The following is a 55175-nucleotide window of genomic DNA, read 5'->3' on the forward strand; positions in this document are numbered from 1 at the left end:
TCATTCAACCGGACGCCGCCGCGCGCGCGGGGAGATTTTCCGACATTGCCGGGCGCCCCGTGCCCGTGATGCGGCGGGCACGGGGCGCGATTCGCTACAGACTCGGCTCTCGCCGCTGTTTTCCTTGGCGGGACTTGACGATCCAGGCGCAGAAGAGCGTCAGGAGACCGACGCTGGTCCCCGCCGAGACCCCGATTTGCGGGGTGCTGATCCTGACGACGCCGACGACGATTCCGCCACCGATCGTCAACAGGAGACACATCCGCAGGGTCGGGGCCCAGCCGGCGAGGACCGCCATCGCCAGGCAGAGCCAGCTGTCGCGCGCCTGCTCCTTGCGATGGCGTCCCGGTGTCCTCAGGAGCGGCCGCGCCGTGCGGATCATCTCCGCGGACGTCGCGACTCGGCGAACCGGCCTTTCGGCGTGTTCGATGACGACTTTGACCCGTTGGGGCGGCTCGTTGTCTGGTGTCTTCGTGTTGTCGGGCTGTAAGGTCACGACTGTCCTGTCCTTGTTCTAGCGAGCGGGCGAATGGACATCCGCGTGGCCTCCTGTGACAGCAGGGGGCCACGCGTGCGTTACCGGTTCTTGACCGGTGCGGCTGAGGACATCTTGGCGAAAGCAGACTGTGACCGTTCAGTAGTACTGCGTGTGTCTCGATGAACGGTATGCACGCGTCGCTCAACGGTCTGGGTGACCACGAAAACTACTAAAAGTAGTGGGTGAGACCGAATGGACCTATGCCGCCGGGAGGCCTCCGCGGGCCGGCATCTTGCGTTCCCGGTGTCATCGGGGCCTTTGCGGCGGCAGGGAAGTCCGCAGGTGGAGGCCGACGTCGGTGCGGTCGCGCGACGCGCTCTCGCATTGTGCGAAATGCTGATCGCAACTGCCGAGTACGGTCGAACTTCGCCCGAGGTCGGCGAGATTCGAGCATCCCATGCTCACGGTGGGTTCACTCGAACAGGCGGGTGTTCACCCGTAGTCGCCTCGCTCGGCTCACCAACAGCGAGTGACTGCTCAGCCGAGCAGGAGGAGTGCGTAGTAGGCGAGGAAGTGTTCGACCATGTAGGCGCCGTCGGTGGTCTGCGCGAGCGAAGCGTGGGTATGAGCGTGCGTGGCTTCGAGGACGGAAGGGATCCGGTCGTCCTGGTCGGGGAGTGCGGCCGCGATGCGGTGCCAGCACCACGCCCGGTGCAGGTTGAGGCCGTGCAGATGGGCGAGTTGTCCGTCAGAGGGGTTCGTCACGGTCGCCGGGGTGAAGAGCGGCGTGGGTTTCCGTTCCGCGATGCCAGGAAGAAAAGCGTCCAGCCAATTCGCGAACTCCGACGGGGGCATCAGGCGGGACATGAGCTCGGCCTCGGCGAGGGCGGGGGACAGGAAGTCGGCTCCTGACGGTTCCCAGGATCCGGGGTAATCGCGGTCGGATCCGAACCAGCGCCAAGCCGTCTCGACGATGAGGCGGTGCAGCCGCGGGTCGCCGTGGTCGGCGAGGTACTCCGCGTACGGAAGAGCGCGGGACAACCCGAACGCGCCGTTGTCATGCACCCCGTACCGGATGGGATAGGTGGCTTGGGGAAGCCAGTCGAGGTAGCGGTTCACGAAGACCGCGCTCAACTGATGCAAGCCCGCTGACCAGCGCGTGGCGTCCGGGTCGTCCCAGGTGGCGACTTCGCAGGTGAGTTCCAGCAGTGCCGACCAGCCGTACGGGCGCTGGGTATTGCGCTGCTCCTCAGGGGCGAAGTAGGAGATCTCGCCGGAGAGCGCTTCGACGGTCAGGTGCTCGCCGAGAAGCCCGCGGATCTCCTCGGCGGGCACGAGTTCGGGGTTGTGCCGGAGCAAACGCACGAGGACCCAGAACATCTCCACGCAGGAATGCCAGTCGAAACTGCCGTGGAAGCACGGGTGCGACAGTTTCGGCGAGCGAATGGGTACGCCTTCGATGTGCCAGTGACTCTCGTGGTGCGGATATTCGCGTACGACGTTCGTCAACGCCGTCCTGGCGAGCGCGCCGGCATTCGACTTCAGCAGCCGGCCGCGCTCGGTATCCCATTCTGTCATCGGACCGCCCCCTCACTCACGAGGTTACGATGCGGGAGTGGACGAACGACCGATCACCACGGCGCAGCGCAACTTCCGGCGGGTTGCCGAAGAGCTGGAAAGCATGGGGACCCAGGACCGTTTCACCTACATCTTCCGCTCCCGGTTGTGGAGTTCCTCCTCGGTCTCCGGGCCTGGTTCGGAGTCGGTCCAGACGCGGGAGCTGAGCGACCGGCTTCCCGCCCTCCTCGATCGTTTCGGGGTGCGCACCCTGCTCGACCTGCCGTGCGGCGACTACGGCTGGCTCAGTGAAGTGGGCCTGGATCTCGACCGGTACATCGGTGCCGACATCGTTCCCGACCTGATCGAGATGAACGCCGAACGGTTCCGGGACGACCCGGTCCACGAGTTCCGGGTACTCGATCTGACCGGTGATCCGCTGCCGTCGGCCGACCTCGTGTTGTGCCGGGATTGCCTGGTTCATCTGAGTTTCGCCGATATCGGGCGAGCCCTGCGCAATCTGCGCCGGAGCGGTTCCCGGTACCTGCTGACCACGACCTTCACCGAACTGCGGACCAACACCGACATCGCGACCGGCGACTGGCGGCCGCTGAATCTGTGCCGGGAGCCGTTCGGGTTCCCGGAGCCGCTGGCCGTGCTGGTCGAGGGGTGCACCGAGGAGGACGGCGCCTACGCCGACAAGTCCTTGGGCTTGTGGGAGATCTCCGCGATCACGGACTGAACGGCTCACCGAAGCGGGAAGTCGGCGCCGTGCTCCTCCTGCGGGCGCTGGCCGTGGATGCGCCGGTCGCTCTCCGAGATGGCGACGTCGTTGATGCTCGCCTCGCGACGGCTCATGAGACCGTGCTCGTCGAACTCCCACAGTTCGTTGCCGTAGCTGCGCCACGATCGACCGGCCCGGTCGTGCCATTCGTACTGGAAGCGGACGGCGATCCGGTCGTCGGTGAACGTCCAAAGGTTCTTGCGCAGCGCGTAATCCAGTTCCCGTTCCCACTTCCCGGTCAGGAACGCGACGATCTCCTCGCGGCCTCGGACGAAGGTGTCCCGGTTCCGCCACACCGAATCCGGCGTGTTCGCCGACGCCACCTTGCGGGGGTCCCGGGTGTTCCAGGCATCTTCTGCCGCTTGGACTTTCCGTAGTGCAGTCTCGCGGGTGAACGGCGGGCAGGGCGGACGTACTTCGGTCATCGTCGAACCTCCTCAGGTGGAGAACGTGCGTTCTCTACGTCTGCCGCCTACGATAGGGAACGACCGTTCTCAACGTCAAGGAGACCCGATGCCCGCCGCCGTCACCGAGGAGCAGAACCGGGTGGATCGCGAAGCCCTGCTCGATGCCGCGGAAAAACTCTTCTACGAGAACGGCATTCAGGCGGTCGGTATGGACCAGGTCCGCGCGGCGTCAGGCCTCTCGCTCAAGCGCATCTACCGGTTCTTCGAAGCCAAGGAAGACCTCGTGGTGGCGATGCTCAGACGTCGTGATGAGCATTGGCGAGGCAGCCTGGCCGCTCATGTGGACCGGGTCGCGGATCCCCGCGAGCGGGTGCTCTCGGTCTTCGACTGGCTCGCGGAGTGGTTCGCCGAACCGGGTTTCCGCGGCTGCGCCTGGATCAACGCCCACGGCGAGCTCGGCTCGTCGTCCGAGGCGGTCCTGGCGGAGGTGCGAGCGCACAAGCAGGCGTTTCGCGAGCAGATCGACACCTGGGTGCGGGCCGCGGGCGGGTCGGTGACCGAACCGGTCTACCTCCTCGCCGAAGGGGCCATCGTGACGGCGGGAATCAGCGGTGATCCGGCGCCTGCCCGCCAGGCGCGCGACGCGGTCGCGGCATTGCTCAAGCGCCCGTGACCAAGGACGGTTAGAACCGAGGGTGTCTCAGGTGCCTACTGGCTTCCGGCCGCCGTTGATCCCGGGCCCAGTCTGTGGAGGCCTGGGGGCTGGAGCCGGTGTCGCGAAAGCCACTTTCGGGACATCAGACGTCGCGAAAGTGGCTTTCGGGACATGATCACCAGGACGATGCCGAGCCCAGCGCCCGGCAAAACCGCGGTACCGAGTGGGGCTCGCCTCGTGAGTGCTAAGGACTGTTAGAACCCCCCCACTACTCACGAGGTCAGATCGCCCGAGCGATCGCGATCGAGCCGTCCAGGCGCGCGCCTGCTTCGTAGAACATGTACTCCTTGCCGTTCATGGTCCCGAACGACGGAGCCGCGCAGCGCCCGTTGTCCGGCGCGCCCGACAGCGGGGCGTGGAAGACGCCGAGATGCCTGCGCTTGCTGAAATCGTTGCCGACCTCGGTGATGAGCATGTTGCCGCCGGCTTCGATGTTCTCGTGGTAGATGACGTACGTCGACGTGCCGCGTTGCGCGATGGTCGGCGCGCCGATGTTGCTCGCACCGACCTCTTCGGGGCGGATCAGCGGAGTCTGCGAGAACGTCCAGTTCCGCCCGTCGGCGGACCAGCCCCAGCCGATCGAGCGGTGGTTGCTCCTGTCGTTGATCATGAAGACCATCACGTACTTCGCCCCGCGTGACGGCAGGCTGTGCCGGAACACCCGTGCGTAGGAGGTTTCGGTGGTGCCGGCGGGCAGCATCGAGGTCGACAGCACGACCTTGTCGTAGGTGAAGTGGATGCCGTCCTTGGACCGGGCGAGCCGGGTCGTGGTGTTCTCACCGTGGAAGTACAGCCACAGTTCGCGCGCGTCCTCGTTCCACAGCACGTGCGACGACGAGACGTGCGAGACGTCGTAGTGCGGTTTCCAGGTCCTTTTGACGATCGGGTTGTTCGCGTATTCGATGAAAGGACCCTCGAGGCTGTCGGCGTAGGAGAGACAGATGCCGCCGGGAGCGTCGTGCGGCGCGTAGTACAGGTAGTAGCGGCCCAACGGGTTCGCGATCCTGCCCGCGACACCGCGGATGCACGGGAAGATCAGCTCGCCGGTCGGGTTGTACTTCAGTTTGCTCTTGTCGAACGCGGTGCGCAGGAACCGGTACTCCGGGAATCCGGCCGGCGCCGCGGCCGCGGGCCCGGCGCCCAGGACGGGTATCGCGGCCAGGCCGAGGCCTACTCCGGCGGCTCCGCGCAGAGCCGCGCGTCGGGACAGCTCGGTCATGCGGACACTCCCTTTTCGTCGGCGTTGACGTGGTAAGCCCAACCATTCGGACAGCACGTTGGCAGCGTCAAGGAGCTAATACGTATTAGTCCTGATCAGCGGCGGTACCGGACAGGATGCGCCGGTTTCCTTGATTTCACCGGATCCCGCACAGATGCTCGGCTAAACCGCATTAGCCCACATCGAGGAGCCGGAATGGCAGCAGGACGCCGCCCGCCGCGGCAGGCGGACATCGCCCGCATCGCCGGGGTCTCGCAGGCGACCGTCTCCGTGGTGCTCGGCGGCAACCGCTCCGTGCGGATGGCCGAGTCGACGCGGCAACGGGTGATGGAGGTGGCGCAGGATCTCGGCTACGTGCCGCATCCGGTCGCGACCCGGCTCGCGCGTTCGCGCTCGAACCTGCTCGGTCTCTACACCTTCCGCAGCGCATTCCCGACCGACGAGGCCGACACCTACCACCCGATCCTGTCCGGAGTGGAGGAAGAAGCGGCCAAACTCGGCCAGGACCTCATCCTGTTCACCGGCACCAGCGGACCGGGCGCCCGGCAGGAGGCCGCGATCCGCCGCACCCGGCTGGCCGATGGCTGCCTGTTCTTCGGCAGGCACGTTCCGGAAGGTCCGGTGTCACGGCTCGTCGACGACGGCTTCCCGTTGGTCTACATCGGACGGCGCCCGGAGCTCAGCGGGCGGATCCCTTACATCGGCGCCGATTACGTGACGGCGTCCGCGCTGGTGCTGCGGCGCCTGCTCGATCTCGGTCACCGCGAAATCCGGTACGTGCGCGAGGCGGACGAGGCACCGTCGTCGGAAGACCGGCAGCGCGGAGTGCTTCGCGCCGCACCGCGGACGGGCGTCGTCCGGTTGCAGGGCCCGGAGGTCACCGCGACGACCGTGCGCGGCTGGATCGCCGACGGGGTCACCGCCGTGGTGGTGGAGGGGACCGACACCGGTGCGGCGTACCGCGCGGTGCGGCGTGCCGTCGACACGGCGGGACTGTCCACTCCGGACGATCTCTCGCTCGCGGTGCTCGGCGGCCCACCCGGGGTGAGCGGTTTCGAGGTCCCCATGCGGGAGATGGGCAGACGCGCGGTGCGGCTGCTGGTCGACCTCGTGACCGAAAAGACGACCACGCCGCAGCAGTTGCTGCGGTGCCCACAGGTGGACGGCGCGCAGGTCGGCCCACCACGATCCCGATAGGACGAACCATGTACGAAATCGGCACCGAGATCCTCGTCGCGGGCGGCGGGGTCGGCGGCGTCGCCGCCGCGCTCGCCGCCGCCTCGGCGGGGCATCGCGTCGTGCTGACCGAGGAAACCGACTGGCTCGGCGGTCAGTTCACCGCACAGGCGGTTCCCCCGGACGAGAACCCGTGGATCGAGCGTTTCGGCGGCACAGCAACGTATCGGGCCTTCCGTGAGGGCGTGCGCGATTACTACCGGCGGAACTATCCGCTGCGCGCGGAAGCGGCGGAGTTGACCGAACTCAACCCGGGCGCCGGCCGGGTGAGCAAGCTGTGTCACGAGCCGCGTGTGGCGCTCGCCGTGCTGGAGGCGATGCTGGCGCCGCACCGGGCCGCCGGACGGCTCAGGGTGCTGCTTCGCCACCGGCCGGTCGCGGCGGAGGTCAGCGGTGATCGGGTCGACGTCGTCACCTTCGAAGCGCCCGGCGGGGAACGCACCGCAGTGCGTGCGCAATACGTGCTCGACGCGACCGAGAACGGCGATCTGCTGCCGTTGACCGGTACCGAATTCGCGATCGGCGCCGAAGCCCAGTCCGACCACGGCGAACCGCACGCCCCGGAACACGCCGATCCCAGCAACCTCCAGGGGATCACCTACTGCTTCGCCTTGTCGCACCATGCGGGTGAGGACCACACGATCGACCGGCCGGAGATGTACGGCTTCTGGCGCGAGTACCAGCCGGACTTCTGGCCGGGCCCGTTGCTCGGTTTCCTCGCGCCGGATCCGCGTTCGTTGGCGCCGGTCGGCCGCACCTTCGATCCGAACCCGGACACCGATCCGCTGGCGGTGAGCGCGGACCAGAGCGCAGACGCCGGCGACAAGGAACTGTGGGGCTTCCGCCGGATCCTCGCGCGCAAGCTGCACCGGCCGGGCGCGTTCGACTCCGACATCACGCTGGTGAACTGGCCCCTCAACGACTACTGGCTGAGGCCCGCGGTGGAGATCGACGGCGTGAGCACCGCCGAGGACGTCGCGCTGGCCCATCACGAGGCCAAACAGCTGTCGTTGTCGGTGCTGTACTGGTTGCAGACGGAGGCACCGCGGCTCGACGGCGGCACCGGCTTCCCCGGCCTGAAGCTTCGCCGGGACGTCGCCGACACCGGCGACGGGCTGGCCAAATCCGCCTACGTGCGTGAAGCGCGGCGGATCCGGGCCGTGACGACGATCGTCGAGCAGGACGTTTCGCTGGACGTACTCGGGCCGACCGGCCGCAAGCGCCGCGAAGACTCCGTGGGCATCGGCAGCTACCGGATCGATCTGCATCCCTCGACGGCGGGCGACACCTACGTCGACGTCCCGAGCGTCCCGTTCGAGCTGCCGCTCGGCGCGTTGCTGCCCCGGCGGATGCGGAACCTGCTGCCCGCGGGCAAGAACATCGGCACGACCCACATCACCAACGGCTGTCACCGGCTGCACCCCGTGGAGTGGAACGTCGGCGAGGTCGCCGGCCACCTCGCCGGATTCGCGGTGCGCGGGGGCGGCGAGCCGCACGCGGTCCGCGAGGATCCGGCGCGGTTCGAGGAGTTCGCCCGCCTGCTGGACCGGGCCGGCGTCGAGCGGCGCTGGCCCGAGGTCCGCGGTTACTGACCCCCATTCACCAGGAGGTGTGGACGATGACGTCCCAGCCCACTCCGGTCCGCGTCGGCATCGACGTCGGTGGCACGTTCACCGACGCCGTCGCCGTCGACGCCCGCACGTTCGCGTTGCTCGGCCAGGTCAAGGTCCCGACCAGCCATGACCACGAAGACGGCGTCGCACACGGGATTCTCGAGGCATTGGACAAGCTCCGCGCCGACGTCGGCATCGGCGCCGAGGACGTGTCGTTCCTCGCACACGGCACCACCCAGGCGACCAACGCGTTGCTGGAAGGCGACGTGGCGACGGTCGGGATCGCCGGGGTGGGCACCGGTTTCGACGCCTTCGCCACCCGGCGGCTCGCGGCCTTCGCGAAAATGGAGCTGGCGCCGGGGCGGAAACTCCCGGTGCGGTTCGCGCCGGTACGCGAACTCGCCGACGCGGGCGAAGCCGTCGAGGCACTGGTCCGCCAGGGTGCGGAGGTGATCGTCGCCGTCGAACCGTTCAGCGTGGACGATCCGGCGGGGGAGCGGGCGGTGGCGGCCGCCGCGCGGGAGCGGGGCGTGCTCGCCACGGCCACTCATGAGATCACCGGCCTGTACGGGCTTACGAAACGCGCCCGCACCGCGGTGCTGAACGCGGGGATCATGCCGCGGATGGTGTCGACCGCCGATCTGGTCGAGTCGAGCGTGCGGCGGGCAGGCGTGACCGCGCCGTTGATGGTGGTGCGTGGCGACGGCGGGGTCATGTCGTTGCCGGAGATGCGCCGAAGGCCGCTGCTGACGGCGTTGTCCGGGCCCGCCGCGGGAGTCGCCGGCGCGTTGATGGGGGAGAAGCTCAGCGAAGGGCTGTTCCTCGAAACCGGCGGCACGTCGACCGACATCAGCGTGGTCCGTCGCGGGCGGGTGCTCGTGCGGCACGCCCATCTCGGCGGGCACGAGACGTACCTGCCCGCCCTCGACGTGCGCACGATCGGCATCGGCGGCGGTTCCCTGATCCGGTTTTCCGGACGCGCCGTGACCGACGTCGGCCCACGCAGCGCGCATATCGCGGGCCTGCCGTACGCGTGTTTCGCGCCCGCTTCGGCGCTGGAGAGGGCGAAACTGATCACCGTCTCTCCGCGGCCGGACGATCCGAGTGACTACGTCGCGCTGGAAGCGGCCGACGGCACGCGGTACGCGCTCACGCTGACGTGTGCCGCCAACGCGCTCGGCATCGTGCCCGCCGATTCCTACGCGCGCTCGGAGTCGGAATCCGCGCGGCTGGCGCTGGCGCCGCTCGCCGAGGCGATGGGCACGTCAGGCGAGGAAGCCGCTCGGACGGTGATGCGCCAAGCGGTGAAGCCGGTGCGCGCGGTCGTCGACGAACTGATCCGGGAGTACCGGCTGGACCGGCCGACCCTCGTCGGCGGCGGAGGCGGGGCGGCCGCGGTCACACCGTTCCTCGGCGAGGATTCCGGGCACGAGTGGCGGATCGCCGCGCACGCGGAAGTGATCAGCCCGCTCGGTGCCGCGCTGGCGCTGGTCCGGGAGTCTGTCGAGCGGATCGTGCCCAGCCCCACCAACGCCGACGTCCTCGCCGTACGGACCGAAGCCGAAGCGGCCGTCGTCGCGCAGGGCGCGGACCCGGCGGGCGTCGAGGTCGACGTCACGGTCGACCCGCAGCGCAATCTGGTGCGCGCGGTCGCCACCGGCGCGACCGAGCTGCGCACCAAGGACCGTGCCTCCACAGTGGACGATGAGGCGGTCGGAACCGCGGTCGCGCGCAGCATCGGTGTCGGACCTGATCGGTTGAGGCGCGTCGCTAGCACGGCACACCACCGTGTCTTCGCCGCGTCGGCCCGGCGGCAAGGTGTGCTCGGCCGGTTCACGAAACCGGTCCAGCATGTGCGGGTCGTCGACGGCGAAGGCGTGATCCGGCTGCACGGTGCGGGGGCTGTCGTCGAGACCTCCGACGCCGGTGCCGCCCAGGCTCGGCTGGCCACGCTCGCCGACCGACACACCCGTTACGGCGACGGCGGTTCCCGCGCTCCGGCGGTGTGGTTGCTGGTGGGACCCAAGATCGCGGATCTGTCCGGCGTGCTCGACCGGGACCAGCTGCTTGCGCTGGCCGGGGCCGAACTGAAGACCCGCGCGAGTGACGAGCCGGTCATCGTGATCCTGCAGGATCGCCGATGAGCGACGTCGATCTGGCGGTCGGCCTGCTGCGGGCGACGCCCACCCACGAGAACCGTTCCGACGGACAGCTGCGTACTTGGGCGGAGATCGCGCTGGCCTACGGCGACGAACTGGCCGCCGCCAACGATTCCGGCGACTTCCAGGTCGTGGAGCGTGAAGGCGGCGTGAGTGACGGTGAACTGGTGCTCGCCGAGCATCAGCGCGGCTCCGTCATCGTGTACATCGACGCCTTGCGCCGAGTCGAAAAGCTGGCACGAGCACGCGGATGGCCGATCACCCGGGAAGCACTGCGCCGGGCCGCCGTGGCACACGAACTCGCGCACCACCGGCTCGACGTGCGCGAGCTGAACCGGCGGCTCGGGCATACCGCGTTCCGGCTGGGACGGCTGCGCCTGCGCGGCCACGTCGCCGGGGCGGAAGAGATCACCGCGCACCGCTTCGCCCACCACCGCAGCGGCCTGGCCATCAGCCCGCTGCTCATCACCACCGCGCTCGCGGGAGGGAACTGACCATGGGAATCGCGATTCTCGTCCTGATGGCGGTGGGCGTCGTGCTCATGCTCACCCGCGTGCTGCCGACGGCGTTCGCGCTGGTGCTGCTCGCGCTCGGCATCGCCGTACTCGCCGGAGCGCCCCTGACGGGCGCGAAGGACAGCATCCTGACCGGAGTGCTCCAGACCGGCTCGGCGACGCTGGCGTCCACGATGATCGCCGTCCTGCTCGGCTCCTGGCTCGGCACGCTCATGGACGAGACCGGTATCGCCGGCACCCTCGTGCGCAAGATCGTCGAGTTCGGCGGGGAACGGCCGTCGGTCGTCGCCCTCGGCGTGTTCGCCGTGTCGATCCTGTGCGGCAGCATCACCGGTTCGGCTCCAGCGGCCATGCTCGCGGGCGTCGTCGGCATCCCCGCGATGATCGCCGTGGGGGTCAGCCCGGTCGCCGCCGGTGGCACGGTGCTGATGGGCATCTCTGCTGGCGCACCGCTCGAACTGGCCGTGTGGCAGTTCCTGTCCGACGCGCTGGGCGCACCGGTCTCGGACGTGAAGTCGATCATGATCAAGCTGTTCCCGCTCGCGCTCGTCGTGGGCATCGCCTACGTCCTCATCCAGACGCGGCACGGCGCCCGGCACACGTGGGCGGTGAAACTGGAGCGGCCGAAGGCGCGCGTGCGCCGTGGCGACGCACCTTGGTACGCGTTGCTTTCGCCACTGTTGCCGATCGTCCTCGCGCTCGGGTTCGCGATGCCGATCGTGCCGTCCCTGCTGGCCGGGGTGGTGTACGCACTCGTGACGACGACGAAATGGGGCGAGCTCAGCGGACGTGGCCTGCGCTCGCTGTACAAGGCGTTCGACGTCGCGGCGCCGCCGATCGTGTTGTTCGTCGCGATCGGGATGCTGCTGGCCGCTGTCAAACTCCCCGGCGCGAAGGGCGCGCTGACGCCGATCGTGGCGGCGATCAGCCCGTCCGGGGCGGTGTGGTTCGTCGTGGTCTTCGCGGCGCTGGTGCCGCTGTGTCTGTTCCGCGGCCCGCTCAACGTGTTCGGGCTCGGCGCCGGTGTCGCGGGCGTGCTGGTCACCGGTGGCATCTACCCGCTTCCGGCCGTCGTCGGGCTGATGGCGTCCTATAACCAGGTGTTCAGCGTCTCCGACCCCACGAGCACCCAGACCGTATGGGCGTCCCAGTACGCCGGAGTACGTCCCGAACGCGCGATGGTCTCGACGCTGCCGTACACCTGGCTGGTCGGGCTGGGCGGCATGGTGCTCACGGCGGTGCTCTACCTGTGATCACGACGTCCGACGGGCTCCGGCTCGACAGCGTCCGCCACGACGGCGGCCCGGAGACAGTTGTGCTCGTCCACGGCATCACCGCGGATCTCGACGAGAACGGGCTCTTCACCGAGCTCGCGCCGAGGCTCGCCGCCGCGGGCTTCACGGTGCTGAGGTTCTCCTTCCGCGGCCACGGCCGTAGTGACGGGCGGCCGAGGGACATGACCATCGCTGGCGAACTCCTAGACCTGCGCGCCGCGGTGGACGGGCCGGTCTCGGTGGTGGCGTCGAGCTTCGGTGCCGTCAGCACGGCACTGTCGCTGGCGTCGCTGCCGGTGCGAAGGGTGGTGCTCTGGCAGCCGGTGCTCGACCTGCGGCGGACCTTCCTGGAGCCGGAGCTGCCCAGGGGGATCGCGCTGTACTCGGATCGTTCTTCGTTGGCACAGAACGGGTTTCTGGACATCGAAGGCCGGTTCGAGCTGGGCGCGACGCTGTTCGAGGAGTTCGCCCACCTCGATCCGAGGGGCGCCTTCCTGACGTCCAGAATTCCCGCGCTCGTCGTCCATGGCTCGGGAGACGAGCACGTTTCTCACGACATCGCGCGGGAAACGGCCCTGGCGCGGGCCGGGACGGATTGGCATTCTCTGGCGGGCGCGGGACACGGGTTCGGGGACTCGGCGGAAGAGGCGCTGGAGGTCACCGTGCGGTGGCTTTCGCGGGTCAAGGCCGGCTGAGCCGCTCATCCATCTCGTCGAGGATCTCGGCCACGCTCGTCCAGCCGGACCGGTAGATCCCTTCGCTGGCGTACCACTCCGTCACGCAGCCGTGGTGCTCGCCAGACCGGAGGTCGACGCACAGCAGGCCTCCGTCGATGGCCCGGCCGATGGGGAGGTTCGCCGTGCAGTACGGGAATCCGTCCTGGCCCGCCTGCTTGTGGTGCGTTCCTGCCGGGTTACAGCAGCCAGGGTCCGGGTACTGCGACTGCCTGACGTACTCCTCCTCGGCTCGCGCCACCGACAGGGGCAGGTAGCCCTTCGGGATCAGGTCTTCGGCTCCGCGCACGCGCTCGTCGTCGACGCCGTCCATGAGGGCCCACCAGGTGAGCAGCTCGGGTGGGAGTTCGAGGCCGACGCGATCTCGCAGGCGCGCGACGTGCGCGGCCGGCGCCGGAGGCCGAATTTCGCGCGCGGTGGCGGGTGCGTGTTCGGACAGCAAGGCCATGATGCGCCGCCAGGTCGCTTCCACCGGAGCACCCTAGCGGGAATCGGCGCGATCGGGTGCCTGGATTCGAGCCGGCAGGCCCCAGGCCTCCGCCACGCGTTCCGGGGTCAGTACCGACGCCGGTTCGCCGTCGCCGACGAGCCGGCCGTCCTGGAGCAGCAGGCAGTGGTCGGCCCGGCCCGCCACCTCCAGATCGTGGGTGACGCGCAGGACGGTCGTGCCTTCGGCGAGGGTGGCGCGCAGGGCTTCTTCGATCAGGCCGCGGGCGTGCAGGTCGAGCCCGGCCGATGGCTCGTCCAGCAGCAGTAGCCCGGCTTGCTGAGCCAGCCCCTGCGCGACCAGTGCCCGCTGGCGTTGCCCGCCGGAGAGCGTGCCGATCAGCCGGTCCGCGATCGACGTGATCTCCAGTAGCTCCAGGCATTCCGCGACGATCTTCCGGTCCATCTTGGACAGTCGGCGCCAGTGCCCGCGGTGCGCCCAGCGCCCCATCGTGACGGTGGCGCGGACGGTGATCGGCAGCGACCGCGACACCTCGCTCTGCTGGGTCACGTAGGCGACGCGTCCCGGGTCCCGCCGGGTCACCGTGCCGGTGGTCGGCGGGAGCACGCCCGCGACGAGGTTCAGCAGCGACGACTTCCCCGCGCCGTTCGCGCCGGCGATGGCGGTGAGCCGCGCCGACGGGACCTGGGCGGTGATCCCGCGCAGCACCTCGCGGGAACCGTAGTGGGCGTGCGCGCGCTCGATCGTGAACGCCGCTGTGTCCGGGGTCATCGACACCTCTTTCGGATAATGACAATCATTACCACTATAGTGTGACGCGTGGAATGGTTGCTGATCCCCTTCGAGGTGTCGTTCGTGCAGCGTGCGCTGGTGGCGGGAGTGCTCGTTTCGGCGGTGTGCGCCGTCGTGGGCACCTGGGTGGTGTTGCGCGGGATGGCCTTCATCGGCGACGCGATGTCGCACGGCATGCTGCCCGGCGTGGCGATCGCCTCGCTGACCGGCGTGAACCTGCTGATCGGCGCGGCGATCAGCGCCGGGGTGATGGCGCTCGGCGTGACCGCGCTCGGCCGTTCGCGGCGGTTGTCCGAGGACACCACGATCGGGCTGCTCTTCGTCGGCATGCTCGCGAGCGGCGTGATCATCGTGTCCCACTCGCGGTCGTTCGCGGTCGATCTCACCGGATACCTGTTCGGCGACGTACTCGCCGTCGGATCGGGTGACCTGGTGGGCCTCGCGATCACCCTTCTGGTCGTAGGAACGGTGGCGCTGGCGGGGCATCGTTCATTCACCGCGCTCACCTTCGACGTCCGCAAAGCGCACACACTGGGACTTCGTCCACGCCTGGCCAACGCGGTACTGCTCGGGCTGGTCACGTTGACGATCGTCGCGTCGTTCCGCGTCGTGGGGACGTTGCTGGTGTTCGGGCTGCTCATCGCCCCCGCCGCGGCGGCGCTCTTCTGGTCGCGGCGGATCACCACGATCATGCTCATCGCGGCGCTGCTCGGCATCGCCGCCACGGTCGGTGGCCTGCTCGTGTCCTGGCATTGGGGCACCGCGGCGGGCGCGACCATCGCCGCCGGCGCGGTCCTCCTGTTCTTCCTTTCCGCCTTCCTGTCCTTCGTACGACAGCGATTCCGTTCCCTGACACCGGAGATCGAGAGCTCACGATGAAACTGAAAGCAGTGACGGTCGTCGTCGCGGCGCTGACCCTGGCGGCGTGCGGCTCGGAGCAGCCGAAGGAGGTGACCGCGGAAGTCCCGCACGGCTACGTCGAAGGCGCCGAAGAGGCGGCCGAGGCGCAGTCGCGGCTGATCGTCGCCGACACGGACACCGGCGCCGTACGCGTCGTCGACCTGATCACCGAAGAGGTGCACGAGGTCGGGCGAGTCGACGGAGTGCGAACCGTGACCGGTGACGGCCGCTTCGGCTACCTGACCGCCCGCGACGGCACGACCCGGGTGATCGACAGCGGCTCGTGGATGGTCGACCACGGTGACCACGTCCACTACTACCGGGCGAAGGTCCGGGATGTCGGCGTCGCGCCCGGCAAGGAACCCCTGGCGGCCTACAGCGATCCCGCCGTCACCGCACTGTCCTATTCGGACGGTTCGGCCACGTTGCTGGACCGGGCAGCGCTGGACAAGGGCTCCGTGACCGAGCTCGGGAAGATCACGCGTGAGCCGCACGCGGGGGTGGCGATCCCGTACGGCGGGCACATCATCGCCACGGTGGCCGACGCCGGAAAGCCGCTCGCCCGCGGTGTGCGCGTTGACGACCGCCAGGGCAAAGCCGTGGCCGAGATCGACCAGCCGTGCCCTGACTTGCAGGGCCAGGCCGTGACCAGGCGCGGAGTCGTCTTCGGCTGCGCGGACGGCGCCTTGCTGGTGACCGAAAAGGACGGCGCGTTCGCCGGGGTGAAGATCCCGTACCCGCGCGCTGTCACCGCGCAGGAACGCGCCACGTCCTTCTTCCACCGGCCCGGGAGCTCCACGCTCGCGGCGCGGGCGGGGGAGTCCGCGGTGTGGTCACTGGACGTCGGGCGTCGCAGCTGGCAGCACGTCGAGACCGGCCCGGTCGCCGCGGTGAACGCGGTCGGCGAGGGCGGCCCGCTGCTGGTCCTCGCCCGGGACGGAAAGCTGCGCTCCTTCGACGGCGCCGGCAAGGAACAGACGGTGATCCCGCTCCTGACCCCGGAGGCGACCGCCGCCGGCGTTCCGTCGATCCAGGTCGATTCCACCCGCGCCTATGTCAACAATCCGCTCTCGGCCGAGGTGTACGAAATCGACTACAACGACAACCTCCGGCGCGCCAGGACCCTGAAGGTCGGCGGCAAGGCGGGCCACATCGTGGAGACCGGCCGATGAAGCTCCGCGTACTCGCCCTGTTCGTGGTGGCGCTGCTGGCTGCGGCCGGCTGTTCCGGGACCGGCGGGGGCGGCAAGTCGGTCGTCGTCACGACGAACATCCTCGGCGACATCACTCGTGCCGTGGTCGGTGATCAGGCCGAGGTGACGGTGTTGATGAAACCGAACGCGGACCCGCATTCCTTCGGTATCTCCGCACAGCAGGCGGCCCAGGTCGAACGTGCCGGCCTGATCGTCTACAACGGACTCGGGCTCGAAGAGGGCATCCTGCGCACCGTCCGCACGGCCGAGGAAAGCGGTGTACCGGCGTTGCCCGCCGGGGAGCGGGCGAACCCGATCAGTTACGCCGACAACAAGCCCGATCCCCACTTCTGGACGGATCCGGCACGGGTGCGCGACGCGGTGAAGGTGATCGCGGACGAGGTCGTCGCCCATGTCGACGGGGTCGACGAAGCGGTGATCCGCGCCAACGCCGAACGCTATCGCGGGGAGATCGAGGCGCTCGACAAGATGATGGCCGAGAAGTTCGGCGGGATTCCGCCGGAACGCCGGAAACTGGTCACGAACCACCACGTGTTCGGGTACCTGGCCCAGCGGTTCGGATTCCAGGTCGTCGGCGCGGTGATCCCCGGCGGAACCACACTCGCCTCACCGAGCTCCTCGGATCTCAAGGCCCTCGCCGACACCGTTCGCGCGGCGGGAGTGCCGGTGATCTTCGCCGATTCCTCGCAACCGGACCGGCTCGCGCGGGTCTTGGCCGAGCAGGCCGGACTGCACGTCCAGGTGGCCCCGTTGTTCTCGGAATCGCTCAGTGAACCAGGCCAGGGCGCGGCCACCTATCTGGAAATGATGCGCGCCAACACCGAATCGATCACCACCGGTTTGACCCGTTCCTGACCGGAACAGACGAAAGGCACAGGAAAATGGCACGGAAGACCCGATATCTCGCGCTGATGGCGACGACGGCGAGCACACTCGCGCTCGCCGCCTGCGGGACCGAACAGCCGGCGGCTGAACCCGCGAAGGACGCGGCTCCGGCACCGGTCGTCGCCGATCCGGTGGCCGTCACCTACGACGGTGGGATCGTGCTGCTCGACGGGAAGACCTTGAAGGTCGCGAAGAACCTTCCGCTGGAGGGCTTCAACCGCCTCAACCCCGCCGGGAACGATCGGCACCTCCTGGTCTCGACCTCCACCGGATTCCGGGTCCTCGACGCCGTCGGCGCCGTGCTCACGGACAACGAGGTGAAGGCGGCCAAGCCGGGACACGTCGTCCGGCACGCCGGCAAGACGGTGCTGTTCGCCGACGGGACCGGTGAAGTTACCGTCTTCGACCCGAAGACGATCGGCACCGCGGCGCTCCCCGCGCCGAAGTACAAGACGCCAGAGGCGCATCACGGCGTGGCCGTCGAACTCGCGAACGGCGAACTGCTCACCACCGTCGGCGACAAGGACAAGCGGTCCGGGATCGTGGTGCTGGACAAGGACAAGAAGGAGATCGCGCGTAACGAGCAGTGCCCCGGCGTGCACGGCGAAGCCGCCGCGCGCGGTGAAGCGGTCGTGGTCGGCTGCCAGACCGGTGCGCTGATCTACCGCGACGGCGTCATCACCAAGGTGACCAGCCCGGATCCCTACGGTCGCATCGGCAACCAGGCGGGCTCGGACGTCTCGCCGATCACCTTGGGCGACTACAAGGTCGACGAAGCGGCCGAGCTCGAACGCCCGAGCCGGATCTCGCTGATCGACACGGAGAAGGCCACGCTCAAGCACGTCGACATCGGGACCAGCTACACCTTCCGGTCGCTGGCTCGCGGCCCTCAGGGGGAGGCCCTGGTGCTGGGCACCGACGGCCAGATCCACGTGATCGACCCGGTGAGCGGTGCGGTGCAGCGGAAGATCGCCGTCATCGGCACCTGGCAGGAGCCGATCGAGTGGCAGCAGCCGCGTCCGGCGATCTTCGTGCGGGGCGGAACCGCGTACGTCACCGATCCCGGCAAGAAGGAGATCCACTCGGTGGACCTCGCGTCCGGTACGAAGACCGCGACCGGGACGATTCCGGGAACGCCGAACGAGGTCAGCGGCGTCCTCGGCCACTGATTCACTCGGCAACGATGCCGCGAAAGCCACTTTCGCAACCTTGAAGGTTGCGAAAGTGGCTTTCGCAACACGCCCACCTGACCGCTCACGACCACCCACACCGACCACCTCGCCGCCGCCCACGTCGCGAAAGCCACTTTCGCGACGCCTGATGTCCCGAAAGTGGCTTTCGGGACACGTTCGACTGGCGGAAGCCCGTGAAGTGCGCGGGCCCCTCCGCCTTTGAGGTCCCTTGTGGACAGTCGTAGTCGCGTCGGATCTTCCACCACTTACGAGACCCTCGCGGAGCCCGGGCCGGTCAGCGCCGGATCAGGCCGAGGTCCGTCGCGGTGGCGACGGCGGCGGTGCGCGAATCGACGCCGAGTTTGGTGTAGCTGCGGGCCAGATGGGATTTCACCGTGCCCTCGGTCAGGTGCAGCCGGTCCGCGATGGCCCGGTTGGACAGGCCGTCCGCGACCAGGACCAGGACTTCGATCTCGCGCAGCGTCAGTGCGGTGGCGGGCATCCGCATCCGGTTCATGAGCCGGTCGGCGACGGTCGGGGCGAGCGTGGTGCGCCCGGCGGCGGCGGTCCGCACGGCGGCGGCCAGATCCTCGGGAGGCGCGTCCTTCAGGAGATAGCCGGTGGCGCCCGCCTCGATGGCGGGCAGGGTGTCCGCGTCGGTGTCGTAGGTGGTGACGATGAGGACGCGTGGAGCGTCCGGCCGCGCGGTGATCGCCGCGGTGGCCTCGGCTCCGGTCATCCCGGAACCGAAACGCAGATCCATCAGTACGACGTCGATGTCGCCTTCCGCGGCCCTGGCCACCGCTTCCTCGGCGGTCGCGGCTTCGGCCGAGACCACGAGACCTGGTTCGGTTTCCAGTACGGCACGCAGTCCCGCCCGGACGATGGGGTGGTCGTCGGCCAGCAGGAGCCGGATCGGAGGTTCGGTCACGGGCTTTCCTTGGGCAGTCGCGCGGACACGGTGGTGCCGTGGCCGGGGGAGGACTCGACGGTGAGGATTCCGTTCAGCGCTTCGATCCGGGTGCGCATCGCGGTGAGCCCGAAGCCGGTGTGTTCCGGATCGAAGCCGACACCGTCGTCGACGACGGCGAGGGTGACGTGCTCGCCGCCGTAGCTCAAGGCGACTTCGGCGGTGGACGCGTCGGCGTGCCGGACCGTGTTCGCCAGGGCCGCCTGGCCGATACGCAGCAACGCGACCTCGTGCGCGGTCGGCAGCGGAACGACGTCGCCGGTGAGATGGAAGCGCGCGGTGATCCGGTGCCGGGCGCTGGTGGTGGCGCACAGCCGATCCAGCGCGTCGGCCAGCGTGGTGTCGTCGAGCGCGGGAGGAGACAGGGCGACGACGAACCGGCGGGCTTCGGCGAGGTTGTCCGCGGCGGCCTGACGAGCCTGTTCGACGTAGCGGGCGGCGTTCCCCGCGGTATCGGGCAGCGTCCTTTCCGCGGCACGCAACAGAAGTTGGATGCTCGACAGTCCCTGGGCGAGGGTGTCGTGGATTTCGTGCGCCAGCCGCTCCCGCTCGGCGAGCACTCCCGCCTCGTGCTGGGCTTCGGCGAGGTCGGCGCGGGTGGCGGTGAGCTCCTCGATCAGGTCCCGGCGTCGTTCGCTTTCGCGGTACAGCGCCTGGTAACCCCAGACGACGGCGACCGCGACGGCGGCGCCGAGTGCCGGGCCGATCGCCGCCGCCGGAACGAAGGCACCCTGGTGGGCGGTGAACGCGGTGATCGCCGCCAGCGCGGTCACGATCACCGCGACCAGCCCCTGACGGCGCGGCAGCAGATGCAACTGCAGGAAGTACAGCGGGAAGGCGACCCAGACGCCGTCGGCGGTCAGCACCAACAGCACCAGCCACACGAGGCCCACCGCGACCAGCCACCACAGGGCGGCCCGCCGGGACGTCCGGACGCGAGGCAGCAGTGGGCCGGCCGCGTACACCACGGCACACGTCACCGCCGCCGCGACGATCGCTCCCGCTTCGGATGAGCCGTCCGCCAGCGCCCGCACGGCGGCCAGTGCGAGCAGGGCGACGAGCAGCAGATGCAGACACCAGGTCAGCACCCGGCTGGTCGGGGTCAAAGCGGGCGCGGCGGTCACAGTGCGTCCAGATTACGGAGCGGGATCGGCGCGCGCCTCTATCCAAAGGTAGAGGCGGCGTGCCGTCTTACGGCGGGCGAAGTGCCATCTCCGGCCGGATGCCGGCGCGGTCACCGGCGGCGATCGTGGAGAGGTAGCCAGCCCACCCGCCCCGAGAGGACAGACCCGAGCCGTGTTCGTCGCCTGGAGAGATCTGAGATTCGCCAAAGGACGGTTCGCCCTGATGGGTGCCGTCGTCGTGCTGATCACCTTGCTGGTCGGCCTGTTGTCCGGGCTCACCGCGGGGCTGGGCGAGCAGAACATCTCCGCGGTCACCGGCCTGCCCGCGGACAAGATCGTCTTCTCCGCTCCCGGTGCCGGGCAGAGCCTCTCCTATGCCAATTCCGCTGTCACCGAAACACAGCGACGGCAGTGGGCGGCGACGCCGGGCGTCACCTCGGCCGAACCGCTGGGCATAGCCACCACCAAGGCCAGCGCGGGCGACGGCAGCGCCGGGATCTCCGTTTTCGGGGTCCGGCCCGGTTCGGCGCTCGCCCCGGACGGCGGAAGGATCACCGGCGACTCGGTGGTGCTGTCGACGTCCGCCGCCGACGATCTGGGCGTCCGGAGCGGGGACACCATCACCGTGACCGGGCGCCCGCTGATGGTCGCCGCCGTGGCGAGGGACGCCTGGTTCAGCCACACACCGGTGATCTGGGCGGACCTCGGCGTCTGGGCGAAGACGGCGCCACCCACCGGCGGCGAGCCGAGCGCGACGGTGCTCGCGCTGACCACCACGGCCGACGCCGATCTCGCGGCCACCGACCTCGCCGCCGGCACGACGACCGTCTCGAAGAGCGACTCGCTGTCCGCGATCGGCTCCTACACGTCCGAAAACGGTTCGCTGCAACTGATGCGTGGCTTCCTGTTCGCCATCTCCGCCCTCGTGATCGGCGCCTTCTTCACCGTGTGGACCATCCAGCGCAGCGGTGACATCGCCGTCCTCAAGGCGCTGGGGGCGAGCACCGCCTTCCTGTTGAAGGACGCGCTCGGCCAGGCCATCGTCCTTCTCGTCGGCGGCACCGCCATTGGAACAGGTCTGGCCGTCGGGCTCGGCACGGCGGTCGCCGGTTCCGCCGTGCCGTTCCTCTTGACTCCGGCCACCGTGCTCGTGCCGTCCGCCGTGATGATCCTGCTCGGCGCGCTGGGTGCGGCGCTTTCCGTCCGCCGCATCACCTCCGTCGACCCGCTGACCGCACTGGGGAGTGCCCGATGAGCCTGAACCTGACCGGCGTCACCCTCACCTATCCCGACGGCGACGCCCGCCTCACCGCACTCGACGACGTCACGCTGGACGTCCCGCCGGGCACGATCACCGCCGTCGCCGGGCCCTCCGGCTCCGGGAAGTCCAGCCTGCTCGCCGTCGCGGCGACCCTCATCACCCCGGACCAGGGGACCGTCACCGTCGACGGCACCACGACCACCGGCCTGACCCGCGGCGAACTCGCCGAACTCCGCCGCCGCAAGATCGGAACCGTCTTCCAGCAGCCGAATCTGCTGCCCGCCCTCACGGCCGCCGAACAGCTTCAGGTCATGGCCCGGATCGACGGCCGCTCCGCGGTCGGGGCACGCGGTGCGGCCGTGGACCTACTGGACGCCGTCGGGCTCGCGGCGCAGGCGGGACGTCGCCCGCATCAGCTTTCCGGTGGTCAGCGACAGCGGGTGAACATCGCGCGTGCGTTGATGAACGAACCGACCATGCTGCTGATCGACGAACCGACGAGCGCCCTCGATCACGAGCGCGGAGCCGCGGTGATCGAGCTGATCGCCGGTCTGACGCGCGAGCGGGCCACCGCCACCGTCCTGGTCACGCACGATCGGGTGCATCTCGCCGCCGTGGACCGGATCGTCGAGGTGCACGACGGGCGGCTGGGCAGCCCTTCTCCCGTCGGCTGACGGAGAAGGTTGGTATTATTATACCGCCACCTGCTAGGGTGCCGGTATAATAATACCAACCCCGTGACACGAGGATCCGATGATCGAACTGAAGACGCCCGCCGAGATCGAGCGCATGCAGGTGACCGGGCGTTTCGTCGCCGAAGTGCTCACCGAGGTCGGCGACCTCGCGGACGTGGGCGTCAACCTGATGGACCTGGAACACCACGTACGCGGCATGATCCAGCGACGCGGCGCCGAGTCCTGCTACTGGGATTACGCGCCGTCCTTCGGCAAAGGCCCGTTCCGCAACGTCATCTGCCTGGCGGTCAACGACGCGGTCCTGCACGGCCTGCCCCACGACTACACGCTGCGCGATGGTGACGTGCTCACCGCGGATCTCGCCGTGAAGATCGACGGCTGGGCGGCCGACTCGGCGCGCACGGTCATCGTCGGGACGCCAGCGGAAGAGGACCTGCAGATCGTCCGTGCCACCGAGGAAGCGCTGGAGGCCGCGATCGAGGCCGCGCGTCCGGGCAACCGTCTCGGCGACATCTCCGCGGCCATCTGGGCGGTCGCCCGTGCCTACGGTTATCCGGTGAACACCGAGTTCGGCGGCCACGGCATCGGCCGCACCATGCACGAGGAGCTCCATATTCCCAACAAAGGCAAGGCGGGCCGTGGCCTGAAGCTCCAGCCGGGGCTCACCGTCGCGCTCGAACCCTGGTTCGCCCGCACGACCGACCGGATCGTCTTCGACGACGACGGCTGGACCATCCGCTCGGCCGACGGTTCACGCACGGCCCATTCCGAGCACACGGTGGCCATCACCGATGGCGCTCCGCTGGTGCTCACCAGGCGTGAGCACGAGATATCCGGCGAGCGTGCGTCCGCAACGGACGTCCGTATCCGGTGACTTCAGTGACGTTCGACCGAAAACTCCGAATACGGCCCGTCATCTCGGCGCGGCCGTTAGAGTGAACGGTCGCTGTAGTAATCACCCCTGAGGAGTAGCGGTTCATGATCGCCGAGAGCGCGAACCAGCAGAGCGTGACCTTCCCGCAGGAAGCCACGCCGATCTTCGACCTGGTCGCGCAGATGGTGGCGCGGACGCGGACCGAGGACGAGCACGACTTCGACCGCGAAGCCGGTCTCGCGACCTCGGCGTAGCTTCCCGCCGAGAGTCATTCAGGCGGCGCGCCCGTGTGAGCACGGAGTTCCGCGGCTGTGCGGCGGGCGTGGGCCAGCCCGTCGAGGATCCATTGCGGTGGCTGCCGGTCGTTGGTCGCGATCCGCTCGTAGGCGGCGACCAGCCTTTCCGCGATCTTCAGCCGGGCGTCCGCGGCCGTCGGCTCCCGCGCGGCTTCGTCGTCGTCCTGTTCGGCCGGGACCGTGATCAGGGCGAGGTGTCCGGTCGGCGAACGGTCCGGTTCCGACGCCGGCTCGGCGTCCGGTCGCTGTTCCGGAGCCGGAAGCCTGCGGAGCCGGAAGGCGGTCTGCTCGGTGTGCTCGGGTACGCCGTCGCGGCGTGAGTCCTGCGACGGAAAGGGATCAGCGCGGAACCGCGCGACCGAAGGACGGTATCGGGTCCTCACGGATTGCGGTGTCGCTCCGTCGAGTCTGTACGCGATCTCCTGCCAGGTCTTCCCGTCGAGCCGTGCGGCGACCACCGCCGCTTCGAGGATCTGCTGTGCCATCCCGATCAGGCCGGAATGATCCCGGGTCGAGCACGCGTCCTGCTCCGCCGCGGCGTCCACCCGGGCGGCGTTCGCGGCGAGATCGGCCAGTTCCGCCGCGTGCGCGGCGAGGGCGAGGTGGGCCCGGGTGGCGGCGGTGGGGATGGAGTGGCGGGTGGTCACCGTCCGCACCTCGTGGCGGGCCGGGGGATCGACAGGAGGCTCGCGGAATCCCGCATGCCGTGACTCACAGGGTGTTCCCACCTTCTCTGATATGCAGACTTGCATAAATATGCAATTAATGGCGCTTTTCATGCCCTGATCGGGTGTGGTCCTGCCCGAACGGTGCGGGCTGGGGTTCGGCGGCTCCGGAAATCGGGCACGATCAGGGTTGTGCGGACGGCGGGACCTGCGGGGAAGGATGCCGATGAACAGTCCCCTTTATCAGGCGACAGCGGAGCTCTTCAAGACGCTGGGGCACCCCGTCCGGATCCGCGTGCTCGAACTGCTCAGCGACCGCGAGCACCACGTCTCGGAGTTGCTCGCCGACCTCGGTATCGAGCCCGCCAACCTGTCTCAGCAGCTCGCCGTCCTGCGGCGCGCCAACCTGGTGGTGCCGCGCAAGGAAGGCACGACCGTCTCCTACTCCCTGACGAGTCCCTCGGTCGCCGAACTGCTCGCCGTCGCTCGCGGGATCCTGACCGGGGTCATCACCGGCCAGCTGGGGTTGCTCGGCGATCTGCAGAATTCCGCCGGTGTTCCCGGCGCCGCTCATTCATCTGAAACAGACTGAGAATCGGCAACGCGTTATTCGAATCGTTCATTGTGCCGGATTATCGTCCTTTGTTTTCTTCGCCGGTATCCACGCGCGGCTCGTTCGATTCGGAATTGTCCTCGCGGGGGAGCGTGCCATTTCCGGCGGCCGCCCTTCTCGTCTCCTCGACCAGAGAGTCGAAGATGGGGGTTCCGCACAGCTCCACATGGTCCTCCGTCGTCCCGGTCCTCGTGCCCGGTCATCTTGCCCCGGAACGGCTTCTTCGATCCAGTTCCGCCGGACAATGCACTCGATTGAGCTCACCCTCCGGGGTGAGCTATTCACCGACGCGAAATGGCGAGTGCGGGACACGGCTCTTTCCGGGCGCGCACGCAGTCCCGCCGGTTCGCGGAAATGATGATTCCACTTTCCCGTGAGCGGCGGGAAAAGGATTTCTCCCGGCTACCGCGGTCCGCGTGCCGGACCCGTGGCGGAGAACTCGACCCGGTAGCGAGTCGGTGTCGTGCCCAGCGCGGCGGCGAAGTGCTCGCGAAGACGGGCAGGCGTGCCGAACCCGGACTGCGCGGCGACCGCGTCGATGCCGAGCCCGGTCGTCTCGAGAAGTTGGCGTGCCCGCGCGAGGCGTTGTGCGACAAGCCAGCTGTGGACAGTGGTCCCCGTACGGGCGCGGAACGAGCGGGTGAAGGTACTTCGGCTCATATGCGCCCTGGTGGCGAGGTCGTCGATGCTGTGCCGCGCGTCCAGGCGGGACTGTGCCCAGTTCATCACGGTGGTGAGCGGATCCTCGTCCGCGGCGGGTACGGGAAGCTCGATGAACTGGGCCTGGCCGCCGGGACGGTGCGGCGCGGCGACGATCCGGCGGGCGACGCGGTTGGCGACGACCTGCCCGGCCGTGCGGGCGAGCAGGTGAAGGCAGGTGTCGATCCCGGCGGTCGCGCCCGCGCCGGTCACGATGTCGCCTTCGTCGACGTACAGCTCTTCGGGGCGAAGCTCCACCGAAGGGAAGCGCCTCCGGAAGGTTTCGACCCATTTCCAGTGGGTGGTCGCGGCGCGTCCGTCGAGGATGCCGGCGTCCGCGAGGGCGAAGACTCCCAGGCAGAGCCCGACGACGAGGGCTCCGCGTTCGTGTGCGGCTCGCAGCGCGGCGGCCACGGGTGAAGGCGTCGAGGTTTCCGGGTCGGACCACCACGGCACGACGACGATGTCGGCCTTCGCGAGCGTGCCGAGGCCGGCGGGCACGTCGATCGCGTAGCCGGCGCTCGTGGTGAGCCTGCCGGCTTCGACGGCGGCGACCGTGATCGGCCACGGTTCCATGTCGCCCGCCGGGGATTCGGGTCCCCACACCAAGGACGGCACGGCGAGATGGAACGGACTGATCCCTTCGAACGCCAGGACGGCCACACTCGGAGCGCTCATCGTTTCCTTCCCGCGAATGTCGGCCGATCCCGGTCACAGCTGACCCGAATCCGTATCTCACCATCGAATCGGGTCAGCGATCATGGTAACCGTGCCGACCGGAAAGCGAAGGAACACACGATGACCAGCACCACGCTCCGCGAAATCAGCACCTTGCCGACGACCCCCGCGACGCTCTCGGACGCGACCGTGATCCTCGTCGACTACCAGAACACTTACACCCGCGGCGTGATGGAACTCGACGGCTGGGAGGCGGCGCTCGACGAAGCGGCCACCTTGCTGGCGCGCGCTCGCGCCGAGGGCGCGACGGTCATCCACGTCATGCACGACGGCGGCGAGGGCAGCCCGTACGACCTCCGGCAGGAAATCGGCCGCATCCACGAGCGGGTCGCTCCCGGCCCGGGCGAGGAGGTCGTGGTGAAGACCGCGCCGAACTCGTTCGTCGGGACCCGCCTGGGGGAGCTGGTGGATGCCGCCGGGCACAAGGACGTCGTGGTTGCCGGGTTCATGACCCATATGTGCGTCACGTTCACCGCGGAAGGCGCGTTCCTGCGTGGGAACAACCCGACCGTGGTGGCCGCGGCCTGCGCCACGCGCGCGCTTCCTTCCGTCGCAGGCCCGGTGGCCGCCGCGGACCAGCACCGCGCGGCGCTCGCCACGATCGGTGATCTCTACGCGGTCGTCGTCGGTTCCCCGGCCGAGCTCGGCTAGGACCTGCGAGGCGGGCGCCGGACGTGGATCATGAGGGTGGTCCGCCGCCGAAGCATCGAAGGGGTCCCGATGGCCAAGCCCAACGTCGCCGAGCAGTTCGTCCAAGTCCTGGTGCAGGCCGGGGTGGAACGGATCTACGGCGTGGTCGGGGACAGCCTCAACCCCGTCGTCGACGCCATCCGCCGCACCCCGGGCATCGAGTGGGTCCATGTCCGCAACGAGGAGGCCGGTGCCTTCGCCGCGGCCGCCGAGGCCCAGCTGACCGGACGGCTCGCGGTGTGCGCGGGTAGCTGCGGCCCCGGCAACACCCATCTGGTGCAAGGGCTTTACGACGCGCACCGCACCGGTGCGCCGGTGCTCGCGCTCGCCTCGCACATCCCGTCCGGCCAAATCGGGACCGGGTTCTTCCAGGAGACCCATCCCGAGCGGCTGTTCGTCGACTGCAGCGGCTATTGCGAACAGATCAGCAGGCCCGCTCAGATGCCGAGGGTGCTGCGGATCGCCATGCAGCACGCGTTGTCCCGCGGCGAGGTTTCGGTACTGGTGCTGCCCGGCGACGTCGCGCACCTCGACGCCGTCGCGCCCACCGGCACCGGGACGCCGGTCACCGAGCACGGGACGGTCGTGCCGCCGGAACCCCAGGTGGCACGACTCGCCGAGCTGATCAACGACGCCGAAACCGTCACCTTGTTCGCCGGCGCCGGGGTGCGCGGCGCGCACGCCGAGGTGATGGAGCTGGCCGGGACCGTGCAGGCACCGGTCGGGCACAGCCTGCGTGGCAAGGAATGGATCCAGTACGACAATCCCTACGACGTCGGGATGAGCGGGCTGCTCGGCTACGGCGCCTGCTACCGGGCCATGCACGACGCGGACCTGCTGGTCCTGCTGGGCACCGATTTCCCTTACGACACCTTCCTTCCTCAGGCAAGGACCGTGCAGATCGACAACGACGCGACCCGCCTCGGCAGGCGCACCCCGCTTGAACTGGCGGTGCACGGCGACGTACGGGAGACCCTGCGAGCCGTGCAGCCGCTCCTGCGGCGCAAGACCGACCGGACGTTCCTGGACCGCATGCTGCGTGATCACTGCAAAACACTGGAACAGGTCGTCGACGCCTACACCCGCAACGTCGAACGGCACGTGCCCATCCACCCGGAGTTCGCGGCGGATCTCCTCGACGAGCTCGCCGCGGACGACGCGATCTTCACCGTGGACACCGGCATGTGCAATGTCTGGGCGGCCAGGTATCTCACCCCCAACGGCCGCCGCCGGGTCATCGGGTCGTTCCTGCACGGCACGATGGCCAACGCGCTGCCGCACGCCATCGGCGCGCAGTTCGCCTATCCGGGTCGTCAGGTCGTGTCGATGTCCGGTGACGGAGGGCTGGGCATGCTGCTCGGCGAACTGCTCACCGTGGCCCTGCACGACCTCCCGGTCAAGATCGTGACGTTCAACAACTCCTCGCTGGGCATGGTGAAGCTGGAGATGCTGGTGGACGGCCTGCCCGACTACCAGACCGACCACCGTCCGGTCGATTTCGCCGCCATCGCCAGTGGCGCGGGCCTGCGCGCCGAGCGGGTCACCGACCCGACCCGGCTGCGCGCGGCCCTCAAGGAGGCGCTGAGCCACGACGGGCCCGCACTGGTCGACGTCGTGACGGACCCGAACGCGCTGTCGGTCCCGCCGCATATCACCGCCGGCCAGCTCGGCGGATTCGCCTTGGCCGCGAGCAAGGTCGTTCTCGAAGGCGGGGTCGGCCGGATGATCGACCTGGCCCGGGCCAACCTTCGCAACATCCCGCGGCCGTGAAACCGCCCGCTCAGCGCAGCGGGCGGAACGTGGCGCGCAGGTCTTCGATCCACGCTTCGGGATGTTCCCACGGCCCGAAGTGGCCGCCCTTCTCGTGGACGTTCACCTGCCGCACGTCGGCGTAGACGGAGCCGGCCGCTTCCTTGAACGCGGCGACGCGGCGTTCGCGGTCGTGGGCTCCCGGCGGCGCGGCGTCGCCGAGGTGGAAGGTGAACCCGGTCGGCGCCTCGACCGGCGGAGTCCGATCGTGCGACGGCCGCCACGGATGCCGGTTGACGTTCTTGTAGGCGCGGATCGACGAGCCGATCGCCTGGTTGACCCAGTAGATCGTCGCGTTGGTCAGGATGTGGTCCACTGGATAGGAATCCTCGAAGACCCCGTTCTGGTCGCTCCACTTCTTCCAGCGCTTGAGAATCCACGCGAGCATCCCGATCGGGGAATCGTTCAGGCCGTGCGTGATCGTCTGCGCGTCGAGCATATGCGTCGCGACATGGGAAACGTACGTGTCGACGAAGTTGACCATGTCGGCGCGCGGGCCCGACGGCAGGCCGTCGATCGGCGCGCCGCCGGTGAGATCCCAGTGGCGCTCGCCCTGGAAGATCGTCAGCGGCATTTCGTTGCCGAGGTGGAGACCGTGGAGCGAACCGGCGTACTTGTGGCCGAGTTGTGCGCCCACCAGCGCACCGTAATCGGCCGCGCCGACCCCGAAACGCCGGTAGCCGAGCACATCCGTCATCAAAGCGTGGAATCGGTCGGCCATGCTGACGAAGTTCTCCCTGCCGTTCGTCAGCGGAGTGGAGAACGCGAAGCCGGGTAGCGAAGGGACGACGATGTCGAACGCGTCCGCCGGGTCGCCGCCGTGCGCGCCCGGGTCGGCGAGCGGGCGGATGACCTTGCTCCAGTCCCAGAAGGTCCACGGCCAGCCGTGCATGAGCAGCAACGGAATCGGCGCGGGGCCCTTTCCCGGCTCACGGATGAAGTGCACCGGAGTGCCGTCGAGGTCGACGCGATGGTGCGAGTACTCGTTCAAGCGGCTTTCGACCGCCCGCCAGTCGAAACCGTCGGCCCAGTACTCCACGATCGGCTTGAGATAGGCGGTACTCAGCCCGAAGGCCTCGTCTTCGTTGTCCAGGTCGGGTGCGAACCTGGTCGCTTTCAGCCGCCTCCGGAGATCGTCGAGGGCGTCCTGCTCGACATCGATGACGAACGGTTCGAGGGTCATGATCGGTTCTCCTTGTCCGGATGGGTCCAGTCCAGGCGGAGCCTGGTGATACGAAGTCCGGCGATGAGCCAGCGGTCGTCCGACCGGGTGAAGCGCACCCGGTAGTGGCCGTAGCCGTGCATTTCGCCGTCGTGCGGTGTGGTGACGATGTCCTCCATGGCCCAGACGCCGGTTGCCGAATCGGACGACTCGATGTCGATCTCGCTGGAGAACAGGTGATGTACCAGCACGGAATCGGCTCGGTTGCGGGCTTTGAGCCCGTCGGCGATCTCGTCACGGCCCGTCATTCGCACTTGGTCCGATCCGTCCACTGTGGAGGCGACGAACGGCGCGTCGAGCGTGAACAGGCCCGCGAGATCGTCCCATCGATGGTGATCGGCGCTGTAGACGTAGCGAGCCATCACGCGTCGCACGTCCTCCACCGCGACCAGCCGGGTGAGGTCTTCCATCGGCTTTCCTTCGTTCCGGGAGGTTGACCCGGCCGAGAATGCCTACCGAGAAATGTACCGGCAAGTACAATCTGCTCCGCCTGCTTCTGTACTTGCCGGTACATTTTTCCGGGCCTACGTTGATCTCATGCACGCGATCCACATCAGCGAGTACGGCGGCCCGGAGGTCATGACCTGGACCGAGTTCCCGGACCCGGTGCCGCACGCCGGCGAGGTCGGTGTGCGGTTGCGGGTGGCCGGCGTGAACTTCATGGACACCGGCGCTCGCAAGATGCCGCTGCCGACCTGGTCGGTCCCCACCGTGCTGGGCGTCGAAGGAATGGGCATCGTCACGGCGCTGGGGCCGGGCGTCGAAGACTTCACCGTCGGCGACAGGGTCGGTTGGCGCTACCACAAGTGCAGCTACGCCGAACGGCTGGCCATCCCGGCCGGCTCGCTGGTACGGGTGCCCGGCGACATCGACGACGAGACCGCGGCCGCTGTCCTGATGCAGGGCTTGACCGCGAACCATTTCACGACGGAGACGTACGCGATCAAGCCGGGCGACACGGCCGTGGTGCACTCGGCCGCAGGCGGGGTCGGCACCATCCTGACCCAGCTGATCAAGGCTCGCGGCGGCACCGTCATCGGGCTGGTGTCACGCGAGGAGAAGATCGCGGTGGCGAAGAAGGCCGGCGCGGACCATGTACTGGTATCCGCCGGAAGCGGCTTCGAGCGACAGGTTCGAGAGCTGACCGGTGGCGAAGGCGCACAGGTCGTGTACGACGGTGGCGGCTCCGCGACGTTCCACTCGTCACAGCGGTCGCTGCGCCGCCACGGCGTGCACGCCTATTACGGCGTCGTGAACGGCAACCCAGCGTTCCGTCCGGCGGATCTGCCGAACAGCATCCTGTTGTCCTACCCGTCCGTCGTCGACCACGTGCCGACCCGTGAGGCGCTGGTGCGGCGGGCGAACGAGCTGTTCGAGTTCATCCGAAAGGGGCAGGTGGTCCCGCATATCGGCGGCCGCTACGCCCTCGCCGACGCGGCACAGGCGCACCGGGACATCGAGTCCCGTCGCACGTCGGGAAAACTACTGCTGATGCCGTGACCACGGCGCGGACCGGATACGGGAAAATAGACTGCCGAGTACATTCCGGGAGGCTGGCGTGCTCACGAAGAAGGGCGCCGCGACGCGGCAGCGGATCATCGAAGCCGCGGCGGACGAGATCCGTGAGCACGGCGTCGGGGCGGCGACCCTCGATGACATCTGCCGCCGTAGCGGGACAGGCAAGAGCCAGCTGTTCCACTACTTCCCGGAGGGCAAGGAACAGTTGCTCCTCGCCGTGGCCGAATGGGAGGCCGGGCAGGTGATCGAGGATCAGCAGCCCTACCTCGGGCGGTTGACCTCGTGGGAGGCGTGGGGGAAGTGGCGTGACGTGGTGGTCCGGCGATACCGGCGGCAGGGGGTGCACTGTCCGCTCGGGGTGCTGATCACCGAGATCGGCAGGCATACCCCTGCCGCGCAGGCGGTCACGAGGCAACTGCTGGAGCAATGGCAACGGCAGGTCCAGGCCGGGATCGAAGACATGCGGGACAGTGGGGCGATCGGCCGCGAAGTCGACCCGGTCCGCGCCGCGGCCGCGTTGATCGCCGCGATCCAGGGTGGGGTGACGATCCTGATGTCGACCGGATCCGCTGATCACCTCGAAGCGGCACTCGACCTGTACCTGGACTACCTGCGCGGCGGGGTGCCGGTACCCGGCTGACGCCGTGCGCGTGGACGGTCAGGCCTTGCCGGTGCCCATTCCGCGCCACAGCAGGTCGAGCAGGCTCGCGACGTCGCGCCGCCATTCGCCCTTCGGGTCGAGGTACAGCAGTCCGCCCAGTCCACGTAGGACGGTCTCGGGCTCCAGATCCGCGCGGACGGTGCCGGCGTCGACATTGGCCTGCAGCAACGTGAAAACCGCGCCGACCATGTCCTGGTAAGCCCCCGCGGGAAGTTCCCCGCGTGAGGCGGTCGCGACGCGCAGTGCGTCGGCCAGGCCGCGTTTGGTCATCATGTAGTGCGCCAGATGGTCGGTCGTCCAGACACGGAACGCCTGCTCCGGTGGGTACTTCTCGAGCAGGCTCGGCACGATCTCGACGAGCTGGCGCACCTCACGCCGGTACACCGCCAGGATGAGGGCCTCCGGCGTGGGGAAGTGCCGGTACACCGTGCCGACGCCGACCTCGGCCTGCTTCGCTATGGCGTTGAACGAAACCTCACCGGAACAGGCCAGCGACTTCGCCGCGGTGGCGAGGATGCGCTCGTGGTTGCGCCGGGTGTCCGCACGCCGGGGATTGACCGATCCCGTCGTCATCGTCCCTCCTGTCCACCGACCTGGTTCTCCGGTGAATGTAGCCGAGGAACCCGCCGGACCTGGAGCGACTCCAGTGCGGGTATCGACCTTGCCGAGCCGATGGTGTTCCGCTAACTTGAAATTTGAAGCGGATGAATATCCGTTTCATCTTTCGCGAACGGACTCCCACCACCTCAACCTACGCCGTCCGGGTCCGGCCCGGGCGATCTGCGGAAAGAGATCCAGTGGACATCTCACTCGAAGTCAATGGCAGGACGGAGCATCTCGGTGTCGATCCCGGGGTGACCCTGCTGGACGCCCTACGGGAGCGGCTCGCCGTCACGGGCCCGAAGAAGGGCTGCGACAGAGGGCAGTGCGGCGCCTGCACGGTGCACGTCGGCGGACGGCCGGTGCTCTCCTGCCTGACCTTGGCCGCCACCGTGAAGCAGCCGGTGACCACGGTCGAAGCACTGTCCACAGAGGACGGATTGCATCCGGTTCAGCAGGCGTTCGTCGATCAGGACGCCCTGCAGTGCGGGTTCTGCACGTCCGGGCAGATCATGTCGGCCGTCGCCGCCGTCGAGCAAGGCGTCGAGGACGTCCGGGAGTTCATGTCCGGCAACCTCTGCCGGTGTGCGGCGTACCCGAACATCGTGGCCGCTGTCGAGCAGGCGAGGAGGGCCGATGCGTCCCTTTGAGCTGCTCGCCCCCGAGACCGTCGAAGACGCGGTCGGCTCGCCGGGCACGTTCCTGGCGGGCGGGACCACGCTCGTCGACCTGATGAAACTCGAAGTCCTGACACCGCGGCAGGTGCTGGACATCAACGCGGTACCGCTGCGCGGCATCGACACCACCGACGGGCTCCGCTTCGGCGCGCTGGAGCGGATGGCCGACATCGCCGGACATCCCGGGGTGTACCCGGTGATCTCCCGCGCGCTGCTGCTCAGCGCCTCCCAGCAGATCCGGAACATGGCCAGCATCGGCGGAAACCTCATGCAGCGCACGCGCTGCTCGTACTTCCGCGACGTCGCCACGCCGTGCAACCGGCGAGTCCCCGGCAGCGGCTGCCCGGCGATCTCCGGCGCCAACCGGATGCACGCGGTGCTGGGCACGAGTGATTCGTGCGTGGCGACCCACGCCAGCGACGTCGCCGTCGCACTGGTCGCCCTCGACGCGCGGCTCCGCCTGGTCAGCGAGACCGGGAGCCGCACCGTCGAGTTGGGCTCCTTCTACCGCACGCCCGGCGACACCCCCGAGGTCGAGAACGACCTGCGGCCCGGCGAACTGATCGCCGAGGTCGAGGTGCCGCGGCTGGACTGGGCCTCGAACTCCACCTACGTCAAGGTGCGGGACAGGCAGTCCTACGAGTTCGCGCTGTGCTCCGCGGCGGTCGCGCTGCGGGTGGAGGACTCGCGCGTCGTCGACGCCCGGGTCGCGGCCGGTGGAGTGGCCACCGTGCCGTGGCGGTTGCCCGCGGTCGAGGAGGCCTTGCGGGGTGCGCCCGCGACGGCCGCCGCCTTCGAGGACGCCGCGGCGCTCGCCGCCGAGGGCGCGCGCCCGCTGTCCGGGAACGCCTTCAAGCCGTCGTTGCTGCGGCGGACCATCGTCCGCGCGCTGCTCGAACTGACCGAGGGGAGCCGCTCATGACCAGCCGGGTGGACGGGCCGCTGAAGGTCACCGGCCGGGCCGAGTACGGGGCGGACCACACCTTCCCCGGACTGGTCCACGGCTATGTCGTGCTCAGCACGATCGCCCATGGCGAGATCGACACGATGGACGTCACGGCGGCGAAGGGCGCACCCGGCGTGATCGGCGTGTACACGCCCTTCGATCCGCTGGAGCTGCGCACGCCGGCCACGCCGTTCCTGGGTGAGACCTGGGTTCCCTTGCAGGACAAGGAAGTCACTTACTACGGCCAGCCGATCGGCTTCGTGGTCGCCGAGACCTACGAGCAGGCGCGCGACGCGGCGATGCTGGTCGAGGTCTCCTACCGGACCCGGCCCGCGGTGACTTCGCTCCAGGAGGGCCTCGCGTCGGCCGAGGACGCACCGGAATCGCGGGGTGTGCCGTCGGCCCTGGCCGTCCTGGCCGAGGGCGTCGAGTCCATCGAGGACGCGCTCGCCGAGAGCCCGGTGGTCGTCGAAGCCACGTACACCACCGCGCCTCAGCACCACGCCGCGATGGAACCGCATTCCGCGGTCGCGGTGTGGGGGCCCGACGGACTGACGGTCTACAGCGGCAACCAGGGTTCCGATATCCAGGCGGCGGAACTGGCGATGGCGCTGGACATGAAGCCGTCCGAGGTACACGCGGTGAATCCCTTCGTCGGCGGCGCGTTCGGGGGCAAGGGCCGGACCGCCACTCCGGCGTTCCTCGCCGCGGCGGCGGCCAGGGTGCTGGGCAGGCCGGTGAAAGCCGTGCTCAGCCGGGAGCAGGTCTTCACCGCGACCGCCGGTCGCGCCGCGACGGTGCAGAAGATCGCCCTCGGCGCGGAGCACGATGGCACGCTGAACGCGCTGCGGCACGATTCGTGGTGCAGCACACCCATGGACCGGTCGTTCGTCGAGCCGACGTCACACGGCACGTCACGCGAGTGGTACGCCACGCGGAATCTGGCCATCAGCCAGAAGATGGTGCCGCTCAACATCCCGCCGACCACCTTCATGCGGGCGCCGGGTGAGGCACCGGGATCCTTCGCGCTGGAGAGCGCGATCGACGAACTCGCGGTCGCCCTGGGCATGGACCCGATCGAGCTGCGGCAGCGGAACAATTCGACCGCTCCGCCCGGCAAGGATCTGCAGTGGTCGAGCAAGCACCTCGACGAGTGTTTCCGCGTCGGCGCGGCCAGGTTCGGCTGGGCGGATCGCGCACCACAGGGCCGCACGGACGGCGACTGGCTCGTCGGCATGGGCACGGCCACCGCCATGTTCCCGGCCCTGCGGTTCCCGGCGACGGTCGGGATCACCTTGCTGCCCGACGACACGGCCGTCGTCGGGACCAGCGGGGCGGACCCCGGGACTGGCCTGCTGACTGTACTTTCCTTGGTGGGCGGGGAGTCTCTGGACATCCCGCCGGATCGGGTGACACCGAGGCTGGGCGACTCGAGCCTCCCGCCCGGAGGCATGTCCGGTGGTTCCACCGCGACCGCGAGCGCGGGCACGGCCATCATGATCGCCGCGGCCAAGGCGATCGACGAACTGCTCGCGCTGGCGTCCGCTCCCGGCGCGCCGTTCGAAGGCATGGAGGTCGCCTACGCGGACGGTCGCGTACAGGCCGGGGAGCGGACGATGACCTTCGGCGAACTGTTGCGGACCCTGGGTCGCCCGTCGTTGTCCGTGACCGGTTCTTCGGCTCCCGGGGAGGAGCTGACGAAACATTCGTTCAGCTCGTTCGGCGCGCAGTTCTGCGAAGTCCGCGTGCACAAGTGGACGCGTGAGATCCGGGTGTCCCGCATGCTCGGGGTGTTCGACGCCGGCCGGATCATCAACCCGGTGGCGGCTCGGAGCCAGATCCTCGGCGGCATGATCTGGGGCGTTTCGGCCGCGCTGCACGAGGGGTTGGAGGTCGAGGAGAACGGGCGGTACGCCAACGGTGACTTCGCGAGCTACCTGATCCCGGTGAACGCGGACATCCGCGAGGTCGACGTCCACTTCGTCGAGTACCCGGACACGCTGCACAACTCGGTCGGCGCGAAGGGGCTGGGCGAGATCGGCATCGTCGGGATGGCGGCGGCGGTCGCGAACGCCGTCCACAACGCCACCGGCATCCGGGTCCGGCACATTCCGATCCTGATCGAGGACCTCCTCGACGAGGCCTAGGAGATCGTGGAGATTCGGGACACATGCCGTCCCGAATCTCCACGATCGCGCCCGCCGTGCGGCATCATGCCGGCATGAGCGGCTTCGGCAAGTGGAATCTCGGCATCGGTGCCGTCCTGATGGGCGCGGCCGTGTTGTGTTCCGTACTCGATCTGATCCCCGCCGCGGTGATCACCGGAATCCTTGGTCTTCTCGGTCTGTGCGTCGCGGGGTACGACCTGATCGACGGCTGGTCGGAACGCGCCGACCTCCGCCGCCGGGAGGCCCGCGTCCTCCGCGAGCGTGAAGGTCGCCAAGAGCGCTGAGTCGCCGAGCTGCCGAATTCGATGGCTCCCGGGTTCAGCCCAGGCAAGTTCGAGCGAGCAGACTGGCGATCGCCCAGTCCTGCATGGCCACTCCGACGGTCTTGAAGACCGTGCGGCCGTCCCGTTCCCCGGCTCCCTCGGCCAGCGCCGTGCCGAGCTCGATCAGGTCGTCCTCGTCGATGGCACCCGCCTCGATGGCGTGGATGATCTCTCCGGATTCTTCGAGGACCGCTTCGCGTTGGTCGACGACGACGGTCGCGTCAGCGAGCAGTTCGTCCGGGAGCTCCCGCATGGTGGGGCGGAAGGCGCCGATGGCGTTGACGTGCGCGTGCCCGGCCAGGGAGGCGAGTGGGAACAGCGGGGTGGTGGCCGTCGTGGCGCAGCAGACGATGTCCGCGTCCCGGACGGCTTGACCGGCGTCGGCGACGGTGACGACGGTGTCGAGGTTCAACTCCGTGCCGAGGGCCTCGCCGAGCGCTTCAGCGCGTTCGAGCCGGCGGCTGACGATCCTGAGCTCGGTCAACGGCCGGACGGAGTGCACGGCGCGGATCTGATCGGCGGCCTGTCCGCCCGCGCCGACGAGGGTGCAGGTCTTCGCGTCCGCCGGTGCCAGCAGGTCGGTCGCGACGCCGACGATGGCCCCCGTCCGGATGCGGGTCACCTCGGCGGCGTCGGCGACGAGATGCCGGCCGTGGCCGAGTTCGCTCCAGACGACCGTCCCGACGATGGCGGGCACGCGGTCGTGGAAATTGAGGCTCAAGGTCTTGATGGCCGCCGAGGCCGTCGGGCGGTGATGCGTCGACATCACGAGGAACCCGCCATCGCGCAACGCCGTCCGGGCCGGCATTTCGAACTCGCCGCGGCGTAGTGCGAGAAACCCGTTCCGTACCGCGTCGATCGCGTCGGGCATGGACACGGCGGCACGGATCTCCTCCGGGCCGAGGGTGACGACGTCCATGAAACCTCCGGGTTTCTCGTCAGCGCAGTTCGAAGCCGGGCTCCACGACGAACGGTATCCGGGAGGCCTCGCCGTAGCCGTCCGGGGACGACACCGCCACCGGAATCGCCGTCGCCCGGTCGAACGTCCGGGTCCAGACCGAGTCGATCCACTTGGCGACCGTGTCCACGATGACGTCCGCCGAGATCCCGCGCGGGAGCGACGGCACGTCGGGCTTCCAGCCGGTTTCGTGATGGACGACGCCGAACAAGTGGCGGTGATCGTCGATCGGCTTGTTGAGGACGTAGGAATCCGGCCCTTCGAACCGGGCCCAGATGTCGAAGGTGCCCTCGCCGTCCTGGTCGGGGAAGACCTCGATCTCCAAGCTCTCGACATTGTCACCGATCGCCTTGACGATCGTCCTCAGCCGCGTGGCGACGTCCTCGGAACGCGTGTCGAGGACGTCGCGAAGCCGGCGGCGGTACTCATCTTGGTCCACACAGGACAATCTACGGAAGTGAGGACGCGCGTCAGTGCGCGGTTTCCCGATGACGCCCGTAAGGCTTGGCGTCGAGAAGCGTGACGCGCACCGCCCCGCCGCTGGGCACGCGGTACTCCCGCCGGTCGCCCGGTTGGGCGCCGTGGAGCGCGCGGCCGAGCGGCGAATCGGGGGAGTAGACCTCGAGTTCGCCGTGGCCTGCCTCGTCCCGCGTGCCGAGCAGGAAGGTCTCGGTGCCGCCGTCGTCGTACCGGATGGTGAGCACCATGCCGGGCTCGGCGATCCCGTCGTCGGGGGGATCCTGTCCGACGACGGCGCCGCGCAGCATGTCCTCGATCTGCCGGATCCGTGCCTGCCGGTGGGTCCGGTGCGCGAATTCGTCGTCGCCGTACCGGTCGTCGGTGCCGGGACCTCGCAACGTCGCGAGCTCCCGCACCAGGCGCGCGTGCGCTTCCTTGGTCAGCCAAGGGCCTGACATGGTGGTGATCGGCCTTTCGGTGGGTACGTCTGTGGGGGCCGGGCGCGGAAAGGACCCAGCCCCCACAGACCTTCGATGAGTCCCGCTTCGGTCAGCGGGTCTCGGGTTCACGAGACCGCCGCTGGAAGGCGCCCGCGTCGGTGGCGAATCCGATCGCGGCCTTCAGCAGCAGGTCCTTCTCCGCGCGCAGCAGCGCGTTCTCGGCGCGGAGCCGGTCCACTTCGGACTGTTCGTCGGCCGGCGTTCCGTTGTCCGGAGCCATCAGCGAAGGGGGTCGAAGGGACGCAGGGCCTCCGGCTGCTTGCCGGTGGTGATGTGCTCGGCCAGCAGCCGTCCGGTGATCGGGCCGTGGGTCAGTCCCCACATCCCGTGCCCGCCCGCCACGTAGAGACCGGGGGTGCTCGTCGCGCCGATCACGTGCCGCCCGTCGGCGGTGACCGGGCGAGAGCCGACCCACTCGTCGGTGCGCCGCTCCCAGTCCAGTCCGGTGAGGAAGGGCCGCGCCGACGCGATGATCGAGGCGATCCGGGCCGGATCCAGTGGTGCGTCCGGCTTCCGGAATTCCATCGTCCCGGCCACCCGGAGACCGCCCCGGTACGGCGTGCACGCCACGCGGATGTCCGGCAGGTACAGCGGGCCCGGCACCGGGCGGTCGGTCGGCACGGTGAAGGAGTAGCCGCGTCCAGCGCGGACAGGGACCTTGACTCCCCACTTCCGGCCCAGGTCACCGAGCCAGGCCCCGGTCGCCAGCACGACCGCGTTGGCGTTCACCGTCTGGCCCGTCGTCGAGCGCACGCTCAGCGCGTGGCGGTACGCGCGCAGCGATGCGACCTCGAATTTGTGGCGGATGGTGCCGCCCCTGCCGACCACCGCCCTGGCCAGCGACTCGACGAACCGGCCCGGGTCCACGTAGCGCTGCCCGTCGATCCGGACGGCGGCGCCGAGCCGGGACGTGGCCTGGGGAAACCGCTCGGCGAGTTCGGCCGCGGTGAGCCGTGTCCAAGAGATGTCCTGTCCGGTCTCGCCGATGTGCCGCAGTTCGGTGATCAGCCCCGTGGCCTGGTCCGCTGTCTCGAACGCCGCGGTGATCGGCGCTTCGATGGTCGGCGCGTCCACCCCGTTCGCGGTGATGACGTCGAAGGCTTCCAGGCACTCGTCGTTCAGCGGCGAGTTCGCCTCGACGGCCCGGGTCCACGAGCGTCCGGTGCAGTTCGCGGCGAAGCGGGCGAGGAACGACCACAGCCGCGGATCGGGGGACGGCGGGACGTGCAACGGGGCCTGCCGGTCCAGCAGGGTCCGCAGTCCGTAGCGCAGGACGCCGGGTTCGTTGAGCGGGATCGCGAGACCGGGGGAGAGCCAGCCGGCATTGCCCCACGACGCGCCCGCCGCGATGCCTTCGCGATCGAGCACGGTGACTCCGACGCCGCGTTCCTGCAGGAACCACGCGGTCGACAGGCCGACCACGCCGGCTCCGATCACGATCGCCGAACGCGGGCCGCCGTCGATCCGGTCGAGCTCGCCCATGAATTCCTCCGCTGCACGAGTGGTGCTGTCGCGGTCAGGATGGCTCGGATCCGGGCGGCGGAGATTGTCCGGTTCCGACAATCCGGGCGGGCCGGTTTGGCCGGAACGGTCAAGGGGCCGGTTCGGACACGGCCAGTTCGATGATCATCGCCAGTCGTTTCGCGGGCTGGTCGAGACGGAGTTCGGTCACTTCCGCCATCTTCCGGAGCCGGTAGCGGATCGTGTTGGGGTGCACTTCGAGCCGCTCGGCGGCCTCCGCGAGATCCCCCTGTGCTTCGAGCCAGGCGCGTAGCGTCGCGACGTAGCTGGTGGCGTTGGCGCTGTCGTGCCGCCGCAACTCGGTGATCGGCCCGCGCGCCGGTGCCCTGCCGGACGCCGCGGCGGCCCGCAGCCGTTGCACGAGGATGTCGTCCCAGGCCTCGTCGTAGGCGATCGCGGATTCCGTGCCCGGCCGCACGGCGTGCAACGCGAGACATTCGTCGGCCTCCAGCCTGCTGGCAGGCAGTTCCGCCGACGTGGCACCCGCGCCGATCCCGGCCAGCATCGTCACCTGCCGTGGCAGCGCCTCGCGGATCGAACGCACCCATGCCCTGGCCACTTCGACGTCGTCCCCCGGCAGGACCGTGTAGACGGTGTTGCTGAACAGCGTGCTGCGTCCCGGCCGTGACCAGCCGAAACCGGTCGTCGCCCGCTCGAACGCGAGGAGGAGCGCGGCGTGGCGCTCGTCGCCGATATGGGCCTGGAGCGCGATCACCCGGAACCGGCCGGGCGGCAGGCCGAGCCTGCTGAGCACGGCGGCCGCGTCGGGCGTTCCCTCCACCAGCCGGATCACGAGATCGGACTCGACCTGGCGCTCCAGGTCGGCGCTCGCCCGGGAGCGCAGGAGGTGCAGGCCGACCGTGCGCGAACTGTCCCGCAGGACCGCTCGCCGGGCGTCGGTCAGCGGCCGGTCGCATTCCACCCAGATCGAGCCCAGCAGCTCCCGGCCCGCGCGTACGGCGACGACCATGCGCCCGGTCAGCCCGTGTTCGGGATCGGCTTCGACGAACAACGGCTCGTCCGATTCCGCGAGATGCGCGAACACGCCCCGCCGTTCGAACAGTTCGCGGACCGGTTCCGGCACGCGCCTGCCGAGGATCGTCTCCAGCCGTGCCCGGTCGGCCAGGTGCTGACGGCTGGAGTAGGCAAGGACCCGGGAGAGGCGATCCTCGATGGTCACCGCGCTGCCGAGCGCGTCCGCCAGGCTGTCGGCCAGCGCGAACAGGTCGGTCGGACCGCGGCCCGACTCGGTCTCGCGGCCTTCCAGGACGAGGCCGTACACCACGCCGGCGAGCTGGCCCCACGAGACGTCCGGGTCCACCAGCAGCACGGCGACTGTGCCGCTCTCGGCGCGCTCGTCCGGCGCCGATCCGCGGACCAGGACGACCGAGGCGTGTGCCGCGACGGCCAGGTCGACGGCCGTCGCGATCGAGTCCGTCCCGACCGCGAGGAAGACGTCTCCACGCAGGTCGCGGGGGTCCGCGGCGTCGTGCATCACCACGTCGCGCAAGGCCACCTCGCGCGACACGGGGCAGCACCACAGCCGAGCCCCGTATCCACCCAGGACGTTCACGAGCCGATCCAGCGTCACCATGCCGCGACCCTGCCATCAAATGATGCCGGACACGACGCGTTCACCCGTTGACTGTGAGTTTAAGAACCTTTTACACTGCGCATCGTTAGGAAACTTACTTAACTAAAGCGACTCCGGCTGACCCGTCGCCGCCCACCGCCGGTACTCGCCGACTCCGCAACGTCGAGGAGTTCGCATGAAACGGAGAACACCCCTGGCCGGTGTCGCGGTGGCGACGCTGGCCCTGCTGGGCCAGACCTTGATCTCTTCAGGTACCGCGGCGCAAGCGGAATCACTGCTGTCCGCGGGCAAACCGACCACGACCTCGTCGGTCGAGGGCGCCGAGTTCGGCGGCGCCAACGCCGTCGACGGCAACACCACCACCCGGTGGGCGAGTGAGGAGATGGTGGATCCGCAGTGGATCGCCGTCGACCTCGGCGCCGGCTCGACCATCACCAAGGTCAGACTGAACTGGGAAGTCGCCTACGCCAAGACCTACAAGATCCAGGGCTCGGCCGACGGCCGGACCTGGACCGACATCAAGTCGGTCGTAGGCGGCGACGGCGGTATCGACGAGCATCTCGGCCTCAACGCGACCGCGCGCCATATCCGCATCCACGGCACGGCTCGCGGCACGACCTACGGCTATTCGTTGTGGGAGCTGGAAATCTACGGCGACCGCGTCGGCGGAGGGGACACACAGGCGCCGACCGCGCCCACAGGTCTCGCCGCGAACGCCACCACGACGGACAGCGTCACCCTCGGCTGGACCGCGTCCACCGATAACGTCGGGGTCACCGAGTACGAGGTGCTCCGCGACGGAAACGTCGTCGGGACCTCGGCGACGACGACCTATACCGACAGCGGCCTGGCGTCCGGAGTGGAGTTCGGCTACTCCGTGCGGGCGCGGGACGCGGCGGGCAACGTCTCCGCGGCGAGCCCGGTGATCAGGGCCGCGACCCAGCCCGGCGGCACCGGCCCCGTCACCCTCGCGCTCGCGGGTGACATCGCCAACCCGGAGCTGTTCGCCACGCATCAGGGGACCGCGAACCAGGTCGCCAGGATCAACCCGAAGTACGTGCTGACGGTGGGCGACAACCAGTACCACAAGGGCACCATCTCCGAATACCGCTCCCACTACGACAAGACGTGGGGCAAGTTCAAGAGCATCACCAAACCCACGACTGGCAACCACGAATGGGACGACCAGCTCCGGGGCTACAAGGAGTACTTCGGCGCGATCGCGTACCCGCAGGGTTTGCCGTACTACAGCTACGACATCGGTGACTTCCACTTCGTCGCGATGGACTCGAACCCGATCTACACCGGCGGTGGTTCCGACCAGGTGACCTGGCTGCGCAACGACCTGGCGAAGAACACGAAGTCCTGCGTCATCGGATATTGGCACCACCCGCGCTTCAACTCGGGGAACTCCGGGGACAAGAAGCAGATGGCGCCGCTGTGGAACGAGATGGCCAGGGCGAAGGCGGACATGGTGATCACCGGTCACGACCACCATTACGAGCGGACGAAGCCCCTGAACGTCGACGGCCACGTCGACGAGGCCAACGGCGTGCGGTCGGTCATCGCCGGCATCGGTGGCGACTACCTCTACACGGACTACAGGGCACGTGAAGGGGTGGAGAAGATCCTCGCCAAGCACGGGGTGATGAAGCTTACGCTGAACGGGAAGTCCTACTCCTGGGAAATCCACGACACCAACGGGAATGTGCTCGACAAGGCGGGCCCGTACACCTGCCGCTGACGGCCGTGGTCCGGTGCCGTGCGCGGCACCGGACCCGGTTGTGAGTGGCGTTCGGGTTATTGCGAGGTAAGGCAAGGTGGCGTGATATCCGAGGCATGTCGCGAAAGCCACTTTCGCGACGCCTGATGTCCCGAAAGTGGCTTTCGCGACACAGCCGCCGCCGTCTGGTCCTGGACAGAAGCGATGTCCTGAAGGTCACCGTTGAGACATCCAACGTCCCCAAGGTGGCCTTCAGGACGCCCGCCCGACAAGACACGTCTGACCTTCGGCTCAAAGAAAACGCTCATTGCCACTCACGACCCCCGCGCGAAGTGTTCAAAACGGACACTAATGACTGGCCGCCGACTCACTCATCGGTAGCTGTTGGTCAAGACATGACACATTGCTTGCCCCTCAACATGAACACGACGTAGGTCCATCCAGGAGTACAGGTGAATCGATTGGTGAAGCCGGGCACCGCCGCGATCGCGGCGATCGTCCTGCTCGCTCAGCCCGTGACGGCTTCCGGCGCCACGGCGGAATCCTTGCTGTCGGCAGGCAAACGGACCACTACCTCCACGGTGGAGAGCGAGGGTTTCAGCGGCGCGCTGGCCGTCGACGGTGATTCGACCACCCGCTGGGCGAGCCTGGAGGGCGATCCACAATGGATCGCGGTCGACCTCGGCGGTCCGGCGGACATCAGCCGGATCAAGATCCTCTGGGAATCCGCCCACGCGAAGGACTATCAGGTCCAAGCGTCCGACGACGGCCAGAACTGGCGGGACGTGAAAACCGTGGTGGGCAGCGACGGTGGCCTCGACGAGTTCACCGACCTGAACACCTCCGCCCGGCACGTCCGGATCTTCGGCACGGCACGGGCGACCGTGTACGGGTACTCGCTGTGGGAACTGGAGGTCTACGGCGTCCGGACCGGTGACGGCGACATCCAGCCGCCGTCGGTGCCGACCGGGCTCCGGCAGGCGTCGTCCACCACGGAGAGCATCACGCTCGGCTGGACCGCGTCGACCGACAACGTGGGGGTCACGGAGTACGAGGTCCTGCGCAACGGCAACGTGATCGGCCGGTCCGCGACGACTTCCTACACCGACACTTCCCTGGCGTCGGGCTTCGACTTCCAGTACGCGGTGCGGGCGCGGGACGCGGCGGGGAACCTGTCCGGATCGACCGCGCCGGTGAAGGCGTCCACCCGGCCGACGGCGTCCGACGGCATCGTCATCGCGCTCGCCGGCGACATCGCCAAGGCCGAGCTGCCGTCCGAGCACCAGCGGACGGCGGAGCTGGTGCGCAAGATCAACCCCCGGTACGTGCTGACGGTCGGCGACAACCAATACGTCGACGGCACCATCGAAGAGTTCCGGACCTACTACGACAAGACCTGGGGCAAGTTCAAGAAGATCACCAAACCCACGCCGGGCAACCACGAGTGGAACAACGAGCTGGCGGGTTACAAACAGTACTTCGGGAAGATCGCGACACCGAAGGGGAAGCCGTACTACAGCTTCGACGTCGGCGCCTTCCATTTCGTCGCGCTCGATTCGGACCCGGTGTACAACGGCGGCGGCGCCGAGCAGGTGGCCTGGCTGCGCAAGGATCTGGCCAAAACGAAAAAGTCCTGTATCGCCGGGTACTGGCACCATCCGCGCTTCAACTCCGGGAATTCCGGTGACGCGAAGAGCATCGCGCCGTTGTGGAACGAGCTGGCCAGGGCGAAGGCGGACGTCGTGTTCGCCGGTCACGATCACCATTACGAGCGGACGAAGCCGCTGGACGTCAACGGGCATGTCGACGAAGCCAACGGTGTGCGGTCGGTCATCGCCGGTATCGGTGGCGACAGCCTGTATCTCGATTACAAGGCCCGTGAAGGCGTCGAGAAGATCCTGGGCAAGCACGGCGTGATGAAGCTGGTGCTCAAGGGAAAGACCTACGCCTGGGAGATCATCGGCACCAACGGGGAACTGCTCGACAAAGCGGGCCCGTACACCTGCCGGTGACGTGGAAAGGGGACGGGATGAAGCTCCCGGTGAAGTTCGTCGTGGCGATGGCGGGTGTCGCCGTGCTCGCGGCCGCCTCGGTGGTGTACGTGGTGCAGGCCAAGGCGAACAGCCCCGAGCGGCGGACGGCTGACGCGGCAGTGGCGGTGGATTCCTCGGGGCCGGTCGTGCTGGGGGAGCCGGGGAGACTGCTGTTCCGCAACGGCGCGCCGGGGCCGGGATACGGCAACGTCGCGTCGGTCCCCGTCTTCGAACCCGGCGGTCCGCGGCGGATCAGTTCGCTCGGGTGCGAACGGTTCTACACGGCGGTGGATGGCGGACTGTGCCTCGCGAAGGAACCCACGCCGCTGCCGGGCGCGGTCGCCAAATTCGTCGACTCCGCGCTCGGCGAGGTCAAGCGCGTCGACGTCCCCGGCATCCCCAACCGCGCGAAGCTCTCACCCGGCGGCCGGATGGGGAGCTGGACCACCTTCGTCACCGGTGACTCGTACTCGACACCCGGCACCTTCTCGACGCGTACGGCCATCATGGATCGCGAACGGAACGAGCTTTCGAGCAACATCGAGGGCATCCCGCTGCGGATCGGCGACGAGGTCCACCGCGGCGAGGACGTCAACTACTGGGGCGTCACCTTCGCCAGTGACGAGCGGACGTTCTTCGCCACGGTCTCGACCGGCGGGCGGACCTATCTCGTGGAGGGCGACAACGAGGCGTGGAAAGCCCGCACGCTGCGGGAGAACGCCGAATGCCCGTCGTTGTCGCCGGACGGCACGAAACTCGCGTTCAAGAAACGCGTGTCCGACGGCGACGTCCGGCCATGGCGGGAGCATGTGCTGGACCTGACCACGATGCGGGAGACCCCGCTCACGGAGGCGCGCAGCATCGACGACCAGGTGGTCTGGCTCGACGACGACACGATCGCCTACGGCCTGCCGCGCGCGGACGGCAAGGAAAACGACATCTGGTCCGTGCCCGCCGACGGCACCGGAGCGCCGCGTCTGCTGGTTCCCCTGGCGTCGTCGCCGTCTGTCACGACGGCTCGTCGATGACGGCGAATCTCCCGTCCTCCCGGTACAGCCAGTACCGGCGCAGCATGCGCAACACCACCGAGACCTGCAGTGCGGTGATCCCGGGCAAGGGGGCGAGGTCCCTGGTGAGGAAGTCGGCCATCTCGTCCTCGTTCCGGAACACCCCCTGGTGGATGACCGAAGCGGTGCCGGCGACGATCGAGACGTACCGCGCCGACGGATGCCGTGCCAGTTCCGCGGCCACGGCCTGGATGGCGCCAGGGGCGATGGTCAGCGCGATGACCGCCTCCAGTTCGTAGCCGAGCTGCGCGGGTTCCACCTCGACGCGTGGCCGGACGATGCCGCGCCGCAACGTCGACTGGATCAGCCGGTAGGCGGTGGACTGGCTGAGGTCGAGGATCCGGCCCGCTTCGGCCGCGGTGATCCGCCCGTTCCCGGCCAGCAGCCCGATGAGGCGCCGCTCGTCGACGCCCACTTCGTCGGCGTCGAAGCCGTCCGGCGCGGCAGGCGCCACCTGTTCGCGGGACAAGATCCTCTGCTGGTCCTCGCTCAGCCGGTGCAGGCGCCAGGAGTCGGCCCTGGTGAGCGCCCGCAGCACCAGCTCCGAATGGGTCCCCGCCACGCCCGGCACCCCTGGGATGCGCTCGGCGAGCAGTTCGCGCGCCTCGGCCCGGTCCGGAACGTGCACGGCCAGGTAGACGTCCGACCGGCCTGCCGTCTCCGCCGCGAGCTGGACCTCGGGAAACCGCGCGAGCGCCTTCGCCGCCGAGCCGGACGCGCCCGGTTCGGTCGTGACCCAGACGTGCCGCGGGTTCCCGCGAGCCCTCGCCGTCCACTCGACCTGGCCGATCACCCGGAGGATCCGCTGCTCCTCGAGCCGGAGCAGCCGTCGTCCCACCGTGCTGGCGGAAACGTCGAGCGCCTCGGCGAGCGTGGCGACCGAGGCACGCGGGGCGATCTGGAGCGCCGCGATCAGGTCCAGCTCGGGTTCGGTCAGCATGTGGTGAATGTATCAGTCATCCGACGCTCTCATGTGACTGATCCGTGCGGAATCAAGTTCAGGGTTGCACTATTCGTTCGCTTGAGTTTGTAATGGGCCTCCGATCAGGAAGGAGCCGCGCCGGTGAGTTCCAGCCAGGCCAGAACGACCTCACGTCCGATGAACCTCCTGCTGCGCGCGCTCGACGGCGTCGAGCGGCTCGGCAACAAGCTGCCGCATCCGTTCTGGCTGTTCGTCATCCTGAGCGGAGTGCTGGCGCTGGCCAGCTGGGGGCTCAGCGCGGCCGACGTGTCGGCGGTGAACCCGGCCACGGGCAAGTCCGTCGAGGCGAAGAACCTGTTGTCCGCCGACGGCGTGCGGATGATGGTGACCGACGCGGTCAAGAGCTACACGTCGTTCCCGCCGCTGGGCACGATCCTCGTGGTGATGCTCGGCGTGGCGGTCGCCGAGCGCTCCGGTCTGCTCGCGGCCGTGCTGCGGTCCGGTGTTTCGAAGGTCTCGCCGCGATGGGTGACCTTCGCGCTGGCGTTCACGGGGATGGTGTCCCACGTCGCGTCCGACGCGGCCTATGTGGTGCTGATCCCCTTGGGGGCCTTGGCTTTCCGCGCGGTGGGACGGAGCCCGATCCTGGGCATCGTGGTCGCGTTCGTGTCCATCTCCGCCGGATACGACGCCAGCCCGCTGATCACGCCGACCGACGCCATCCTGTCCGGCCTGACCACGGCGGCGGCACAGACGATCGATCCGGCCTATTCGGTCACCCCGCTGGCCAACTACTTCTTCTCGCTCGCCTCGTCGGTCGTGCTGGCCGCCGTGATCACGCTCGTGACCGAGAAGCTCCTCGCGCGGCGCGCAGAGGCGATGCCCGTCGACGACGACGCGCAGGAGGACGATCTCGGCTCGCTCCAGCTCAGCCGCCAGGAACGGCGCGGCCTGCTCGCCGCGCTCATCGCGCTGGCCGTCTTCGTGATCGCCCTGGTGCTGGCGGTGCTGCCCGCGTCGTCGCCCTTGCGCGGCAAGGGCGGAAGCATCATCGAGTCACCGTTGCTGACGTCCATCTCGATCTTCCTCGCGCTCGGCTTCCTGGCCGCGGGCTGGGCCTACGGCAAGGTCGCCGGGACGGTGACCAGCAGCCGCGACATCCCGGGGTTCATGGCACACGGATTCCGCGAGATGGCGCCGATCCTGGTGCTGTTCTTCGCCATCTCACAGTTCCTGGCCTGCTTCAAGTGGACGGGTATCGGTGAGATCACCGCGATCAACGGCGCCGGCCTGCTCAAATCCGCCGGCGTGTCCGGGCCGGTCATCATGCTGGGCATCCTCGTCGTGGTGACCCTGGTGAACCTGATCGTCACCAGCGGCTCGGCCCAGTGGGCGCTGATCGGTCCGGTGTTCGTGCCGATGCTGATGTTGCTGGACATCCCGCCGGAGACCACGCAGGCGCTGTACCGCATCGCGGACTCGTGCACGAACGCGATCACCCCGATGAGCCCGTACTTCGTGATGGCGCTGGGCTTCCTGCAGCGCTACCGGCGTTCGGCGGGAATCGGGACGCTGTTCTCGATGACGGTCCCGCTCTCGTTCGCCCTGCTGGTGGTGTGGACGTTGCTGTTCTTCGTGTTCTGGGTGTTCGGCATCCCGCTCGGCCCCGGCGCCCCCGTTCGGTAGAAAGGATTCTCTTGTCACACACGGATTGGTCCCGCCAGGCACTGCCCGCCATGCTCGATGATCTGCGGACGATCGTCGAACTGGAGACGCACAGCTACGACAAGCCGATGCTGGACAAAGGCCTCGACACCATCCGGGCCTGGATCTTCGACCGCCTCGGCGAGCCCGATACCGAAGCCCGCCACACCGACACGGTCCGCGGCGACGTACTGGAACTGGGTTATTCGGGGACGGCGCCGGGAACGGTACTGCTGCTGAGTCACTACGACACGGTCTGGCCGACCGGCACGCTCGCCGGCTGGCCGTACACCGACGAGGACGGCCGCGTCACCGGGCCGGGCGCGTTCGACATGAAACTCGGGCTGGTGCAGTCGGTCTGGGCCCTGCGAGGCCTCCGCGAGCTCGGCCTTCCGCATCCGTCGGTCAAGTTCCTCTTCAACGGCGACGAGGAGATCGGCAGCCCCCACTCACGGCCGTACATCGAAGCGGCCAGCGAAGGCGCATTGGCCACCCTCGTCTTCGAGGCGTCGCTGGACGGCAAGCTGAAGACCGCGCGCAAGGGGGTCGGCCTGTTCGACGTGACCGTCACCGGCGTCGAGGCTCATGCGGGCCTGGACCCGTACGCGGGTGCGAGCGCGATCCACGCCCTCGCCGAGATCGTCGGGCAGCTGGCGTCCGCGGGCTCACGCGAACTCGGGACCACGGTCAACGTCGGCACCATCTCCGGCGGCACCGGTCGTAACGTCACCGCGGGCAGCGCCGGCTGCGGCGTCGACGTCCGCGTCGCCGAACCGTCCGAAATGGACCGGATCGACAAGGTGTTCGCCGGCCTGGAAGCCGCCGACCCCCGCGTGACCGTCTCGGTCGAAGGGGAGTGGAACCGGCCGCCGATGACACCGAACGACCCGTCACGGGCGCTGTTCGCGACCGCGCGGAAGGTGGCCGCCGACGAGGGCTGGCAGCTGGAGGAGACCACGGTGGGCGGTGCGAGCGACGGCAACTTCGTCTCCGCGCTGGGCCGCCCGGTGCTCGACGGGCTCGGCGCCGTCGGAGGCGGCGCCCACGCGCGCGACGAACACATCCTCGCGAGGCATATCCCGGAACGGACGGCGCTGGCGATCGGGCTGATCTCGGCACTCGCCTGACGAGCGGGTTTGCCCGGTCGGCTCGTGGTGGTGCTCGGCCTGGCGAGGGCCGCCGCGCGGCAGTGCCTTCTCGAGCGAGGTTTCGGCGACCGCCGAACGTGGTATTCATGGTGGTATCACCGTCGCTCTGACAGGACGTGAACAGTGATGACATCACCGGAATCCACAATGGACAAGGGAGCGGTCGTCGCGGGTTACGACGGCTCCGAAGAAGCACGGAAGGCCGTGCGCTGGGCCGCGGGGGAAGCCGCCGCCCGCGGCCGCGGACTGGTCGTCGCCCACGTCGTCGGGTTCCCGCCCGTACCCGAGGCGCTCCCGGGTGGCGGGGCGTGGCCGCGACCGGGGTTCCTCGAAGCGGGTCAGGAAACGGCGCAGCGGCACGCCGAGGCCATGCTCGGCGACATCGCCCAGGAGTGCCGTCGCGCTTGGCCGGGGCTGGCCGTCTCGACACGGCTGTTGTCCGGGCGCGCACCCGACGAGCTGGCCCGCGCCGCGGAGAACGCGGAGCTGCTGGTCATCGGGTCGTCGGGGCTCACCGCGCTCCCCAGGCTCCTGGTCGGCTCGACGGCGAACGAACTCCTGCACGACTATCACCGGCCCATCGTGGTCGTGCGCGCCGGTGACGTACCGGCGGAGGGAAAGGTCGTGGTCGGCGTCGACGGATCCGAGACCAGCAGGGAAGCCATCGGGTTCGCCTACGACTTCGCCGACCGGCACGACCGCGCGCTGGTGGCCGTCCACGTCTGGTCCGATCTCCCTCTCGAAGCCATGTCGGTGACGCCTACCGAGCACGACAGGGAGCTCATCGAGGAACGAGGAAAGCCCCTGCTCGACGAATCGCTGGCCGGATATCGGGAACGGTATCCCGGCGTTCCCGTCCACCGGGTGATCGCGGTCGACCGGCCCGCCCACGCGCTGGCGGAGCAAGCCGAGGGTGCCGCGCTGCTCGTCGTCGGCAGTCACGGACGCGGGCCGCTGCGCCGTGCTCTGCTGGGCTCGGTCAGCCGCGCCATGGTCCACCACGCGCCGTGTCCCGTCGCCGTGGTCCGGCACCACAAGGAACGCCACGCGGGCTACCCCAAGACGCGCGGTTGAATCCCGCAGGACCGGGTGAACGACCAAATACACGCTTCCCGGTGGGATGGCCTCGGTGAGACTGCCGGCCGTGTCGTCCCGTCCACAGAATCGGTCATGAAGTTCATGCATTGCCTCGTGACCCTCGCCGTGGTGATGGCGTCGACACTCGTGACCACGCCTCCGGCCTCTGCCATCGGCACGCCGAGACTGCTCATCGGACAGGACTTCCCGGATCCCGACATCGTCAAGACCGACTCCGGCTATCTCGCCTTCTCCACGAGCACCGGCGCGACGAAAATGCCGTACGCGCACGCTCCGGCGCCGGAAGGTCCGTGGCGGATCGCCGGCGACGCGCTCGCGGCCGCACCCAAGTGGGCGAAACCTGACGGCGGGTTCTGGGCGCCCGATGTGACCCGGCTTTCCGACGGTACGTTCCTGCTCTACTTTTCCGCGGCGGTGGCTCCTGGCGGGGAGATGTGCATCGGCGTCGCGACCGCCGCGAAGGCCGAAGGACCGTACACCCCTGCCGGTGACGGTCCATTGATCTGCGTCCCCGGCGACGGCGGTGACATCGATCCTCAGACCTTTGTGGACACCGACGGCTCGCGGTACCTGCTCTACAAGAGCGACGGCGCGGCCATCGGTCCTCCGGCCGCGATCTGGTCGCAGAAGATGCGCGCCGACGGGCGCACGCCGGACGGCCCGCGGATCGAGTTGCTGCGCGCCGATCTCGTGTCGGAGAACGCCGTCGTCGAGGCACCGTCGGTGGTGAAGACGCCGAGCAAGTACCTGCTGTTCTACTCCGCCGACACGTTCCAGAGTTCCGGCTACCACACGGGCTATGCCTCCGCGCCCTCGCTGAGCGGACCGTTCGTGAAAGCCGGTGCGCCGCTCCTGTCCACCGACCTGCTCGGCGGCAAGGTCGACGCACCGGGTGGGGCCGACGTCGTCGACGGGCATATCCACTTCCATGGGTGGCTCGGAGGTGGCCGCACCGCCCGCGGGATGTTCCAGCTGCCCATCGCGTTCCCGAACGATGTTCCCCAGCTCGGCTGACAGGGGTTTCGCCGCCGTCGTTCGGGTACCCGAGGGGAGACCGACCGAAGGAGCACCGGCGATGACAGCGCAGCCGCCCGACCCGGACCCTGAGAAGACTCCCGACCTCGAACCAGGAGGCGGCGTTTCGCCAGGCGCGACGCCGCCCGATTCGGCTCAGACCTCCGGGCTCTCGCACCCGCAGCCGATGCCGTCCAAGGCGATGCCGGTCGCCTGGCTGATCTTCATCGGCGTCCTCGTCGTCCTGGCGAGCGGGTTCGTCGTCGCGCTGGCGCTGGGGTGGCTCAAGCTGGGCTGACCACGGGCACGCATTCGGCGAGCAGATCGACGACGTCGTTCCACGCCCGTTCCGCGTGGCGCGGGTGGTACCCGACGCCCGGGAGCACCTCGTGGTCGACCGTGGGGTGGTGGAACGCGTGCAGCGCGCCGCCGTAGACCACGAGCCGCCAGTCGACGCCGGCTTCTTGCATTTCGGCGGTGAACGCCTCCCGCTGCGCGGGCGGCATGATCGGGTCTTCCGAGCCGATCCCCGCCCAGACCGGGCAGCGGATACGCGCCGCTTCGCCCGGCCGGCCGGTGGTCAATGCGTTGATCGTCCCGATCGCACGCAGCTCGACGCCGTCCCGGCCGAGTTCCAGCGCGATCGCGCCGCCGGTGCCGTACCCGATGGCGGCGATCCGGCTCGGGTCGGTCCGCGGCTCAGACCGCAGAACGTCGAGGGCGGCGTGGCCGATCTCGCGCATCCGGTCCGGGTCGGCGAGCAGGGGCATCACGTACGCCAGCATCTCCTCGGGATCCGAGAACCAGCGCCCGCCGTTGAAGTCGAAGGCCAGTGCCACGTACCCCAACTCGGCGAGAGCATCGGCCCGGCGACGCTGGAAATCGTTCAGCCCCGGCCCTTCCGGCCCGACCAGGACCGCGGGACGGCGGCCGGCACCGGCTGGGAGCGCCAGGTGCCCGACCATCGTCAGTCCGTCGGCGGGGTACTCGACCGTGCGTGTGGTGACCGGCATGAACCGGACTCTAATGATCGTCGACCCCGGCCGGGTGAGTGTTCACGGACAGCGGAACCGCGTCGTGGTCGCGCGGTCCGTCCACTGTGGATTCCGCGGCGCGGGAAGGGAGCAGCCGGAACAGGGCGATCGCGCTGATCATGCTGACGCCGCAGATCGCGGCAAGGTACCAGGTGATGCCGGTGGTCGAACCGGTGGCGTTGAGCACCGCGGTGGCGATCATCGGGGCGAGCCCGCCGCCGAGGATCGCGCCGCCCTGCAGCAGCAGCGACATACCGGAGAACCGGACGTTGACCGGGAAGGTGTCCGCGATGATCGCGCCTTGCACGCAGTGGGTGATCGGGACGACCAGGCCCATCCCCGCGAGGGCGAGCATGGCGAGCCCGGTGTCGCCGGTGTTCAGCAACGGGAAGAACGCGAGACACCACAGCAGGAGCGCGGCCGAGCCGGCGACGAACATGGTGCGCCTGCCGTGGCGGTCGGCGATGCGGGTCCAGATCGGGATGGTGGCGAACCACAGCACCGCCGATCCGGTCACCGACAGGATCAGGAACTGCCGGTCGTAGTGGAGGTTCTGGGTGCCGTAGGACAGGGTGAAGACCATGAAGACGTAGGCGACCGCCGAGTTCGCCACGCCGACCAGCAGGGTCAGCGCGAGCCTGCCGAAGCCGACCTTGAACGCCGCGCCGAGCGGGAACCGGACCACCTTGTCGTTCCGGGCCACCTGGGTGAACGACGGTGATTCGGTGATCTTCAGCCGGATCATCAGTCCGATCGCGACCAGCACGAAGCTCAGGAGGAACGGGATTCGCCAGCCCCACGCGGCGAACGCGCTCGCCGGCATCACCGCGCTGCTGCCGAGGAACAGCAGATTCGCCAGCACCAGCCCGGCCGGGGTGCCCATCTGAGGGAACCCGGCGTACCGGTTCCGTTGGTCGGCGGGCGCGTGTTCCATCGACATCAGGGTCGCTCCGGCGCCTTCGCCGCCGAGCCCGATGCCCTGCACGATCCGCATCGCGACCAGCAGGATCGGCGCCCAGATACCGATCGCGTCGAAGTTCGGGATCAACCCGATCAGCGTGGAGCCGACGCCCATCAGCATCAGCGACACCACCAGCGTGGACTTGCGGCCGATCCGGTCGCCGAAGTGACCGAACACCAGACCGCCGAGCGGGCGGGCGATGAACCCGACGGCGAAGGTGCTGAACGCGGCGAGGGTGCCGACCGTGGGGCTCAGCGAGGGGAAGAACTGTTTGTTGAAGATCAGCGCTGACGCGGTGCCGTAGAGGAAGAAGTCGTACCACTCGAGAGTGGTCCCGGCGAGCGTGGCGGCGGCGATCTTGCGGGGCGCGGGTGCGTTCATCTGCGAAAACCCAATCGACTCGGGCGACAGCCGATCGCGGCTGCTGGCGATTGGGCAGAAGCCTGACACCGTGAGGCATAGGCCACAAATGCCGAATTGCCGGTCTCTCATGCCTGAACCGGTATACCTCCCGGACGACACACGTGATCAGATGGACGACACGCGTGATCAGGCGGACGACACGTGGTGGGAGACGTGTCGTCCGTCTGATCACATGCGACGTCCGGTTTCGATATGTTCGTATGGGCATGGCTGGCGAGCAGATACGCATTTGTTCCGCATGGCGCGGCCGGACAGAGTGAACGGCATGACGCAGCCAGTGCGGTGGATCCGCAACTTCGTGGAAGGTGAGTTCGCCGAGCCGGACGGGCCGGGGTTCCCGGCGGTCGATCCGGCGACGGGCGCGGA

The 55175-nt window shown here is 68.8% G+C and carries 56 protein-coding genes (1 of these 56 only partly in view); 34 read left to right on the forward strand and 22 right to left on the reverse strand.

What is annotated here, in order from left to right; all coding sequences use genetic code 11:
* Positions 1-94 precede the first annotated feature (94 nt).
* Together ACXIZN_RS11965 and ACXIZN_RS11970 are read right to left on the reverse strand one after the other, a co-directional pair.
* On the reverse strand, positions 95-496 hold the full coding sequence (locus ACXIZN_RS11965) for a hypothetical protein (RefSeq protein ID WP_225949774.1): 402 nt from the start codon (positions 494-496) through the stop codon (positions 95-97).
* 519 nt (positions 497-1015) lie between these two features.
* Positions 1016-2056: a DUF2891 domain-containing protein gene (locus tag ACXIZN_RS11970; RefSeq protein WP_457954341.1), complete on the reverse strand. Its 1041-nt coding sequence runs from the start codon at positions 2054-2056 to the stop codon at positions 1016-1018.
* Between the two features lie 37 nt (positions 2057-2093).
* Between ACXIZN_RS11970 and ACXIZN_RS11975 the strand changes: the two genes are divergently transcribed.
* On the forward strand, positions 2094-2777 hold the full coding sequence (locus tag ACXIZN_RS11975; protein WP_457954342.1) for a class I SAM-dependent methyltransferase: 684 nt from the start codon (positions 2094-2096) through the stop codon (positions 2775-2777).
* 5 nt (positions 2778-2782) lie between these two features.
* Here ACXIZN_RS11975 and ACXIZN_RS11980 read toward each other — a convergent pair whose 3' ends face one another.
* Positions 2783-3244 carry a nuclear transport factor 2 family protein gene (locus tag ACXIZN_RS11980; RefSeq protein ID WP_457954344.1) on the reverse strand — a complete coding sequence of 154 codons (462 nt, stop codon included), beginning with the start codon at positions 3242-3244 and terminating at the stop codon, positions 2783-2785.
* Between the two features lie 88 nt (positions 3245-3332).
* Here ACXIZN_RS11980 and ACXIZN_RS11985 point away from each other — a divergent pair, with 88 nt between their 5' ends.
* Positions 3333-3899: a TetR/AcrR family transcriptional regulator gene (locus ACXIZN_RS11985; protein ID WP_457954346.1), complete on the forward strand. Its 567-nt coding sequence runs from the start codon at positions 3333-3335 to the stop codon at positions 3897-3899.
* A gap of 262 nt (positions 3900-4161) precedes the next feature.
* Here the strand turns inward: ACXIZN_RS11985 and ACXIZN_RS11990 are convergent, their stop codons facing one another.
* Positions 4162-5160: a hypothetical protein gene (locus ACXIZN_RS11990; RefSeq protein WP_457954347.1), complete on the reverse strand. Its 999-nt coding sequence runs from the start codon at positions 5158-5160 to the stop codon at positions 4162-4164.
* A gap of 195 nt (positions 5161-5355) precedes the next feature.
* Between ACXIZN_RS11990 and ACXIZN_RS11995 the strand changes: the two genes are divergently transcribed.
* From ACXIZN_RS11995 to ACXIZN_RS12020, 6 genes are read left to right on the forward strand one after another with little or no spacing between them, the layout of a single operon-like run.
* Positions 5356-6357 (forward strand): LacI family DNA-binding transcriptional regulator, encoded by a 1002-nt coding sequence (locus tag ACXIZN_RS11995; protein ID WP_457954348.1) that lies wholly within the window; start codon positions 5356-5358, stop codon positions 6355-6357.
* Positions 6358-6365: 8 nt separating this feature from the next.
* Complete coding sequence (locus ACXIZN_RS12000) at positions 6366-7988, forward strand: FAD-dependent oxidoreductase (protein ID WP_457954350.1); 1623 nt, start codon at positions 6366-6368, stop codon at positions 7986-7988.
* Positions 7989-8014: 26 nt separating this feature from the next.
* Positions 8015-10153: a hydantoinase/oxoprolinase family protein gene (locus ACXIZN_RS12005; RefSeq protein WP_457954352.1), complete on the forward strand. Its 2139-nt coding sequence runs from the start codon at positions 8015-8017 to the stop codon at positions 10151-10153.
* Positions 10150-10662 (forward strand): hypothetical protein, encoded by a 513-nt coding sequence (locus ACXIZN_RS12010; RefSeq protein WP_457954353.1) that lies wholly within the window; start codon positions 10150-10152, stop codon positions 10660-10662. Before ACXIZN_RS12005 ends, ACXIZN_RS12010 begins: the two co-directional genes overlap by 4 nt.
* A gap of 2 nt (positions 10663-10664) precedes the next feature.
* On the forward strand, positions 10665-11936 hold the full coding sequence (locus tag ACXIZN_RS12015) for a transporter (RefSeq protein ID WP_457954355.1): 1272 nt from the start codon (positions 10665-10667) through the stop codon (positions 11934-11936).
* Entirely contained in the window at positions 11933-12652 is a 720-nt protein-coding gene (locus tag ACXIZN_RS12020) for an alpha/beta fold hydrolase (RefSeq protein ID WP_457954357.1), read from the forward strand. Before ACXIZN_RS12015 ends, ACXIZN_RS12020 begins: the two co-directional genes overlap by 4 nt.
* Here the strand turns inward: ACXIZN_RS12020 and ACXIZN_RS12025 are convergent.
* Positions 12639-13163: an SMI1/KNR4 family protein gene (locus ACXIZN_RS12025; RefSeq protein ID WP_457954358.1), complete on the reverse strand. Its 525-nt coding sequence runs from the start codon at positions 13161-13163 to the stop codon at positions 12639-12641. The two genes, ACXIZN_RS12020 and ACXIZN_RS12025, sit on opposite strands and share 14 nt — an antisense overlap.
* Positions 13164-13172: 9 nt before the next feature.
* The gene (gene aztA, locus ACXIZN_RS12030) at positions 13173-13910 is read right to left on the reverse strand and encodes a zinc ABC transporter ATP-binding protein AztA (protein ID WP_457954359.1); all 738 of its coding nucleotides are present in this window, start codon (positions 13908-13910) and stop codon (positions 13173-13175) included.
* A gap of 48 nt (positions 13911-13958) precedes the next feature.
* Between aztA and aztB the strand changes: the two genes are divergently transcribed.
* Genes aztB through aztD form a run of 4 tightly spaced genes read left to right on the forward strand, consistent with a single transcriptional unit; the run spans position 13959 to position 18098 of the window.
* Positions 13959-14810, forward strand: coding sequence for a zinc ABC transporter permease AztB (aztB, locus tag ACXIZN_RS12035; RefSeq protein WP_457954360.1), 852 nt, complete (start codon positions 13959-13961; stop codon positions 14808-14810).
* A complete protein-coding gene (locus tag ACXIZN_RS12040) occupies positions 14807-16003 on the forward strand; it encodes a hypothetical protein (protein WP_457954362.1) in 1197 nt (398 codons plus the stop codon). Before aztB ends, ACXIZN_RS12040 begins: the two co-directional genes overlap by 4 nt.
* A complete protein-coding gene (gene aztC, locus ACXIZN_RS12045) occupies positions 16000-16899 on the forward strand; it encodes a zinc ABC transporter substrate-binding protein AztC (RefSeq protein WP_457954364.1) in 900 nt (299 codons plus the stop codon). Before ACXIZN_RS12040 ends, aztC begins: the two co-directional genes overlap by 4 nt.
* A gap of 26 nt (positions 16900-16925) precedes the next feature.
* A complete protein-coding gene (gene aztD, locus ACXIZN_RS12050; protein WP_457954365.1) occupies positions 16926-18098 on the forward strand; it encodes a zinc metallochaperone AztD in 1173 nt (390 codons plus the stop codon).
* Between the two features lie 298 nt (positions 18099-18396).
* Here aztD and ACXIZN_RS12055 read toward each other — a convergent pair whose 3' ends face one another.
* Both ACXIZN_RS12055 and ACXIZN_RS12060 read right to left on the reverse strand, forming a co-directional pair.
* Entirely contained in the window at positions 18397-19032 is a 636-nt protein-coding gene (locus ACXIZN_RS12055) for a response regulator (protein ID WP_192744203.1), read from the reverse strand.
* Complete coding sequence (locus ACXIZN_RS12060) at positions 19029-20195, reverse strand: sensor histidine kinase (RefSeq protein WP_457954367.1); 1167 nt, start codon at positions 20193-20195, stop codon at positions 19029-19031. Before ACXIZN_RS12060 ends, ACXIZN_RS12055 begins: the two co-directional genes overlap by 4 nt.
* A gap of 172 nt (positions 20196-20367) precedes the next feature.
* Here ACXIZN_RS12060 and ACXIZN_RS12065 point away from each other — a divergent pair, with 172 nt between their 5' ends.
* The 4 genes from ACXIZN_RS12065 (at position 20368) to ACXIZN_RS12080 (ending at position 23279) form a co-directional block, all read left to right on the forward strand.
* Complete coding sequence (locus tag ACXIZN_RS12065; protein WP_457954368.1) at positions 20368-21450, forward strand: ABC transporter permease; 1083 nt, start codon at positions 20368-20370, stop codon at positions 21448-21450.
* Positions 21447-22130 (forward strand): ABC transporter ATP-binding protein, encoded by a 684-nt coding sequence (locus ACXIZN_RS12070; protein ID WP_457954370.1) that lies wholly within the window; start codon positions 21447-21449, stop codon positions 22128-22130. The genes ACXIZN_RS12065 and ACXIZN_RS12070 overlap by 4 nt, the downstream gene beginning before the upstream one ends.
* A gap of 79 nt (positions 22131-22209) precedes the next feature.
* On the forward strand, positions 22210-23025 hold the full coding sequence (gene map, locus ACXIZN_RS12075; RefSeq protein WP_457954372.1) for a type I methionyl aminopeptidase: 816 nt from the start codon (positions 22210-22212) through the stop codon (positions 23023-23025).
* Between the two features lie 104 nt (positions 23026-23129).
* Positions 23130-23279, forward strand: a complete 150-nt coding sequence (locus tag ACXIZN_RS12080; protein ID WP_457954374.1) for a hypothetical protein — start codon at positions 23130-23132, stop codon at positions 23277-23279.
* 14 nt (positions 23280-23293) lie between these two features.
* On the opposite strand, the gene ACXIZN_RS12085 is transcribed toward ACXIZN_RS12080, so the two are convergent.
* Positions 23294-23968 carry a hypothetical protein gene (locus ACXIZN_RS12085; RefSeq protein WP_457954375.1) on the reverse strand — a complete coding sequence of 225 codons (675 nt, stop codon included), beginning with the start codon at positions 23966-23968 and terminating at the stop codon, positions 23294-23296.
* A 244-nt stretch (positions 23969-24212) separates the two neighbouring features.
* Between ACXIZN_RS12085 and ACXIZN_RS12090 the strand changes: the two genes are divergently transcribed.
* The gene (locus ACXIZN_RS12090) at positions 24213-24578 is read left to right on the forward strand and encodes an ArsR/SmtB family transcription factor (protein ID WP_457954377.1); all 366 of its coding nucleotides are present in this window, start codon (positions 24213-24215) and stop codon (positions 24576-24578) included.
* A 423-nt stretch (positions 24579-25001) separates the two neighbouring features.
* Here ACXIZN_RS12090 and ACXIZN_RS12095 read toward each other — a convergent pair whose 3' ends face one another.
* A complete protein-coding gene (locus tag ACXIZN_RS12095) occupies positions 25002-25976 on the reverse strand; it encodes a helix-turn-helix domain-containing protein (protein ID WP_457954378.1) in 975 nt (324 codons plus the stop codon).
* 120 nt (positions 25977-26096) lie between these two features.
* On the opposite strand from ACXIZN_RS12095, the gene ACXIZN_RS12100 reads away from it, so the two are divergent.
* Positions 26097-26687: an isochorismatase family protein gene (locus ACXIZN_RS12100; protein WP_457954379.1), complete on the forward strand. Its 591-nt coding sequence runs from the start codon at positions 26097-26099 to the stop codon at positions 26685-26687.
* 69 nt (positions 26688-26756) lie between these two features.
* The gene (locus ACXIZN_RS12105; protein WP_457954381.1) at positions 26757-28496 is read left to right on the forward strand and encodes a pyruvate dehydrogenase; all 1740 of its coding nucleotides are present in this window, start codon (positions 26757-26759) and stop codon (positions 28494-28496) included.
* Positions 28497-28506: 10 nt separating this feature from the next.
* Here the strand turns inward: ACXIZN_RS12105 and ACXIZN_RS12110 are convergent, their stop codons facing one another.
* The gene (locus ACXIZN_RS12110; protein ID WP_457954383.1) at positions 28507-29718 is read right to left on the reverse strand and encodes an epoxide hydrolase family protein; all 1212 of its coding nucleotides are present in this window, start codon (positions 29716-29718) and stop codon (positions 28507-28509) included.
* Positions 29715-30167: a nuclear transport factor 2 family protein gene (locus ACXIZN_RS12115; RefSeq protein WP_457954384.1), complete on the reverse strand. Its 453-nt coding sequence runs from the start codon at positions 30165-30167 to the stop codon at positions 29715-29717. Before ACXIZN_RS12115 ends, ACXIZN_RS12110 begins: the two co-directional genes overlap by 4 nt.
* A 127-nt stretch (positions 30168-30294) precedes the next feature.
* On the opposite strand from ACXIZN_RS12115, the gene ACXIZN_RS12120 reads away from it, so the two are divergent.
* Both ACXIZN_RS12120 and ACXIZN_RS12125 read left to right on the forward strand, forming a co-directional pair.
* Positions 30295-31257, forward strand: a complete 963-nt coding sequence (locus ACXIZN_RS12120) for a quinone oxidoreductase family protein (protein ID WP_457954386.1) — start codon at positions 30295-30297, stop codon at positions 31255-31257.
* 58 nt (positions 31258-31315) lie between these two features.
* Positions 31316-31915, forward strand: a complete 600-nt coding sequence (locus ACXIZN_RS12125; RefSeq protein WP_457954387.1) for a TetR/AcrR family transcriptional regulator — start codon at positions 31316-31318, stop codon at positions 31913-31915.
* Positions 31916-31933: 18 nt separating this feature from the next.
* On the opposite strand, the gene ACXIZN_RS12130 is transcribed toward ACXIZN_RS12125, so the two are convergent.
* Positions 31934-32509, reverse strand: coding sequence for a TetR/AcrR family transcriptional regulator (locus tag ACXIZN_RS12130; protein ID WP_457954388.1), 576 nt, complete (start codon positions 32507-32509; stop codon positions 31934-31936).
* Between the two features lie 224 nt (positions 32510-32733).
* On the opposite strand from ACXIZN_RS12130, the gene ACXIZN_RS12135 reads away from it, so the two are divergent.
* Genes ACXIZN_RS12135 through ACXIZN_RS12150 form a run of 4 tightly spaced genes read left to right on the forward strand, consistent with a single transcriptional unit; the run spans position 32734 to position 36611 of the window.
* Positions 32734-33186, forward strand: a complete 453-nt coding sequence (locus tag ACXIZN_RS12135; protein ID WP_192744218.1) for a (2Fe-2S)-binding protein — start codon at positions 32734-32736, stop codon at positions 33184-33186.
* Positions 33173-34135 carry an FAD binding domain-containing protein gene (locus tag ACXIZN_RS12140; protein ID WP_457954389.1) on the forward strand — a complete coding sequence of 321 codons (963 nt, stop codon included), beginning with the start codon at positions 33173-33175 and terminating at the stop codon, positions 34133-34135. The genes ACXIZN_RS12135 and ACXIZN_RS12140 overlap by 14 nt, the downstream gene beginning before the upstream one ends.
* A complete protein-coding gene (locus tag ACXIZN_RS12145) occupies positions 34132-36306 on the forward strand; it encodes a xanthine dehydrogenase family protein molybdopterin-binding subunit (protein ID WP_457954390.1) in 2175 nt (724 codons plus the stop codon). Before ACXIZN_RS12140 ends, ACXIZN_RS12145 begins: the two co-directional genes overlap by 4 nt.
* Positions 36307-36329: 23 nt before the next feature.
* Positions 36330-36611 carry a hypothetical protein gene (locus tag ACXIZN_RS12150; RefSeq protein ID WP_457954391.1) on the forward strand — a complete coding sequence of 94 codons (282 nt, stop codon included), beginning with the start codon at positions 36330-36332 and terminating at the stop codon, positions 36609-36611.
* 34 nt (positions 36612-36645) lie between these two features.
* Here the strand turns inward: ACXIZN_RS12150 and ACXIZN_RS12155 are convergent, their stop codons facing one another.
* The 6 genes from ACXIZN_RS12155 to ACXIZN_RS12180 form a co-directional block, all read right to left on the reverse strand.
* Positions 36646-37569 (reverse strand): ornithine cyclodeaminase family protein, encoded by a 924-nt coding sequence (locus ACXIZN_RS12155; protein WP_457954393.1) that lies wholly within the window; start codon positions 37567-37569, stop codon positions 36646-36648.
* Between the two features lie 19 nt (positions 37570-37588).
* Positions 37589-38047: a DUF6389 family protein gene (locus tag ACXIZN_RS12160; RefSeq protein ID WP_457954394.1), complete on the reverse strand. Its 459-nt coding sequence runs from the start codon at positions 38045-38047 to the stop codon at positions 37589-37591.
* 31 nt (positions 38048-38078) lie between these two features.
* Positions 38079-38525, reverse strand: a complete 447-nt coding sequence (locus ACXIZN_RS12165; RefSeq protein WP_457954396.1) for a GreA/GreB family elongation factor — start codon at positions 38523-38525, stop codon at positions 38079-38081.
* A 91-nt stretch (positions 38526-38616) separates the two neighbouring features.
* Positions 38617-38787, reverse strand: coding sequence for a hypothetical protein (locus ACXIZN_RS12170; protein ID WP_192744224.1), 171 nt, complete (start codon positions 38785-38787; stop codon positions 38617-38619).
* Positions 38787-40049, reverse strand: coding sequence for an NAD(P)/FAD-dependent oxidoreductase (locus ACXIZN_RS12175; RefSeq protein ID WP_457954398.1), 1263 nt, complete (start codon positions 40047-40049; stop codon positions 38787-38789). The genes ACXIZN_RS12170 and ACXIZN_RS12175 overlap by 1 nt, the downstream gene beginning before the upstream one ends.
* A 109-nt stretch (positions 40050-40158) precedes the next feature.
* Entirely contained in the window at positions 40159-41682 is a 1524-nt protein-coding gene (locus ACXIZN_RS12180; RefSeq protein ID WP_457954399.1) for a PucR family transcriptional regulator, read from the reverse strand.
* Between the two features lie 175 nt (positions 41683-41857).
* On the opposite strand from ACXIZN_RS12180, the gene ACXIZN_RS12185 reads away from it, so the two are divergent.
* The 3 genes from ACXIZN_RS12185 (at position 41858) to ACXIZN_RS12195 (ending at position 46466) form a co-directional block, all read left to right on the forward strand.
* Positions 41858-43426, forward strand: coding sequence for a discoidin domain-containing protein (locus tag ACXIZN_RS12185; protein ID WP_457954400.1), 1569 nt, complete (start codon positions 41858-41860; stop codon positions 43424-43426).
* Between the two features lie 431 nt (positions 43427-43857).
* The gene (locus ACXIZN_RS12190) at positions 43858-45417 is read left to right on the forward strand and encodes a discoidin domain-containing protein (protein ID WP_457954401.1); all 1560 of its coding nucleotides are present in this window, start codon (positions 43858-43860) and stop codon (positions 45415-45417) included.
* Between the two features lie 17 nt (positions 45418-45434).
* Positions 45435-46466: a TolB family protein gene (locus tag ACXIZN_RS12195; protein ID WP_457954402.1), complete on the forward strand. Its 1032-nt coding sequence runs from the start codon at positions 45435-45437 to the stop codon at positions 46464-46466.
* On the opposite strand, the gene ACXIZN_RS12200 is transcribed toward ACXIZN_RS12195, so the two are convergent.
* Positions 46447-47445: an Lrp/AsnC family transcriptional regulator gene (locus ACXIZN_RS12200; protein WP_457954404.1), complete on the reverse strand. Its 999-nt coding sequence runs from the start codon at positions 47443-47445 to the stop codon at positions 46447-46449. The two genes, ACXIZN_RS12195 and ACXIZN_RS12200, sit on opposite strands and share 20 nt — an antisense overlap.
* A gap of 159 nt (positions 47446-47604) precedes the next feature.
* Between ACXIZN_RS12200 and ACXIZN_RS12205 the strand changes: the two genes are divergently transcribed.
* The 5 genes from ACXIZN_RS12205 to ACXIZN_RS12225 all read left to right on the forward strand — a co-directional run bounded on the left by ACXIZN_RS12205 (position 47605) and on the right by ACXIZN_RS12225 (position 52689).
* Positions 47605-49113, forward strand: coding sequence for an AbgT family transporter (locus ACXIZN_RS12205; RefSeq protein ID WP_457960499.1), 1509 nt, complete (start codon positions 47605-47607; stop codon positions 49111-49113).
* Between the two features lie 50 nt (positions 49114-49163).
* Positions 49164-50258: a M20 family metallopeptidase gene (locus ACXIZN_RS12210; RefSeq protein WP_457960500.1), complete on the forward strand. Its 1095-nt coding sequence runs from the start codon at positions 49164-49166 to the stop codon at positions 50256-50258.
* Positions 50259-50405: 147 nt separating this feature from the next.
* Positions 50406-51353 carry a universal stress protein gene (locus tag ACXIZN_RS12215; RefSeq protein ID WP_457954406.1) on the forward strand — a complete coding sequence of 316 codons (948 nt, stop codon included), beginning with the start codon at positions 50406-50408 and terminating at the stop codon, positions 51351-51353.
* Between the two features lie 96 nt (positions 51354-51449).
* The gene (locus tag ACXIZN_RS12220; RefSeq protein WP_457954408.1) at positions 51450-52391 is read left to right on the forward strand and encodes a glycoside hydrolase family 43 protein; all 942 of its coding nucleotides are present in this window, start codon (positions 51450-51452) and stop codon (positions 52389-52391) included.
* A 61-nt stretch (positions 52392-52452) separates the two neighbouring features.
* The gene (locus ACXIZN_RS12225) at positions 52453-52689 is read left to right on the forward strand and encodes a DUF6480 family protein (RefSeq protein WP_457954410.1); all 237 of its coding nucleotides are present in this window, start codon (positions 52453-52455) and stop codon (positions 52687-52689) included.
* On the opposite strand, the gene ACXIZN_RS12230 is transcribed toward ACXIZN_RS12225, so the two are convergent.
* Positions 52676-53404, reverse strand: coding sequence for a dienelactone hydrolase family protein (locus ACXIZN_RS12230; protein WP_457954411.1), 729 nt, complete (start codon positions 53402-53404; stop codon positions 52676-52678). The genes ACXIZN_RS12225 and ACXIZN_RS12230 overlap by 14 nt on opposite strands.
* A gap of 10 nt (positions 53405-53414) precedes the next feature.
* Positions 53415-54767: an MFS transporter gene (locus ACXIZN_RS12235; protein ID WP_457954412.1), complete on the reverse strand. Its 1353-nt coding sequence runs from the start codon at positions 54765-54767 to the stop codon at positions 53415-53417.
* Positions 54768-55074: 307 nt separating this feature from the next.
* Between ACXIZN_RS12235 and ACXIZN_RS12240 the strand changes: the two genes are divergently transcribed.
* A protein-coding gene (locus ACXIZN_RS12240) for a 2-hydroxymuconic semialdehyde dehydrogenase (protein WP_457954413.1) crosses the window boundary here: on the forward strand, positions 55075-55175 show its 5' end (the start). 1369 nt of this gene lie beyond the right edge of the window; only the first 101 of its 1470 coding nucleotides appear in the window; its start codon is at positions 55075-55077; its stop codon lies off the right edge, out of view.

This window comes from Amycolatopsis sp. TRM77291 (assembly GCF_054166285.1).

Excerpts from the sequence above, each read along its gene's own strand:
- ACXIZN_RS11970 (WP_457954341.1), bottom strand. The coding sequence starts at position 2,056 with ATGACAGAATGGGATACCGAGCGCGGCCGGCTGCTGAAGTCGAATGCC.
- ACXIZN_RS11980 (WP_457954344.1), bottom strand. The coding sequence starts at position 3,244 with ATGACCGAAGTACGTCCGCCCTGCCCGCCGTTCACCCGCGAGACTGCA.
- ACXIZN_RS11985 (WP_457954346.1), top strand. The coding sequence starts at position 3,333 with ATGCCCGCCGCCGTCACCGAGGAGCAGAACCGGGTGGATCGCGAAGCC.
- ACXIZN_RS11990 (WP_457954347.1), bottom strand. The coding sequence starts at position 5,160 with ATGACCGAGCTGTCCCGACGCGCGGCTCTGCGCGGAGCCGCCGGAGTA.
- ACXIZN_RS11995 (WP_457954348.1), top strand. The coding sequence starts at position 5,356 with ATGGCAGCAGGACGCCGCCCGCCGCGGCAGGCGGACATCGCCCGCATC.
- ACXIZN_RS12000 (WP_457954350.1), top strand. The coding sequence starts at position 6,366 with ATGTACGAAATCGGCACCGAGATCCTCGTCGCGGGCGGCGGGGTCGGC.
- ACXIZN_RS12005 (WP_457954352.1), top strand. The coding sequence starts at position 8,015 with ATGACGTCCCAGCCCACTCCGGTCCGCGTCGGCATCGACGTCGGTGGC.
- ACXIZN_RS12010 (WP_457954353.1), top strand. The coding sequence starts at position 10,150 with ATGAGCGACGTCGATCTGGCGGTCGGCCTGCTGCGGGCGACGCCCACC.
- ACXIZN_RS12015 (WP_457954355.1), top strand. The coding sequence starts at position 10,665 with ATGGGAATCGCGATTCTCGTCCTGATGGCGGTGGGCGTCGTGCTCATG.
- aztA (WP_457954359.1), bottom strand. The coding sequence starts at position 13,910 with ATGACCCCGGACACAGCGGCGTTCACGATCGAGCGCGCGCACGCCCAC.
- ACXIZN_RS12040 (WP_457954362.1), top strand. The coding sequence starts at position 14,807 with ATGAAACTGAAAGCAGTGACGGTCGTCGTCGCGGCGCTGACCCTGGCG.
- aztC (WP_457954364.1), top strand. The coding sequence starts at position 16,000 with ATGAAGCTCCGCGTACTCGCCCTGTTCGTGGTGGCGCTGCTGGCTGCG.
- aztD (WP_457954365.1), top strand. The coding sequence starts at position 16,926 with ATGGCACGGAAGACCCGATATCTCGCGCTGATGGCGACGACGGCGAGC.
- ACXIZN_RS12070 (WP_457954370.1), top strand. The coding sequence starts at position 21,447 with ATGAGCCTGAACCTGACCGGCGTCACCCTCACCTATCCCGACGGCGAC.
- map (WP_457954372.1), top strand. The coding sequence starts at position 22,210 with ATGATCGAACTGAAGACGCCCGCCGAGATCGAGCGCATGCAGGTGACC.
- ACXIZN_RS12080 (WP_457954374.1), top strand. The coding sequence starts at position 23,130 with ATGATCGCCGAGAGCGCGAACCAGCAGAGCGTGACCTTCCCGCAGGAA.
- ACXIZN_RS12090 (WP_457954377.1), top strand. The coding sequence starts at position 24,213 with ATGAACAGTCCCCTTTATCAGGCGACAGCGGAGCTCTTCAAGACGCTG.
- ACXIZN_RS12095 (WP_457954378.1), bottom strand. The coding sequence starts at position 25,976 with ATGAGCGCTCCGAGTGTGGCCGTCCTGGCGTTCGAAGGGATCAGTCCG.
- ACXIZN_RS12100 (WP_457954379.1), top strand. The coding sequence starts at position 26,097 with ATGACCAGCACCACGCTCCGCGAAATCAGCACCTTGCCGACGACCCCC.
- ACXIZN_RS12105 (WP_457954381.1), top strand. The coding sequence starts at position 26,757 with ATGGCCAAGCCCAACGTCGCCGAGCAGTTCGTCCAAGTCCTGGTGCAG.
- ACXIZN_RS12110 (WP_457954383.1), bottom strand. The coding sequence starts at position 29,718 with ATGACCCTCGAACCGTTCGTCATCGATGTCGAGCAGGACGCCCTCGAC.
- ACXIZN_RS12115 (WP_457954384.1), bottom strand. The coding sequence starts at position 30,167 with ATGGAAGACCTCACCCGGCTGGTCGCGGTGGAGGACGTGCGACGCGTG.
- ACXIZN_RS12120 (WP_457954386.1), top strand. The coding sequence starts at position 30,295 with ATGCACGCGATCCACATCAGCGAGTACGGCGGCCCGGAGGTCATGACC.
- ACXIZN_RS12130 (WP_457954388.1), bottom strand. The coding sequence starts at position 32,509 with ATGACGACGGGATCGGTCAATCCCCGGCGTGCGGACACCCGGCGCAAC.
- ACXIZN_RS12140 (WP_457954389.1), top strand. The coding sequence starts at position 33,173 with ATGCGTCCCTTTGAGCTGCTCGCCCCCGAGACCGTCGAAGACGCGGTC.
- ACXIZN_RS12145 (WP_457954390.1), top strand. The coding sequence starts at position 34,132 with ATGACCAGCCGGGTGGACGGGCCGCTGAAGGTCACCGGCCGGGCCGAG.
- ACXIZN_RS12150 (WP_457954391.1), top strand. The coding sequence starts at position 36,330 with ATGCCGTCCCGAATCTCCACGATCGCGCCCGCCGTGCGGCATCATGCC.
- ACXIZN_RS12155 (WP_457954393.1), bottom strand. The coding sequence starts at position 37,569 with ATGGACGTCGTCACCCTCGGCCCGGAGGAGATCCGTGCCGCCGTGTCC.
- ACXIZN_RS12165 (WP_457954396.1), bottom strand. The coding sequence starts at position 38,525 with ATGTCAGGCCCTTGGCTGACCAAGGAAGCGCACGCGCGCCTGGTGCGG.
- ACXIZN_RS12170 (WP_192744224.1), bottom strand. The coding sequence starts at position 38,787 with ATGGCTCCGGACAACGGAACGCCGGCCGACGAACAGTCCGAAGTGGAC.
- ACXIZN_RS12175 (WP_457954398.1), bottom strand. The coding sequence starts at position 40,049 with ATGGGCGAGCTCGACCGGATCGACGGCGGCCCGCGTTCGGCGATCGTG.
- ACXIZN_RS12180 (WP_457954399.1), bottom strand. The coding sequence starts at position 41,682 with ATGGTGACGCTGGATCGGCTCGTGAACGTCCTGGGTGGATACGGGGCT.
- ACXIZN_RS12185 (WP_457954400.1), top strand. The coding sequence starts at position 41,858 with ATGAAACGGAGAACACCCCTGGCCGGTGTCGCGGTGGCGACGCTGGCC.
- ACXIZN_RS12195 (WP_457954402.1), top strand. The coding sequence starts at position 45,435 with ATGAAGCTCCCGGTGAAGTTCGTCGTGGCGATGGCGGGTGTCGCCGTG.
- ACXIZN_RS12200 (WP_457954404.1), bottom strand. The coding sequence starts at position 47,445 with ATGCTGACCGAACCCGAGCTGGACCTGATCGCGGCGCTCCAGATCGCC.
- ACXIZN_RS12205 (WP_457960499.1), top strand. The coding sequence starts at position 47,605 with ATGAACCTCCTGCTGCGCGCGCTCGACGGCGTCGAGCGGCTCGGCAAC.
- ACXIZN_RS12210 (WP_457960500.1), top strand. The coding sequence starts at position 49,164 with ATGCTCGATGATCTGCGGACGATCGTCGAACTGGAGACGCACAGCTAC.
- ACXIZN_RS12215 (WP_457954406.1), top strand. The coding sequence starts at position 50,406 with ATGACATCACCGGAATCCACAATGGACAAGGGAGCGGTCGTCGCGGGT.
- ACXIZN_RS12220 (WP_457954408.1), top strand. The coding sequence starts at position 51,450 with ATGAAGTTCATGCATTGCCTCGTGACCCTCGCCGTGGTGATGGCGTCG.
- ACXIZN_RS12225 (WP_457954410.1), top strand. The coding sequence starts at position 52,453 with ATGACAGCGCAGCCGCCCGACCCGGACCCTGAGAAGACTCCCGACCTC.
- ACXIZN_RS12230 (WP_457954411.1), bottom strand. The coding sequence starts at position 53,404 with ATGCCGGTCACCACACGCACGGTCGAGTACCCCGCCGACGGACTGACG.
- ACXIZN_RS12235 (WP_457954412.1), bottom strand. The coding sequence starts at position 54,767 with ATGAACGCACCCGCGCCCCGCAAGATCGCCGCCGCCACGCTCGCCGGG.